The organism is Nocardia vaccinii NBRC 15922 (assembly GCF_001613305.1).
GTDB classification, from domain to species: Bacteria; Actinomycetota; Actinomycetes; order Mycobacteriales; family Mycobacteriaceae; genus Nocardia; species Nocardia vaccinii.
Genome location: NZ_BDCC01000058.1, coordinates 1 through 57,671, shown reverse-complemented (window position 1 = coordinate 57,671; position 57,671 = coordinate 1). Strand labels below are relative to the sequence as shown.

The window sequence follows — 57,671 nt, the reverse complement described above, 5'->3', positions numbered from 1 at the left end:
CGGCTGCCGCGATGAGTGATCCGCTGGTGCGGGCGCGCGCGGCGCTGCGGATCGTCGGTGCGGACATCACCCCGCGCACCCGCTACTCCCTGACCGAGGTGGGCCGCTCGCTGACGTCCTGGCCACAACTGGGAACCGCCGCGACGCTGGCCGGCGTCGCGGCGGCTTACGCGGCCCGGTTGGTGGTCTGCGGGAGCCCGCTGCCATCCGGCCGGTACCGAATCGACCCGGATCTCGCGCTGTGCGGCGAAGCCGCCCGGAGGGCGACCCGGTGGAACGAGATGGACGCCGAGGACTTCCTCGCCGTCATGAATCCGGCAGAGCCCACACAGGAGTGATCATATGACTTCCCACACGCCACCCTTCGACGGTGCGGACCGCTCGCAGCTCGTAGCGACTCGCGGCGAATCGCGGCACGTTGTCCGCCGCCACCAGTGTCGCGACGACGTTCGCGTGCACCTGCGCGGCGTCCGGCTCCGGCCGGATCGCCGTGACGGCGACGAAATGCTGTGTCCGGTCGAATATCTCGTGATTGCGCCGGGCGGCATCGATGATCCCGGCGACACCGGCGCACACCGCGCCGGGCATCGTGAGCTCGGCATCCGGGGTGTAGATATCGGCCAGGCCGGCGAAGTCCCCGGCGGCCAGGTACTGCCCGATGGCGGTGGCCAGATCGGTGAGTTCGGCGCGGTCGAGCAGCGCCTGGAGTCGGTGTTCGGACAAGGTCATGCGCACAAGGTAATGCGGCGGCCGCGATCGTGGAGGGGAGATCGGCGATGAACCGGCACACCCGGCTGCTCGCGACCTTCTGCGCTCTCACCGGCACGACCGGACCGGTGGTCCGGCGTGCCGGGGCGCGGGCCATTCTGCCGGAGGTCTTCGTACCGCGCTGGGCGCGCCTGGCCGCCGTCCCGCCGGAACACCTCGCCGCGCAGCTCGACGGGGTTCGGTCGTTCGCCGATCGGGAGTGGTGCGGATACTGGACCGGTATCGCTGAACATCATGTGGCACAGGCGCATATGCTGCTCGGGGAGCTGGCCACCGCCTCCGGCGTACCCCCGGTGGCGGTGACAGCGATGTCGCGTTCCGGTGATCGCTCCGGATCCGCTGTGCTCGCCGGTCTGCTCGCCCCGGCGGCAGAGTTCCTGGCCGATCGCGAATTGCCACCGACCACAACGGAAATCGAGCGGTTCGTGCGCACCCGGACCCCGGGTGGCGCGCTGGACGAGCGACTGCTGTGGGCGGTGCGTGCGGTCGCGGCCCTGCGCTCGGCGGTCGGATACCACCTGATCGCCGCGTGGCCGGGCCGCTCTCCGGCTCGCCTGCAGGCATATGTCCGGGCGCAGAACCTGTTTCGCGCCCTGGCCGAAGCGCTCGCCACGCCGCTCGGGGTCGACATGGGGGTCACCGACCTGGTGGCGGACGGTGAGCGGACCCGGCTGTGGACGATGTTCCCGGCCGGAAGCGACTGCCGTGCCACGGTTCTGGTCACCAATGGGCTCGACGGCTCGGCCTTGGAGCTTGTGCTGCCGCTGCTGCGGCACCGGAACTCCGGGCTCGGATTCGTGGTGATGGATCTGCCCGGCACCCATGCCGCGCGTCGGCCCATGTCGATCGAATCCGAGCGGGTCTTCGCGGCCGTGCTGGACCATCTCGCGACACACTCGCGAGTGGACGCGGACCGGATCGCCATGCTGGGAACGAGTTTCGGCGGTTACTGGGCGGCGCGCACGGCCGCGGTCGACCCTCGGCTGCGGTGCGCGGTGGCGTGCGGCGCGCCGACGCATCGCGGCTTCGGACCGGCAGCGGCCATCGGCGCCCCGGCGATCATGGTGCGCACATTGTGCGACATCGTCGGGGCGCGGGAGCCCTTGGGCACGGGCCGCGCCCTGTCGGCGTTGTCGTTGCGAAAGTTGTACCGGCACATCGCGATACCGTTGCTTGTGGTGGACGGTGACGCAGACGGCATCGTCGACGTGCGGGATTCGAGGGAGCTGGCTGCCGCCGCCCGGTTCGGCGAACTGCGCCTGTACGCCGGCGACGACCACTGCGCGATGGGCCATTTCGAGCAGTGGCTCGCGATGGCCGTCGCATGGATGCGAGAGGAGTTGGGGGAGCGGTAATCCGGCCGTCAGCCCTTGCCGAGTCCGTTGATCGTGAGCCCGGAGACGAAGGACGCGTTCTGCTCCGGGCTCGCGTTGCGGCGGGTGAAGCACCGCAACAGCAGTGTATTGGTGAGCAGCGCGGCCAGTTCTCCGGCCGGTTGGTCGTCGGCGAAGGTCCCGTTCTGCTGTCCCTGGGCGATGACCGGAGCCAGCAGACCGGGAAAACCCAGCTCCCGCTTGATCGATATCAACCCCTCGGGCTCGGCGTAGGTGTCGTGCGCGACCACGGCCATCAGCGCGTCCATCAGGGCGCGCTCCTGCACCACCAGCCGCGCGCAGCGCAGGAAATGCTGCTCGATGACGGTGATCTCGTCGCGCCCCAGGGCGAGATCGTCGTCGATGCCCTGGCGTAGCTGCTCGAACGCGGGTTTGAGTGCTCCGACGATGATGTGGGCCTTGGTCGGGAAGATGCGGAACGCGGCGTCGGCCGGGACGCCGGCCTCCGCGGCGACCGTCTCCACCGAGGTCATGAAGTAGCCCCGCTTGGTGAACTCCCGGCGCGCCGCATCCAGCAGTGCGGCGCGCGGCTCGGCCGGCAGTGCCCGGGTCCTGCTGCGCGACTGCGTGATCGCGGCCAGCGCGTCGTCGATGTGCGTGTGCCGCTGCGCGTTGCCGACCGAGGAATTCAGCACCGTCAGAATCGCGTCGGTGACCAGTTCCGGAGTGACCGTGCGCGGATCGGCGCGGTGGCGCAGCACCAGACCGTCTATCAGCGCGGTCAGCATTACGCCGAAACTCCTGGCGGTCACCGGTTTTCGGAAGGTCGCCCCGCTCTGGGCGAACAGCAGATCGAAGATGTCCAGGAGGATGGCGTCGCTACGGCGGTGTGCGGCGAGCATCGCCGCGGCGGTACGCGGCGTGGCCGGCCCGCAGGCGGCGGCGATGAGCCGGTGGGCGCTCGCCGCATCGTCGAAGACGCGGTCGAAATGCCGCTGCACCACCATGTCCAGCGCGCGCCGCCGATCGCCGTCCGCTGCCTCGAGGGCCGCGCGGACCGGCTCGCGGACGTCGACCGGCAACGGCGGTGCGGTCTCGAGCAGGCGGATGAGCACTTCCTCGACATACCGTGAGCGAGTGCCGAACTTGCGATAGAACGTCGCGTGCGCGGAGTTCGCCAGATTGATCACCTCTTCGGTGCGTAACCCGCCGTCGAGCAGCCGGTCGGGGTGCTCGATCGCGAGTGTCAGGCCGGTTTGCACCAGAAGGTCGGCGATGACTCGATCGTCAGCGGACATGCTGGTCCTTCCCCATGAGTGGACGCGGGGTAGGTTCACCCGCTCTGGGAAGTGATTCGGTCCGGTAGCCAGGTTGTTACGCGTCGCGTGAGACCGAACGCTCTCACGCGAGTCGTGTCGGTCCGGCGAGCGGAGTGATCTGACGGCCTGCCTGCTATTTCATGACTAATGCCTGCCGAATGGCATTGTCCGAGTGCGGTACTCGGAAGCAGAAGGGATCCGGCCATGAATCTCGCAGCCGACTACCTGGGTGAGTCGCTCAGTCGTTCCGTTCAACCGTCGTTGAGCCAACGGGAGATCGAGGTGCTACTGGCCTGGATCGCCAGTGATTCGAAGCTGGAGGTCGGTCGGCGACTGTACATCTCGCTGGGTACGGTCAACACCCACCTGTCCCGCATTCGCGACAAGTACGCCGCCGTCGCGCGGCCGGCCTCGACCAAGGCCGCACTGGTGGCCCGTGCCCTGCAGGACGGGCTCATCCGCATCGACGAGTTGTGATCCGAATCCCTTCCCGGACGGGAAGTCTCGACAGCGAGTATCGAAGATGACAGATCTGATTCAGGAATTCCGAGAGAGCCGCGCCCTGGCGCTGGAGGAGTTGTGGGAAGCTTGCCGAGAGAATCGGCGCGACCCGGCGAGCGAGGCCGACGCCATCCTCACCGGGGCACGTGAGTTGTTCCATTTCGCCTCGGACGGAAGAAAACTGGTCGAGCACCTGAAAGAGCTCGCCACCGGTTACGCGATCTACGGCTGGGCGAACTCGTCGGTCGCGTTGGAGGAACAGCCGTGGCATCGGATCGCGAAGCGGCTCGGCCTCCTGCTCGACGAGGATCCGCCGTATGTCCGGGACTGGTCGCGCGGCCCGATCGAGCCGCTGTTCGCCGCGGCGGTCGGCCGGTCGATCGATCTGGCCGAATGTGCCCGTGCGGCACGGGATGCCGCCGTCCGGCCGGATGGGATGGATCCCGTGAAACTGCTGTCCGGGACGGTCGTGCTGTTCCGGGAGGGGTGTCGGCTGCGACTCGAGCAGTTCGGAGCGTCCGGCGCGGATCGGCTGGCTGGGATTTTCGACTCGATCCGCGCCCGGGAGGATCTGGACCTGTCCATGCTGCCGATCGCCCTGACCTATTTCGGCGACGCGGGTCTGCGAACCCTCGATCTACTGGCCGCCGAATCCGATGCTCTCATTGCGGAATTGCGCGTCCGAGCCGACCGCGGTGTCTTCGACATCGGTTCCGACGACGCCGACCAGCTGCCGACAGAGTCCCCGTCACCCGCCCGGGATGTTGCCGAATCGACACCGGCGCAGGCAGTTTCGACGCCGAAGCCGGCGGCCGGTGCTGCTGTTCCGGACGCGCAGGAGGAGCCGGACGTCTCGCGTCGCGCCGAACGCGGTCTCGGGCAGGACATCATCCTGGGCATACTCGTGACCGTCGTGCTGGTCATGCTGACCGGCGTCGTGCTGACCGTGACACGCGGCCCGAGACATGTCGTCACCGCCGGCCAGGTGACCGCTTCGGCCCCGGTACCGCAGGCGGCGGCCCCGGCGGTGACTTCGACGCCCCCGGTCGATTCCGACACCGCCGCCGCCGACGAACTGCGCCGGATCGCGAACTCGGATCGGCCGGTCGTCGCCGCCCTGCTCGCCGACCGCTGGATCCCGCAACTCAGCACGAAGCAGCCCGGCCTCGTCGCCGATGGCCTCACCTGGGACAACGTCGCGATCCTGCGCGAGCACCGGGACCTGCGAGCGAAATATCCCGGCGTCCGATTGCTGTGGTCGGGTGAGTGGAGCACATTCAGTCGGCACAACTACTGGATCACCGTGGCGGGCACGACCTTTCCAGACCCCTCCGGTGCCAATGCCTGGTGCGACGGCAACGGTTTCTCCACGGACCACTGCTTCGCCAAACTGGTCAGCAGCACCCACCCGGTCGAGGACAGCACCGTGTACCGGGGCGGCTGAGACTGCTACCCGAACAGTACGGGCAACGCGGTGGGGGAGCGGAAGACCTGGCCGCGGATGTGCGGATCGTCTGCCTCGGGGTCCAGCCGCAGATTCGGCAGTCTGTCCAGCAGCTTGTCCAGGGCCAGTCGCATTTCGGTGCGGGCCAGGTGGATGCCGAGGCAGTTGTGCGGCCCCTGCCCGAAGGACATGTGCGGGCGCGGCGTGCGGAAGATGTCGAACTCGTCCGGGTCGTTCCAGCGGCTCTCGTCGCGGTTGGCCGCGGCGAGCATCAGCATCACCGTGGAACCCTTCGGAATGGGCACGTCGTGCAGGACCGTACTCGTGGTCGCCATGCGGGTGATGTTCAGCAGCGGTGTCTCGTACCGGACCGCCTCCTCGACCGCGCGGGGGATCAGCGCCCGATTCTCCCGCAGCGCCTGGAGCTGATCCGGACGAGACAGCAAGGTGTACAACAGATTTCCGGTCGAACGATAGGTCGTCTCGATCCCGGCGGGCAGTAGCAGTCGCAGGAAGGAGAAGATCTCCTCGTCGCTGAGCCGTTCGCCGTCCAGTTCGGCCCGGGACAGATCGCTGATGAGATCCTCGCGCGGTTCACGGCGACGTTCGGCGAGGATGTCCGCGAGATACGCCTTGACCTCCTGTGAAGCGGTGACGGCGCGTTCGCGGTTCGAGTGGAAGCCGAGAATCGCGATCGACCAGCGCTGGAACTGCCGCAGATCCTCCCGTGGCAGCCCCAGCATCCCGGCGGTCACATGGGTGGGGAACGGAAATGTGAACTCGGTGACCAGATCGGCGTGGCCGCGGCCGGCGAACCGGTCGATCAACTCGTCCGCGACCGGGGCGATGAGCCGTTCCTCCCAGTTCGCCAGGGCCTTCTGCCGGAACGCGGTGGACACCAGTGCCCGATAGCGGCGGTGTTCGGGATCGTCCATCCCCAGAATGATGTGCTTGCCCATGATGTCGCCCATGAGCATGTCGATGATGTGCGCCGAGGAATAGGTCGCACCGTCGCGCAGCACGGTGAGGATGTCGTCGTAACCGTAGACGAAGAACACCGCCGCATCATCGGCGTGCGGCATATTCGAGGTGTCCAGGCGCTGTACCGGATGTGCTCGACGGGCCGCGGCCAGTTCCGGATACGGGTCGCGGACATCGCCCGCGACGTCGTCGTCGAATACCTCGAAGGCGGTGTCGTCACCGGCCTCACGCTCCTGCTCGGCCGAGCTCTCGACCTGGTCCGCGGCGGCCTTGGCGTGTGTGTTCACGAACCCTCCTCGGGTAAGACCAAATATTCGTTCCGAAGCGTACTGAGCCCGGAGGGGTGGGTCAACACCCGTGAGTACCGCTTTATGTTGACCGTTGACGGCAGCCGGTCGGAATCCGTAACATTTGGAACGAATTTTAGGTTCGCTGCTCGAGCGGCCTGGCAGACGGAGATGTACGTGGCCTATGAAAGCACTGCCGAGCCCATCAAACTCGGCTATCTGTTCGACTTCCGCCTCCCCGACGGCTTTCCGCCGGACATGCGGGACGATCTGACCCGCCCGTTCCATCTGGTGTTCGCCGAGGGACAGCGGCTCGGCCTGATCGATCGCCCGGTGCAGATCGTCTTCCGTGAGGTGGAGGGGCTGCCCAAGGGTTCGGTGAAGGCGGTGATCGATGCGTACGGAGAGCTGGTGGACGAGGGGTGTCTGGCCGTATTCGGCCCGCACATCACCGATAACGCCGTTCCGGTGCGCGAGGAGATCGAACGCCGCTTCCGCGTCCCGGCGATCAACGTCTCGGGTACCGAGGACTGGCTCGGCGAGTGGACCTTCGCCCTGCCACAGGGGTCGATGACCGACGAGCCGGTGTTCTGGGCGCAATTATTGGCCAAGGGCGGGCATACCGAGGTCGGCGCGCTGGTGGAACGCTCCCTGGTGGGCGAGAGCTACATCCGGAACTTCCGGAAAGCCTGTCGCGAGGAGGGAATTCGCATCGTCGCCGAGGTGGCCATCCCGCAGACCGCACAGGACATCAGCGACGAGGTGCGCGCGTTGCACGAGGCGAAGGCGCAGGCGATCGTGCACTGCGGCTTCGGATTCGGTGTCGCGATGGTGAATCCGGCGCTCGCCGCGCTGAATTGGGATCCGCCGCGATTCATGGGAACGGCATTCCAGAACGCCTGGATCAACGCACTGCTGTGGAACGCCTTCCTCGGTTGGACCGGGGTGGACCAGTACGACGAGGGAAACCTTGTGGGACAACGGTTCCTGGACAGCTACGAGGCCGATTCCGGTCGTCGCCCGCAGTACTGCGTCCCGGTGGTGAACCGCGACGTCGCGACCGTACTGCTGCACGCCTTCGCCGATGCGCATCCGCTGTCTCCGCGCGGTGTCGCCGAGGCGCTCGAACGGGTCAAGATGCTGCCCGCCGCGGCAGGCGCCCCCGGCACCAGGCTCTCGTTCGGGAAGTGGACCCGGCGCGGGTGGATGGGCGCGGGATATCTGGTTGCGCGGCAACTGGATCCGGATGGCGTGACATCGCATCTGGTCGCACGATTCGGCGAGGAGTAGAACCATCAGCGCCCCGGAGGAACTCCGGACCGGCACACTGCCGGACACCGCGCCCGGTGGTGGCCCGCGTCGCCTGATCACACTCGGGATCACGGCGCTGGTCGTGGCGGTTCTGGCCGTGATCGCCGCCTACGCGAGCCGCGGTGCGGACGATCCGCGCATCGCGAATCCCGCGGTGAGCGGCGCTCCCCGGCCTGTGCCGCCACTGTTCGGGTGGAATCACTGGATCACGGTGCACGAGATCGGAACCGTCGCGATGATGGTGGTTCTGGTCATCGCGGTCGTCGTGGCCTGGCGTCGCTATCCCGCCCATCCGGTCCTGCTGATGACGCTGGTGACCACCGCGATCGTATGGCAGGACCCGATCATGAACTGGGCGCCCTACGCCGCCTACAACCCGCAGCTGTGGCACTGGCCGGTGCACTGGCCGCTGGTGTCGCTCTCGCCCACGGTCGAACCGTTCATCGTGATCGGTTACGCCACTTTCTATCTCGGTCCCTACTTTCCCGCGATCTGGGTGCTGCGCCGCCTACAGGCCCGCCGTCCGCACGACTCGTTCGTCTCGCGGCACCCACTGTGGAGTCTGGCCGGGCTGACCCTGGTGATCGGGTTCGTCTTCGACGCCGTTCTGGAATGCATTCTGGTGCGCAGCCAGCTGTACATCTACACGCAGGTGATCCCGTTCGGCTCGCTGTTCGCCGGCAAGTCCTACCAGTTCCCGTTGATCTGGGAATCAGCGCTGGTCACGGTCGTGATGATCCCGGCCGCGGTGCTGCTCTACCGCGACGACACCGGCCGCACGGTCGCCGAGCGGCTCTCGCGCCGGGCGCGGATCTTCCGCGATCATCCCGCGTTGGGGGCATTCACGGTGATGTTCGTCCTGATCAATATCGCCTACTTCTGTTACGGCGGTGGTTTCGCCGTCATCCGCGACAGCCGCGCGGCCACCTCGGTCGCCTGCCCGTGGCCGTTCCCGGAGACGAAAGTCTATGACCCGCAGGGATTCTACGAGAAGAACGGTCAGGCCGGGCCGTACTCGGCCGGGATCTGGTCGCGGTGGGAGAGTGCGCAATCGGGCCGTCCCGCGACGTCGATGCCCGCCGATGGCGGACGGTGTGGAGGCAGGGCGTGAGTTCTCCTCGGGTTGCGGTGGACGGGCCGATCCATCCGCCGCGGATGAATCGACGCCGAGGTCCCGGCGCGGACGGATCGTGCCGTGGCAGTTGATTGCGGTGAAACATACGGCGGCCCGGCACGATTGGGTCTACTGGCGTCGGGGATGGCCGGTTCGGCATTGCGGGTGGCTCCGGCCGCGGCGGACGAACGGCCCTGGACCGACGGCCGCGTGGTGTACGTGGACGCCGAAGCTCCCGTGCCCGAGCAGATTACAGCGCTCACGGTGCAGGCGTCGATGGTCGCCGCGGGCAGCTTCGAGTCCGATGTCCTCCGGCGGCTCGTCCGCCGGTCATCCGTCGTACTCGATCGGTATCTGATGCTGGAGGGACATCGCGCGCTGGCCGCCAACGGCGATCTACTGCCCGCGGCCGCCGGCGGACTGATCGACCCGGAAATCGCCGGGTTATCCGATTGCGCCGCAGCCTCTTTGGTCATCGCGACGGGTAAGCGTTCGTTGGACAGTCCGCCACCGGAATTCGGGGCGATCCATCCGAGACGTCTGCTGACCGCTCGGGAGAAGTTCGCCGAGCAGCGTTCGCCGGATACCCGCCCCCCGGACGGGGTCGACGCCGACGGCGATTCGCTGGACGAGGAGGACGACGAGGATTCGGCGGCAAGCTACCCGCCCTGTTCACCAATGTCGTCGGCGGACAGGGCCTGCCGGCCCGACTGCTCCAGCGCATGCTGAGCCTCGGCCGGGAGTCCGAGGGCGGCATCACCGGCGGCGGGGCGCCGAGATCGGCGCGGGCACTGGTGAAACCGGGCCGCATCAGCACGGGCGGCACCGGGACTCCGGCGGCGGCCGAGGCCGTCACCGAATCGCGGCGCGACGGACTCCGCTATCCGGAGTGGGACGTTCGCCGCCGCCGATACCGCCAGGACTGGTGCACGATTTCCGAATCCGATCCTCGGGCAGGGGGGCACGCGATCCCCTTCGCGTCGGCGGACAATTCGCTGATGCGCGCACTGGCCCGGTTGCGTTCCGGTCTCGAACACCGGCATCGCAGTATGCAGGGCGAGGACATCGATGTGGACGCGGTGGTGGACGAGCGCGTCCAATTACTCTCCGGCTCTTCGCCGGATGGTGCGGTGTACATCGAGAGTGCGAGGTGCACGCCGGATCTGGCGGTAGTCGTGCTCCTCGACATCTCCGGTTCGGCCGCATTGCCCAGCGCCTGCGGCGGCACCGTGCACGATCAGCAGCGCACGGCCGCACTGATGTTGACCTCGGCGCTGCACGCACTGGGCAATCGAGTGGCGCTCTACGGGTTCTACTCCCAGGGGCGCGCCGCGGTCCGGATGTTGCGGGTCAAGCGATTCGACGATCCGCTGGACGCCGCGACGCTGCGCAGGCTCGCGGCGCTCGAGCCCGCGGCCTACACCCGGCTGGGTGCGGCCGTTCGGCACGGCGCCACGCTCGCTGGTGAATACCGTTCCGCCGCAAGAACCTTACTGGTGGTGCTGTCTGACGGATTCGCCTACGACCACGGTTACGAGGGCGCGTATGCCGAGGCGGATGCCCGCCGCGCCTTGTCCGAGGCCCGTCGCCAGGGCATCGGATGTGTCTGCTCGAGTGTCGGAGCGGACACCGAGATCGACGCGCTGCGCCGCGTTTTCGGCACCGCCGCCTACGCCGCTGTCGGACGTCCGCAAGAAATGTCCCGAGTGGCCGCCCCGCTCTTGCGGGACGCACTGCGCTCCGCTGATCTGCGTCGCCGGATGACGCGCACCCGTCTGGTGGCCCGATAGCTCTGTCGCGCAGGCGAATCCCGGACGACGACTACCGAGAAAGGCGAGGTCGACATGGAAAATTCCGTTCGCCCCTACTACGTGCCGGTCGGCAACGAGGAACGGGTATTCCTCGCGGCGTTCCGTCAGGGGCTACCGATCATGCTCAAGGGGCCGACCGGCTGCGGTAAGACCAGGTTCGTGGAGGCGATGGCGCATCAGGCCGGGCGTCCGCTGATCACCGTGGCCTGCCACGACGACCTGTCCACCGCGGATCTGGTCGGCCGATACCTGTTGCGGGGCGGCGAGACTCGCTGGGTGGACGGCCCGCTGACCCGTGCCGTGCGCGAAGGCGCGATCTGCTACCTCGACGAGGTGGTCGAGGCGCGCCAGGACACCACCGTGGTGCTGCATCCGCTGGCCGATCACCGTCGTCAGCTGCCCATCGACCGGCTCGGGACGACCCTGGACGCGGCCGAGGGGTTCTGCCTGGTGGTCTCCTACAACCCCGGGTATCAGAGTGTGCTCAAGGATCTCAAGGACTCCACCCGCCAGCGCATGATCGCCGTCGAATTGGGTTATCCGCCGGCGGAAATCGAGGAGAAGGTCATCGCCGTGGAGTCCGGCGCGGATCAGCGCCTGGTCGTGCAGTTGGTGCGGATCGGCCGTGCCGTCCGGCAGGCCGATGCGCCCGGTCTGCGCGAGGTGGCCTCCACCCGGGTCCTGATCAGCGCGGCCCGGCTGGTCGCCGAGGGCCTCGCACCCCGAGAGGCGGCGCTCGCCGCCATCGCCGGGCCGCTCACTGACGACCCGCTGGTCGCCGCCGAGCTGGCCGCGGTGATCGATGCCTATATGCCGGACTGACTCGGGAAGGCGAGACGCGACAGAGGGGTGTCGGCGCTGGGTTCCGCAGTCCGACTGCGGGTTTCGGTTGTGGTATTGACCGGCAGCGGCTTCGTCGTTAACGTGTGAACAAAAGTTAGGTTCCTGTCGCTCACGGCGACCGATCAGCACTCCGCGGGCCGAGGGCGCACCGATGCCCGCATCTCGTCGAGAAAGCAGAGACCCATGTCCGACACGGTCGCAATCGATTTCGAATCCCGCATGCTCATCGATGGCCGCCTCACCGACGGCGAGGCCGGTCGTTTCCCTGTCGTCGATCCGGCAACCGAGCAGGTACTGGGCGAGGTGGCGGACGCGTCGGCGGCCGATATGCATCGCGCGATAGCGGCCGCGCGGCGGGCGTTCGACCGGACCGGCTGGGCGAACGACCGCGCGCTGCGCCGCCGCTGCCTCGAACAACTTCAGGATGCGCTGGAGAACGACCGGGAAGCGTTGCGGGAGGAGCTGATCGCCGAGGCGGGCTGTCCCCGGTCGATCACCTTCGGGCCGCAGCTGGACGCTCCGCTGGCCGACGCGGTGAAGGTTCCCGCCGAGCTGATCGACCAGTACCCCTGGGAAACTGATCTCGGCGAGATGTTCGTATCGGTGACCGGCCGCCGGACCAGGCGCTTGGTGTGGCGCGAGCCGGTCGGCGTCGTGGGCGCGATCGTGCCGTGGAACTTCCCGTTCGAGGTGAGCATCCACAAGCTCGCGCAGGCGCTTGCCGCCGGGAACACCGTGATCCTCAAGCCCGCGCCCGATACCCCGTTCAACGCCACCCGGATCGGGCGCCTGATCGCCGAACACACGGATTTCCCACCGGGAGTGGTCAATATCGTCACCGCCTCTGATCACCTCGTGGGGGAGGAGCTCACGCTCTCGCCGCACGTCGATCTGATCTCGTTCACCGGTTCCACAGCGGTCGGTCAGCGCATCATGGAAAAGGGTGCGGCGACCATGAAACGCCTGTTCCTGGAATTGGGCGGCAAATCGGCGAGCATCGTGCTCGACGATGCGAACTTCGGCGAGGCGCTCCTGTTGGGGATCGCGCCCTGCCTGCACGCTGGTCAGGGCTGTGCCAATCCGACCCGGCTGCTGCTGCCGCGCACGCGGTACGCCGAGGGCGTGGAATTCCTGGAGGCGATGTACCGAGGCATCGAACCGGGCGATCCGCAGGATCCGGCGACGCTGTGCGGGCCGGTCATCTCCGCGCGTCAGCGCGACCGGATTCGCGGATACATCGACAAGGGCGTCGCGGAGGGGGCCCGGCTCATCGTCGGCGGCAATGCCGCCCCGGCCCCGTGCGACCGTGGATTCTGGGTCAGGCCAACGCTTTTCGCCGATGTGGACAACAGTATGACGATCGCCCAGGAGGAGATCTTCGGCCCGGTGCTCGCGGTCATCGCGTTCGACGACGATGACGACGCGGTCCGCATCGCCAACGACAGCCGATACGGCCTGGCGGGCAATGTCATGTCCGCATCATTCGAACGTTCCATGGCCGTGGCCCGCCGGGTGCGCGCCGGATTCATCGGCGTGAACGGGGGCGCCGCGTACGGCGCGGACGTGCCGTTCGGCGGGTACAAGTTCAGTGGCGTCGGCCGCCAGAACGGCGTGGCCGGATTCGACCAGTACACCGAGATCAAGTCGATCGGCTACCCCGTCGACTGAGCAGGAAGACGGTCGGCACGGGCCGAAACGTCTTCCTGGAGAAAATGGCGCCGACCCACCGGCGGCCGCCGAGATCCTGGTGCCTGCCTACGCCGAGACGGCGACTGCCGGATGGCGTTACCGGGGGTCGAGGAACATCCGGGAGTAAGGTCACGCTGAGCAGACGGGCTGAATCCTGTTGCTGTTCTGGTGATTTCGCGGCGAATCTCGGCGCACACCACTATTCGGTGTTGCTATCTACTGGTAGTCAGTGTTACTTTGTACCGGTAGTCAGCGACACTGAATAGAAAAGAGGTGTTCGGATGGGGAAGCAGATCACCGAGATGCTCAAGGGCACCTTGGAAGGGATCGTGCTGGCGATCCTGCTGGCGCGGCCCGCCTACGGCTACGAGATCACCGCGCGGCTGCGCGAGCAGGGATTCACCGACATCGCCGAGGGCACCATCTACGCCTTGCTGGTCCGAATCGAGAAGAAGGGCCTCGTCGACGTCGAGAAGATCCCGTCGGAGAAGGGCCCGCCGCGCAAGGTGTATTCGCTCAACGCCGAGGGCCGGGAATACCTCGACGAGTTCTGGAAGACCTGGAGCTTCCTCACCGACCGGCTCGCACAGCTCCACGAAGGAGGCAAGTGATCATGGACATCAGCAAGCTCACCTCGAAGGTGATCGGGGATATGGGCGACAAGCAGCGCTGGCGCCAATACAAGGCCCGTGCCAAACAGCTGCCCGAGGGCTACCGGACCGCGGTCGAAGCGTTCGAGCGCTACCTGATGCACCTCGGCCCGGGTGGGAGTACCGCGATCTTCGAGGATCTGATCGACCTGTTCGAACAGAGCGCCGCGGACTCCACCCCGATCCGAGCCGTTGTCGGTGAGGACCCGGTGGAGTTCATCGAAGCCTTCGCCCGCAACTATCAAGAGGACTCGTGGAAGAACCGCGAACGCAAGCGACTGACCGAGGCCATCGACCGCGCCGCCGACGACGCGGGAACCGGACGCTGAGGCTCCCGCAATGCCGAGCCGGCGTGTGCCGCCGACCCGAGCGCCGGACCTGACCGAGTCCGCTGCGTCGCCGGCTGCGGCGGGGCGGGGATTCACGATCGGTCAGGCAGCGGCCTTCGCCGGCGTCGCGGTCGAGACAGTGCGGCGCTATCACCAGGACGGACTGCTCGACGAGCCCGAACCCGACGACGATGGCTCTCGCCGGTATCGGTCCGCCGATACGCTGCAACTGGTCCGGGTTCGAGCCCTGGCCGGCGCGGGCGTGACGAGGAACGAAATCCGAGCTCTGCTGGACTACCTGGACCATGTCGAGCACCTGCTCGGCATCTCGCGCAGTTCCCGGCTCTGACCTCCTGCGCGCCGGAGCCGCCGGGCCCTGTTTGCCCGGCTCCTATCGCCTCTCGATGCGGTGACCGAATTCTATCCAATGTCATACGTATATTTACACGCATACGTAATTTGAAAGGATGCGCCATGCGCATACAACACGACATCACCTCCGAAGCGTCCAACGCCTGGACCGGCATGGTGCCGATCGGCGATACCGCTTTGGCGGTCACCGACACCGGCGGTCCCGGCATCCCGGTGCTCTATGTCAACGGCCACGTCGCCGGCCAGCGGAGTTGGCGGCGGGTGATCTCCGAGCTCGGGCCGGGCTGGCGTCACATCACCTACGACATGCGTGCCCGCGGCAAGTCCAAGACCTCGGCGGACTATTCGTTCGCGACCAACGTCGCCGATATCGACGCGGTCCTCGCCGCCCGGGGTGTGCGCCGGGCGCTGGTGGTGGGCTGGTCCTACGGGGCTTTCGTGGCGGCGCACTGGACCAGCCGCAATCCCGACCGGGCCGTGGGCGCGGTTCTGGTCGACGGAGCGCAGCCGCACGACTGGATCGATGAGATCGATATCGAGGGCATGCGCAAGCTGTGGCGGCGCCTGAGCTGGGTGATGCCGCTGCTGCGCCCGATCGGCATGGCCCCGCGCATGACCGCGGAACAGATGGCCGAGAGCAACATCGAGGTCGGCGAGATCGCCCGCGAGCGTGAACTGGGGCCGATCATGGACAGCATCACCGTCGCGACCCGCTACGTCAACGCCTCCGGATCGTCGCTGGGCAGCAAAGGCGATGAGCAGGAACGGATCCGCGCGAGTCTGTCCAAGGTCGTCGAACGCAACCCGAACATCGAGATCCACGCGAAGGTGCCGAGCAATCACGGCAGCATCCTGCGCAAGGACTTCCGCGCCGTCGCCGACGCGGTTCGCGTGGTCGCCGCCCTCGACCGATCGCAGTGCGCTGCGGAACCACCGTGTCACTGAAGGGGATTCACGCCGAGACGTGCGCAGATCCCGAAAACCTCTTCGAAGATCGACTCCGGCACCGTGAAGGGCTCGGTCCCGGAGATCTCCGGTAGATGTGCGGCGATGTCGTCCGCGGTGGGCCGGGTCTCGGGATCGGCCAGCCAGCCCTCGCCGAGGCCCACGAACACCCGGGCGAAACGACCGGCGCAGGCGGAATAGTTGCGATGGGTCGATTCACAGTCGCGGCTGGCCAGGAAGACCACCATGGGCACGACCAGTTCGGGGTCGATGACCTTCAGGAATCCCAAGTCCGCCAGGGTTTTCGGATCTCCGACGGTCTCGGTGACCATGCGCGAGAAGCCGAATGGCAGCACGGTGTTGGAGGTGATCGTTCACCACGACGGCTGCGCCCCGCGCCGCCAATTCCAACGCGTAGAGTCGGCCCAATCCGCGGCCCGCCCCGGTCACGACCGCGACCTGGTCGGTGAAGTCGATCATCTGAATCCCCTCGGCATACGTGTCTCGGCCCGGCCCTCACGCTACATCGGAACGAATATTTGGTCAACGTATCGAGAGGCGTGCGCCTGCGCTGAGTGCTGCTCGTTTGCCTGCCGTGTTTTCCGCTGAGATACCGTGCAGCCAGCGGAAATAGGATTCTCAAGAATAGCGAATCACATTGTATTCTGTGCATCGACCCGTTATCGTTGCATGACGCGGCCGAAGGGCGGCCGCGGGACGGTGACACAGCCTCACGTGCCACCGTCGGGCGCCGGCGCTACGCCGCGTCCCACGGCAAGGCGAAAGCCTTTCTACAGCAAGCGATGTCCATGTCGACGAAAGCTGTATCCGGCGGCAGCGCCGAGCGAGCGGTGTCGGGCGCCTTCCGCGAACTGATCGATTGTCTGCGGTGCGGTCGCGGCATTTCCGCCGCCGTCCGGCGTCTGGAGGCCGCCGCCACCGGCTGGGCGGCCACCGGGGTGACCTTGCGCGCCTTCAACGCCGAACTGCAGGCATGTCTCACCGAGGCCATCCGCACCGTGGTGCGCTCGGCCGAACTCACCGGCGACGCCGAATCCGTGGTGGAGATCGTCATCGCCGCGACCGCGGTGGTTGCGGACGTTCACCACCGGATCTGGTGCGACGGTCGGCTGGGGGAGATTCAATCGCTGGCCGCGGCGTTGTTGTCCGGTGAGAGTCCGCTGCGGCTGTCCCGGGAGAGCGGAATCGCCGTCGCTGAAACCTATTGGGTGGTAGCTCTGTCGGTGCCACCCGGCGCGGCGCCCGCCGCCGAGCCGGTGCTGCGGCGGATCCGGATCGAGTTGACCGAGCGCTACGGTGACCGGGTACTGCCGCGCCTGTCCGCGGCCGGTGGCACGGTCCTGGTCCCGGCCGCCAGCGCCGAGGATGCCCCGGTATCGCTGGTCTCCGAATTGTCCACGGCCGCACAGGTTCCGGTCACCGCGGCGGGTGTGTGGGCCGCGCGGGCCGATATCCCGGCCGCGGCACGGCAGGCGCACGAACTGCTCGAGCTCGCGCTGGTCTTCGGCCGCACCGGCCGCTGGCACACTTTCGTCGACCTGGCCCTGGAATATCAGCTCACCCGGCCCGGCAGCAGCCGGGAACACCTTGCCGCACTGCTGGAGCCGCTGGCGAGCCACGCACATCTCGAGGAGACGTTGCGGCTGCACCTGCGCGGTGACCTCTCGCGCCGCCGCATCTCCCAGATGCTGAACATCCATACCAACACCCTCGACTACCGGCTCAAGCGGATCGGCCGGCTCACCGGTGTGGATCCCTTCAGCTCGGACGGCCAGTGGTATCTGCGCGCCGCGCTCGTCGCGCGCACCGCATTGTCGAAGTCGATTGCCGCGCAGCAGCGCTCGGAATCGGTCGGTGATCACTCCGGGCGCGCGACGACACCGCGAAGCGTGGTGTCGCGCAGATGAATCAGCGAGGCGCGGGTGCCGATCTCGGCCAGGATGTTCTCCGGGATCCAGGCCACGCCGATCATGCAGCGCGCCAGCATCTCGTCCGAGGGGCTCTGGATCACGAGTTCTCCGGAGCGAATTCCCTTGGCCAGCAGAGCTTTCATCTGCCGCACGCGTTTGCCGAAGAGCCAGCCGGGATTCGGGGTGTCCGGCGGGGACTGCCGCATCCAGGCGAGCTGGATGCGGAACTCGTCGCCGAATCGATCGAGCATATTGGTGTTAATCCAGCTCAGCGCGTCCAGCTTCTCGATGGGTGAGGATTCCGAACGCAGTACGTCGGTCCAGCCGACCGCGACCTTCTCGCCGAACGATCGCATGATCGAGGCGAGCAACTCCTCCTTCGAGCCGATCACCCGGTACACCGACCCGGTGCCGAGCCCGGCCGCGGCGGCGATATCGCGGATGGTCGTGCTCTCGTAGCCGCGGCGGCCGAATTCGGCCCGCGCGACCGCGCGGATGTGCGCGGCCTTGGAGTCGTCCTTCTGATCGCCGGGCCAGGTCCGCACGACCGCGTCGGCGGCCAGAAATGCCGGAGAGGCATCGAGTTCGGCGTCGGAGTGGCTCGCTGCGGCGATCCCCTCGAGCAGAATCCGGCAGAACAGCCGGGCCACCTGATCCGGCGGTGCGTTGTGCCGGATGATGTCCAGTCCGACGTGCAGCATGGTCTGGGTGATCCGGTCGGCCAGCAGGTGCAGATCGATCTCGGGCCGCAGATATCCGGCCCACCGCGCAGCGCGCAGGGTCTGGAACATGGCCTCCAGAATCGCGGTCGGACGCTGCCTGGTCAGCTCGATCAGGGTGGGATTCGAACTGGGGCCCTCGTAGAACGACATCTGCAGTGCCGCACGGTGATCCACCGCGCAGCCGGCGATCTGCGCGCCGAGGTCGGCGATGCGATCGAACGGCGCGCGCGAGTCGGGGCGATCCAGTGTGTCCAGGGTGCGCTGGGCGGCCTGATCCAATGCGGCGTGATAGCGCTGCAACAGCCCGACGAGAATCGCTTCCTTGGATTCGAAGTGGTGATAGAGGCTGCCCGGCAGGATGCCGCAGGCGTCGGCGATCTCCTGCAATGACGTGCGCAAACCCGAGGACGCGATGAGCGACGCGGCGGTCTGGAGGATTTCGGTGCGGCGGGCGCTGTCGTCCTCGGTACGGCTCACCTGACCACGCGCCACAACACCTCCACAACATCTCGGCCCCGGTCATCGGGCCCTGGTCATCGGATGAGGGCGAGCCCGGCGGTCGAGAATACCAATTCTTTGATCCACGGTATCACCAGGTGTGGTCCCGTACCGGCCGGGGCATTCCGGCTGCGGTACGGGTTTCGTGCCGAGGCGATAATTCCGGCCGTGCGGCCGTATCCGATCAGGACGAGGTCGGCAGCTGCCGGGCCAGATCCATGACGGTCACCGTATCGGTGCCGGTCTTCTTGAGCCGCTCGGAGGACCGGTATCCCAGATCCACATCCGTCGCCCGCGCCCGCAGCGCACCGACGGTCAACTCGGCCTTGGGCAGCTGTCCGAACATGTCGAACGAGTAGAGCCGCAACGCGTTCCGGTGGGTGATCTTGTCTATCTCCTCGTCCGGAACGCCGTCGAGATGGATCGCCAGCGTCTCCGGGGCAACCGGCCAGGTGGAATCGGAATGCGGATAATCGCATTCCCAGTTGAGCATGTCGAGATTGAGTTTGTCGCGGGTCTGGATTCCGAACCCGTCATCGATGAAACAGAGTGCGATGCGGTCCAGGAATACCTCACTCGGCAGTTTGTCACCGAAATTCTGATGGGTCCACGCGCGATGCATCCGATACACCCGGTCGATGCGTTCGAGGAAATACGGCACCCAGCCGATGCCGCCCTCGGACAGCGCGAAGGTCAGATCGGGGAATTTCCGCAGCATCGGCGACCAGATCAGATCGGCGGCTGCCTGCACGATACTCATCGGTTGCAGGGTGACCATGACGTCGACAGGTGCGTCGATCGAGGTGATGACCACACTCGACGACGATCCGATATGCAGATTCACCACCGTGTTCGTATCGCTGCACGCCTTCCAGAACGGATCCCAGTGCGGATCGTGCAGGGACGGATAGTTCAGCTTTGTCGGGTTCTCGGAGAATGTGACCGCGTGGCAGCCCTTCGCGGCGACGCGCCGGACCTCGGCGGCCATCAGCTCCGGATCCCAGATCGGCGGCAGCGCCTGCGGGATCATCCGGCCCGGATACGCGCCGCACCATTCGTCGATATGCCAGTCGTTGTAGGCGCGCAGGACGGCCAGCCCCAGGTCCTTGTCCTCGGCCCGCGCGAAGTACTGCCCGCAGAACTGCGGATAGGACGGGAAGTTCAGCGCGGCGGCGACTCCGTTGGCGTTCATATCGCGAATGCGCTCGTGAATGTCGTAGCAGCCCTCGCGAATCTCGGCGAGTTTTGTGGGTTCGGCTCCGTATTCGTCCGGCGGGCGGCCCGCCACCGCGTTCAGGCCGACATTGGTCGCCTCCTGGCCCTCGAACACCCAGGCGTCGGTGCCGTCCGCGCGTTGGACGAGTTTGGGCACGTCGTCGGCGTATTTGGCCGGGATGTGGCCGTCGAACATATCGGGTGGTTCGACGAGGTGATCATCGACCGAGACGAGCACGAGGTCGTTCATGTCCATGCTGCACTCCTGTTCGGGCTCTGCGGGTGGTCCCGTGGCGCGAAATCCGAACACGACCCGTTCGCGGACCGCCGCTGATCTGGACTGTAGTCCGGAACAGATATTTGGTCAACAGGCTATTGTGCTGTGCCGTAAGTGAATAGAATCCGGACATCAGCAGATCCGGGCTAGGAGTGAGCACATGGCCGAGTCGCGCACCGTCGTCGTCACCGGAGCCTCGAGGGGGCTCGGGCTCGCTTCGGCCGTCCACCTGTACCACCGGGGCTGGCGGGTGATCGCTGCCATGCGCTCGGTGGACGCGGGGCTGGAGCGCCTGCGGGAGTCGACCGGCGCCGCGCCGGGGGATGCCCGACTGGTCGGCGTCGCGCTGGATCTGACCGAACCGCCATCGATCGAGCGGGCCGCGAAGGAGATCCTCGAGCTCGCGGGTGCGCCGGATGCGCTGGTTCACAATGCCGGGATCTCCGCGGCCGGAATGGTCGAGGAGACGCCGATCGCGCTGTGGGAGAGGATGTTCGCGACCAACCTGTTCGGTCCGGTGGCGCTCACCAGGGCGCTGCTGCCCGCCATGCGCGCGGCCGGGCACGGGCGCATCGTGCTCGTCTCCAGCGAGGCCGGGGTGCGCGGAATGCCAGCTACCGCAACGTATTCCGCGGTCAAAGGTGCGGTCGAACGGTGGGGCGAGGCGATGGCCGGTGAGGTGTCGCCATTCGGCATCGGCGTCACGGTGCTGATCGCCGGCACCTATGCGACCGACATCATCACCGATGCGGGCACCACCGACGCCCGCGACCTCGACGGACCCTACGCCCGCCTGCATCGCACGATCGATCGCCGCGGCCGTCTCCTCATGGCGCGCGCCGCTCGGCCGCCGGAACGTTTCGTCGGCGGCCTGGCCGCGGCGCTGGCGGACAGCCGTGCCTACGCCCGTCGCCCGGTGGGCCCTGATGCTCGAATACTGTTGTTGGCCAATGGATTACTGCCGAATCGGATAATGCACCAGATGACCCGGCTGCTGCTCGGGATTCCGCGTTTCGGCGGCCTGCGGTCCGAATCGGATCGTGCTCAACCAAATATTTGATCCCAAGTGGTCGTCGGATCCGGCTCGGAGGCAGGGTTTCGATCAGGCTGAATACAACGGGCGGGCAGGGCCGGTCGATCGCCCTACCATGAGCCGGCGCGCGGAGGAGCTGCGCTCGTCGTCCGCGCGGCGTATCGAGAGGAACTGTTGTGAAGCCGAACCGTTTTCGGAACTCCCGTCTCCGGGCCGTCGCCGTACTGGCCGCGGTCGCCGCCTTGGGGCTGCCGCTGACCGCCTGCGGGAAGGGGGATTCGGTGCATTCGGAAAACGGTGTCACCACACTGCGATACCTGGGCTGGACCGATCAGGTGACCCTGCCCGAACTGGCCGAGAGCCTGGGATTCTTCAACGGCAAGGTCGAACTCCGGTGGTCGGGCAATACCATCAGCGGGCCGCAGGAAATCCAGACCGCGGCCACCGGACAGATCGATTTCGGTGGTGCCTTCGCCGGCGCCGTCGCGAAGCTGATCAGCGCCGGTGCACCGATCACAGCGGTGATCAACTACTACGGGTCGGACGAGAAGTCGTTCCAGGGCTACTACGTGCCCGATAACAGCCCGATCCGCACCGCCGCCGATCTGGTCGGGAAGAAAGTCGGCGTGAATACGCTGGGTGGTCAGAACGAGGCCGATATCCACGACGCGCTCGCCAAGGCCGGACTGAGCCAGGACCAGATCGAATCCGTTCAGTTGATCGCGCTGCCGCCGCCGAATATCGAGGACGCGGTCCGCAAGGGCCAGGTCGACGCCGCGTCGCTGAGCGGGCAGTTCCAGCAGCGCGCGCTCGCGGTCGGCGGCCTGCGCCCGGTCTTCACCGAACTCGACGAGTACGGCGGCCCGATCAACGGCGGGCCGTACGTTTTCCGCAACGACGTGATCGCCGAGAACGCCGACGCCGTGCGCACCTTCACCACCGGCGTGGCCAAGGCGATCGAATGGGAACGCGATACCCCGCGCGACCAGGTGATCGCAAGGATGACCCGGATCATCGATGGGCGGCACCGCGCGGGCGAGAACACCTCCACCCTGAAGTACTGGCTCTCGGTCGGCGTCCCCGCGAAATACGGCGCCATCTCCGACCAGGACTTCACTCGCTGGGAGGGCTGGCTCCGCGACACCGGCGCCGTCCACGGCCAACTCGACGTGCGCAAGTTCTACACCAACAAGTTCAACACCCCGGCCCAGCATTCGTAGCGCCGCGCCACGCCACCGAGGACCGCTTTTCGCCCCGACCCGGCGGCCGATCGCGCGGTGGGCCGTCCTGGTCCGCCGGGTGCGCGAGCCGGAAGGCCCTCGTCCGCAGAGACGAACGTCACGGCGGGCCGGGCCCGGAATCGGACGGATGGTCACGGCGGTAAGGACTTTCGATACTGTGATCAACCTCTCGATCGGTCGATCATCGAACGATGTCGGGTGGATACGCTGCCGATCGGACCGCCTCCGGTGCGGATCCGCTGTCGAACCGAGCGGCGACAGCGACGGCGCAGGGAGCTGGGATGGAATGCGCCGGCCACCAATCGCAAACGGACTCTCCGGTGACGCCGCGGACGGACCGGAGTGCGGTCGTGGTCGGTGTCGACGGGACGACGGTCTCGTTGAACGCCGCTCGCTGGGCCGGATATCTCGCCGGTGCGTTGCGTGCGCCGTTGTCGATCGTGCATGTGGTGCCGCGTCCCGAGCCCGCGGGGGTCAGCGTCCGCTCCCGGGGCGCGCGGCCGGACCCGGACGGGATCGTCGAGCAGACCGCCGAGTTGGTGCGAACCAGCGTCGATGACCTCGATATCGGATTCGAACGCGGTTATGGCGCAACCGATTCGACGCTCGTCGAGCGCAGCGAGCGGGCGCGCTACCTGGTGGTCGGCATGCACACAGTGCTGGGAACCGGTCTGATCGGGCGCACCACGATGCATCTGGTTACCCGGGCACACTGCCCGGTCGTGGTGTGGCGCGGCACGGTGGGGCGTCCGATCCCACGGCGGCTCGCGGTCGCGGTAGGGGTGGACGGTACCCGGCTCAGCGACCCGGCGATCGGGCACGCGTTCGAGCTGGCGGCGGCATTCGGGGTGCCGGTGCGGGCGGTGCACTCCTGGCCACCCGGGATCGAACCGATCGGTCGGCATGTGGGCGCCCAGGACGCCGCCCGCGCTCTGCTGTCGGAGTCCGTGTCCGACTGGCGGCGGAAATTCCCCGCCGTGCCGGTCATCGAATCGGCAGTGCCCGGGCCCGCGGTTCCGGTCCTGGTCCGTGCGAGCGCGCAGGCCCAGTTGGTGGTCGTGGGTAGCCGGTCGAGGGAGAGCGCCGCCGCGGTGTTCCTGGGATCCACCAGCCGCGATCTGTTGCATCGCGCCCGGTGTCCGGTCCTGGTCTGCGGCGATGCCGCCATCGAATGACGACAGCGTGCAGGCCGGCCGGTGCGCGGGTTCTACTCGGACGACCGGCGACCCGGGCTGCCCAGCTGTCGTCGATGCTGGCCCGGGCCATGATCAGCCTTGTGCGGCGCGTGTCGGCTCGGATCGGTGTCGAACGTCCTCCTCGGCGGTTACTTCGGCATCTTCCGCCCGGAACCGGCCGGGTCCGACGATTCTGGATGGAAGCGGCAGCTCTGTAGTCACGGCAGGCCGGTCGCGGCGGCTGTCCGAAGGCGTTCGTCATGACTGAACCGAGCCCGCTGGATATGGGATTCATGGAGCTGGAGGACGCCGATCGGCGGATCAGTCTGGCGATCGGCGCGGTGGCGATAATCGATGGGCCCTGTCCGGGCCGCGCGGAGTTCCTGTCGGGCATGGCAGCGGGACTGCCGCGCGATCCGCGGCTTCGCCAGCGCATGCGACGGGCGCCGCTCGACATCGCCTCGGCCGTGTGGGAGGAGGACCCGAATTTCGATCTGGCACATCACATTCGGTGGGCGGCGCTACCGGACCCCGCGGACGAGGCGTCGTTGCGGGAGCTGGTCGCCACCGAGTTGACGCGGCGACTCGATCGGGATCATCCGCTGTGGGAGATCGTCGCCGTGGAGCGCGTGTGCGGCGATCGCTGGGCGGTGCTCATCAAGGCGCATCACAGTATGGTGGACGGGCTTTCGGGCATCTCGTTGTTCGAGAGCTTCTGCGACGCCCCCGACGGCGGCGCGACGGTTCAGCGTGCGGAGACGGAAAACCATTCGCGCCCAGAACTTTTCGGCACACTGGCGACGGCCGCCAGACTGCCCTTCGCGGTACCCGGATGGGCAGCCGCGACCGTGCGTACCCTGGCGCCGGTGCTGTACGCGGTGGTGCGGCCCGCCGTGCGGACCTCGCTGAACGGGCCGATCGGACAGCAGCGCCGCTACGCCCTCGCACGGACGAGCTTGTCGGAGGTACGCGAGATCGGCGCCGTCTTCGACGTCAGTGTCAACGATGTGGCCGTCGCCGCCATCGCCGCCGCCTACCGACGACTGCTGCTCGCTCGCGGCGAGCGTCCGGCGGTGCGCGGACTGCGGGTCCTGGTCCCGGTGGCGACCCGGGCCGCGGACGCGAAAAACGTTCTGGACAACCGTGTCTCGGCTATGCTCCCGCACCTGCCGATCGAGATGGACGACCCCGTCGAGCGGTTGTTGTCCGTGCACGACAGGATCGGACGGCATCGCGCCCGTGGCGAGGCCGAAGCCGAGAAGTCGTTGCTGGCGCTCGCCGACCGGATCCCGTTCGCGTTGGTGGCGTGGACGTTCCGGCTGGCGACGCGGTTCCCGCAGCGCGGCATCGGCGCATTGGCGACCAACGTTCCCGGCCCCCGGCATCCCCTGACGATGCAGGGCCGCAAGGTGATCGAAATCTGGCCGTGTATTCCGATCGCCATGCGGCTGCGGACCACGATCGCCATCCTGAGCTATGAAGGCCGATTGATCTTCGGTATCACCGGCGACTACGACAGCACCCCGGATATCGAGGCGCTGGCCACCGGTATCGCGACCGAGATCGCGGTGTTACTGGCCCACGCCCGCGGGCACCGCGGAGCGGGCGGGGCGCCTCGCCGCAATTCCGCCCCGGCACCCGAGATCCGCGCTGATCAGGCTCCGGTGTAGACGTCGGCCATGTGGTTGATGCGGTGGGCGCGGGCGAGTTTGGGCAGATCGCTGCCGTCGGCGACGTTCTCGCCCCCGGGGCCGAGCCGATCGATGGTCTCCGCCGCCCAGGCGACCTCGTCGGGTTGTGGGCTCAGCGCCCGGTTCACCACCGCGGTATCGCGGGCATGCATGCAGAGCTTGCCGCTCATCCCCATCGACTTGGTCACCGCCAGTTCCGCGGGCAGGTCCGCCGGACCGGTGACGCACGGACCATCGATCGGTCCCGCGATCTCGGCGGCCCGGCTGGCGACCACCAGGCGGCTGCGCGCATAGGCCAGGGCATCCGCGCCGACGTTGGTGTCGCGACGGAAATCGCCTGTGCCGAAAGCCAATCGGATCGTGGCATCGGCCGAGGCGATATCGAAGGCGAATTCGATACCCCGCGCCGATTCGACCAGGGCCAGGACCGGGATGCCGGGGAGTTCGGCGGCCGTGCGATCGACCTGCTCGGCGGACTCGGTCTTGGCGAGCATGACGCCGCTGAGGCCGGGAACGCCGCGGAGTGCGGCCAGATCGGTGCTCCAGTCCGCGGTGGTGATGTTGTTGATCCGCACCCAGCCGATGCCGCCGGTGCTGAGGAATTCGGTGACATGTTCGCGGGCAACGGCTTTCGCGGACGGGATGACGCCGTCCTCGAGATCGAAGATGACGGCGTCGGCTGCCGAATTCGTGGAGTCGTCGAACCGATCGGGGCGCGAGCCCGGGACCAGAAGCCAGGAGCGAGCGTGGATCGCCGGGACTGAGATGGTCTGCGGCGCGGACGTACGGGTCATTCGGTTTTCTTTCCTCTCGGCGCTCAGCTGTCCCGCTGCGCGGATTAGATTCGGTACGCCAACCGCGTCGAACAGTACACCACATCCAATATATTGGATGTGTAGAGCGTCACTCGAAGCCACGTGTATTTCAAGGGTTTGCCGGACGTACAGTATCCAATATGTTGGGTGACCGGGTGGAGCGGCGACGCATGAGCGATGTGGCGTTCGATCGGATCTGTGACGCGATCGTCACCGGTCAGCTCGCCCCTGGTTCGAAGGTTCGCGACAGCGACCTGGCCGATCAACTGGGCCTGAGCCGCACCCCGGTTCGCGAGGCCCTGGCCCGGCTGATCGACACCGGACTCGTCGAGGCCAAACCCGCCGCCTTCACCCGGATCACTCCGCTGCACCGGGCCGATGTCGAGGCGACGCTGGCGGTCCTCGAGGTATTGGACCAGTTGGCCGTCCGCACCGGGGTCCCCAACCTCACCGCCGACATGATCGTCCTCATGCGCACCGCCAATGATGATCTGGCACAGGCGATCAAGGCCGACGATATCGGCGCGGCCCTCGCCGCCGACGACATCCTGCACGGCGTGATCGTCGACGCCGCCGGCAATCCGTTGCTCAAACGTCTCATCCAGCAGGTACATCCGCAGATCCACCGCATCTACTACCGCAAGTTCTCCAGCCTGCGCGGCTGGCAGGACGCGCTCGAGCACCACGACAACCTGATCAGGCTGTGCGCGGCGGGCGACGGCGAAGCCGCGGCCGAAATCTCCTCCCAGCACCGCCGTTTCCTCGGCGGCCTGATCGGTGAGCTCTTCGACATCGACGAGGACAGCTCCACCGTCCCGACCCACTGACCGGTCCGCAAGCCTCGGTCGCGGTCACCCCACCTCGGGGAGCGGAAGTGAACACAGTTCCTCGATATCGCGCTCCGGCAGTCCGAGGCCGCGCAACACCTGTCGGGTCATCTCATCGGTGGTCTCGCCGACGTCGCGCTCGGGCTGTGAGAGCAGTAGTTGCGCGAGAGCCAGGGATGCGCCGACAACCATGGCGATCGCGGTGTCGACGTCCTGGACGCCGAACCGGCCCGCTTCGATCGCTGCCCGGAGGTCCCTGGTGGCCCGCGGCACGACGCCGTGATTCGAGCCGAGCACCTGGGTGCCGCGCTGCAGGAGGACGAGGGTGAACTCACGGTCCCGGCGGTACAGCCGACCCGTCATCCGGTAGCTCTGTGTGAATGCCTCCGCGGGGTCGTCGATCCGGGCGGTCAGCTCGTCCATGAGCGTGCCGTGGGCTTCCAGGACCGCATCCACGGCGGCCTCGAACAACTCGTGCTTGGTGGCGAAGTGGTTGTAGAAGGAGCCGTTGCCCACGTCCGCGGTCGTGGTGATCTCGAGCACCGATACGTTCGTCCGGCCCTCGGCGAGGAGCTTCTGCCCGGCGCGGATCAACGCCGCCCGAGTGTTGGCCTTGCGCCGCTCGGCACGGCTGGGGCCGTCGGGACGGACCACGTCGATCGCCACCTTCCTCGCGCACCCGTCGTGAACAGCTCACGGTACCACTGACGATATCGTCAACGAACCATTGACTGACGCCAACGGCATATGTGACGATATCATCAACTACATACCGAGGAGGGCGGCGATGAGCACACCAGGAGACGTACACGACGGGCTGCATTCCGAAGCCGGGGCGGCCCGCGGCGAGCATCCGGGACGACATCCGAATCCGGCGATGGTGGTGATGCTGTATTTCTCGAAGTGAATCCGAGTGGTAATTGGTTGTACTACGAGAATAATTCACTACGTAAAGGTGCTGGACGCATATTCGATCCTATGCGTACCGCTTTCGGGCGACGTCCGGTTACTGAGGCGGTAGCTCGCGCCATCGCTCGCAACCACAATATGATTACGGGCACCGAATCCTACTCGCTTCGGCATGAGAATATCGTATAGAGGGAGGCGATCAATCTAGTTGGATGGTCCGCGTGGTAATGCTGTCATTTGCGTGACATAAGGGCGGCTGAGCATTCGGCTGCTCTAACTCGTCTTCGTCGATAGGAATGAGCGGCTTATATGACCCGTGACTTGAGGCGTTTCTGGTCTGCGATCGGGATCAGTGCAGCTGGATCGTCGCTATCGGCTATTGCCATACCGATGGTAGCGCTGTTCGAGCTGCGAACATCCGGGCTTCAAATGGGGCTTTTGACAAGCATCGAACAATGGGCGTGGATCGCTCTGGGGCTGTTGGCCGGTACTTGGGTCGACCGGTTGCCGAAACTAGGTGTACTCGTTGCCGTGGATGTGATTCGAGCCCTACTTTTCGGTATGCTGGCCTTATCCGTGGTTATGCATGCCGTGTCGATGCCCATTCTCTTGATTGTCGGCCTCGCTGTCGGTGTCTGCAATGTCTTCGAGATAATATCCCATGGTGCAGTCGGGCCTCTGTTGGTGAACAGTGACGAACTCGTGAGAGTGAATTCGCGGGTAAATGCTATCGATTCGGTATCACGTCTGGCGGGGAGTTCTGTCGCGGGGCCGGTGGTCTCTACCCTGGGTGCTACCATTGCGTTGATCGCAGATTGTGTCAGCTTCATCGTGTCGGCGTTGCTGATTCGTACGATGTCGCCGCTTCATGAGCAGCGAGAGCCTAGCCCTCGAGGCTCTGCCGGGGTAATACATGAGATGCGGGACGGTCTTGCCCTCGTTCTCCGCGAGCCGTTGTATCGGGTGCTCTTACTGAGCTCGACCGCCTACAATGCCTGTGTTGCTGCTCAGTTTGTACTGGTTTTGCTTTTCCTCAAAAGTTTGAACACGCCGCATTGGTTGTATGGGATTTTGCTCTCTGCCGGGGGGATTGGAGCGCTAATCGGTTCTGCTGCCGTCCCCAGATTAACGCGTCAGTGGGGAGAATTGGCGACCTGGAGGTTTTTTCTTGTAATCGGACCTGCTGTCGGCATTGCGGTTCCACTCGCATTCTCTGGAGCGGGGCTCACGCTATTTGTTGCAGGGATGGTTGTCTTATCCGCGTCAGTCATGATTACAAGTATCATTAGCTTTACGATCCGACAGTCAGCATGTCCGCCGAATATGCTGGGGCGAATGTCCGCGATAACCAGAATGATTACATGGGGTGTAATCCCTGTCGGCGCGATAGTAGGCGGTCTTCTCGCAGAGAAATTTGATATCAGGACGGCGTTATTTATTGTGGCCGCAGCATTCTTCTTGGAACCGATAATTATACGCATGAGCTCGGTTTGGAGAATGCGAGAACTTTCTCGTCCAAAGGCAGATATCGATGATCTGGAAGGCCGAGATCCTGGTGCGGGCAAAGTTGCATGACGACGTAAAAATGCCTGTAGTCGTGTGCGTGACGGGAGCTTGCGGATGGCAGAGGAACCGGTGGCAGAGCGCGGGTGCTGACCGGACCGGGTCAGCCTCAGATCGCCGCCAAGACCGGTATCCCCAAGACCGCACTGCACCGCTACCTGGATCCGTTGAGAGGATCGCCAATGACCCGCCGTTTCGATCCCTACGAGAGCCGGACTCCGGTGCCCGGCATCGTCGCAGCCTGGCTGGTACTCGGCACCGCGCCCTCCGAACGCGTCCCCTGGTGGGCGGCGCAGTGACTCGCCGACGGCCACGACGGCCCAGCGCTACGGGAACTGGCGGGTCTGAACGGGCGCGAACCCAGGGCAGGGCGCGACTTGCTGCCTGCGGCCTTGGCCGAGGCCGTTGTCGAGCTGCCCCATGCTGCCCTCTGCCGCGGTGGACGCGACCGTCGGCTTCCGTAGTCACGAACACGGAGTGTCAGCACCAGGGCAAGCGAAGCGCTTCGAGTTCCGGTGCCGCCTGGAGTTACTCGATCAGCTCGGTCGGGCCGGACACCTTGGTGGCGCACAGGTCCCAATCGGACCAGGTTATCCAGGAACGGTCGACGGCCCACAGATTCGAAGGGGAGCCGACGTCGCTGGGATGGTCGTACAGGTCCGCAGCGCTCCCGAGGGAACCCGCGACCGTGACTCCGGTGTCGAACTCACCGCTGACCGCGGGCCCGAAGTACGCCACGCACGGGGTGCCCGCACCGTCAGGGGACCACGCGATCAGAACGTCGATCAGCGTTTGCCACGACTCCCGATCCAGGGAGCCCTCCGAGGGCGGGCGGATGCTCACCGGCCAACTCCCGCCCGCGTGTGCGCCAGACAGGCTGCGGGATCCGGGGTACCGGCCCTCGGCAACCGCCGGCTCGCCCAGCCGAGCCGCGAGTTCGCTCCAGCGCAGTCTCTTCCAGCCCGCTCCGGGGTGCTCGGAGCGGCCCAGCTCGTTGCCGATCACGAACGAGTTGGCCTCGAGGTCGAAGCCGGGGACCATGGTCGGCTCCTCGAGTCCGGCAGCGAGCCGTTGCCGTCACTGCTGGTCGTAGGTGAGTTCCGCTGAGCCCGACTCGCGTTCGTACATCGCGTTCAGCAGCCACATCGCGTCCGGTCGTGACTCGATTTTGTATCCACACCATCCGAGATCGGTTTCGGGCGTACCGGGCCACGAAACCAGCTCCCGATCGGCGACACTCCAGTCCACGTCGGTGAGCGTACCCAGATCCACTCTGCGCTGAGCCCATGTGACAACGATGGCTTCGGGCGGCGCACATTCCTCTTGCTGGCGATCGCGCACCCCTCGGTAAATTGCGCGCGTGCATATTGATTCACCCTCGGAGAGGCCGGATGGGGGCTGGTCCGTTGGCGTTCACGACGCCGTCCCGTCCGAGTTGGTCCGGGCATTCGACCCTGATCTGGCGTATGTCGTGATCGAAGGGCATTCTCCGATCGATCCCGGCTGGCATGCCCAACCGGTCGCGTTGACCGGTAACCCGATGTCGATCCGAACCAGGACCGTCCGGACTGTGCGCTTCGACCTCTGTGTCAGCCCGCAGGAAGCCATCGATGCAGGGCCCGAGTTGGACCAGAGCGACCAGGGCTGGCTCTATGCGTGGCAGGTTCCCGGCAAACCCCCGGAGCACCTGGCGCTCAGCCAAAAGCAAGGCCCTTCCCGAAGTGCCGCGATGCGTGGTGTGGGAGTCACGCTGCTTATCGATCTGCCGCATCGGAGAGAAACCGCGGTCTTGTGGAGCCCTGATAGGCCCCATCTCATGGCCGCGTTGAATCGGCTCGGGCGCTGATTATTCCCCGAAAGTGGGTCAGCTGTATGTCGCGCGTCTGGGAATCCGGTCGATGGCTTCCAGCCGACCACTGCCGTTCGATCACCGAGTTCATCTCGATCGACCAGCGTTGCCGTTCTTCCCCTACCACCGGCACTGCGGCGTGAGTGTCGTTCTCGCCGAACAACGCAAGATGACACGACCGACACGTCAGGGTGGTCCGAGACAGCAGCAGTTCGGCGGCGGATGCTGCTGCCGAGCGCGGAGGGTGGAAGTTGGCGGATGCGTCGGAAACGCGAGCAGGTGGGGACTTGAATCCCTCAGTGCGGCTGACGATTGCCCATCTCGCGCAAGAACTCGCTTGGGACCCGGCGGAAGTGCGCCGCCCGCCAGGTTGAGGACCTGTTCAACATCCTGCCCGACAGTGCTCGACAGGCGATCGATCGTAGGGATTCCAGTAGTTCCGGAGCGAAGGCACTGCCCGCTGGGCAATCGGAGAAGGAGGATGAGGCTTCGCTGACCGCCTCACAAGGTGCTGGCTGAGGTGTCGGTCGCGTCGTGGCCGATCTACACGTTCGCTGAGTTCAGCGCACGCGGCGCGGCTAAAGGGGCGCCTGAGTTCCGGTCGCAGCACTGAGCCATGCCGGTGCTCACACCACCCCGGCCTCGGGCCTGCGTTCCATGAGATGGTGATGGCTCCGCTCGGCATTTCAGCAGCAGAGGTCCCCGTGTCGCAGGTTCGATTCCCCGGCAGGACACACAAAACATGGGAACGGGGACGACCTGCGGTTTTCGCCTGGTCGGCTGGTGATCGAAGCCGATTATCAGCTATAGGCCGGTAGCGCCGTCGTTTTGGCGCGCGCCGCTTGCCATCGTGCGATCTCGAGGAAGCCGTTGGCCTGTTGGTGGGCGGGAGCTTCTCCTTCTGCTCGGTCGGCGAAGGGCAGTTGCCAGGCAGCCACGCGGCGACCGAGTTCGTCGCCTGGTACAACGGCCACCCGGAGTTCGCGGGCTCCGTCTTCGATCTGTCCGCGGAACGCGCGGTCATCGTCGGCAACGGCAACGTCGCACTCGACGTCGCGCGTGTCCTCGCCTCGGACGTCGACGCGCTCGCCCGCACAGATATCGCCGACCACGCGCTCGAAGCCTTGGCTGTCAGCCGGATCCGGGAGGTCGTGGTGCTGTGTAGGCGCGGACCTCGACAAGCCGCCTGCACCGTTCCGGAACTGTTGGGGCTGTCCACCTTCGACAGCGCGGTCGAGGCCGGTGTCACCGAGCTGTCCGGCGGCATCAAGGCCGACCTCCTGCGCGAATTCCGCGATCGGCCCGCCTCGGGGCAGGGCAGAAGGATCGTGTTGCGCTACTTGTCCTCACCTGTGGAAGTCCTGGGTCGCAATAAGGATAGGCGGCGAAGTGGCCGAACAGCAGCGCGCCTTCCAGTGCGCGGTGCTTGACCGACAGTGAGCCGACCGCTCCAGACGAGCTTCGCAGGGTGAACGCCCCCCATTTCTCGCCGACCAGGTTCACACTGCCCGACCCACCGGTCCGGGAGAGCCTGTAGACCGGTCGCAGCGGCCAATGAGATGCCGACGATCGCGGCGAACCCCTGCGTACTGGCCCGCGACGATGATCTCGGCCCGCGGCTGTCCGGTCACTCGGCCGGTGGTGAACAAGGCGGTGACGATGATCAGATCGTCGACAGTGGTCGCGGCGAACGCCACGAATGCGGCCACCAGCGGGGAAACGCTCACGACCGGCCACGGTAGCCGACAGTCCCGAACGCCTGACCGGCCCGCAGCAGAACTGCCGCGTCGACCTGCTCGTCCTCGACGACCTGGCCCTGCACCGGCTCGAAGCGGTCGAGACCAACGACTTCTACGAACTGACCCGTCGAACGCCACCGCAAAGCGTTCACTGTCATCACCAGCAACCGCGAACCCCCGGAAATCCTGACCATGATGGTGACCCGCTACTGGCCCAATCAGCGATGGACCGGTTCCAATCCGCGGCCTACGAACTCATCGTCGAGGGCGAGTCAGGCCGGAACCACCGTTAAATCCAGTGTCACGATCATGGGGTCGGCCGGGCTGGAACAGGACCCGTCGACCGATGATTGGGCCCGAAATTCTTGGCTTATATTTGGTATCCGGCCGAAAGGCCGAGAAGGATGTGATTCAGAAACTGGACCTGACCGCATAATTTAGGTGCGCCATCAGGGACTCGAACCCCGAACCCGCTGATTAAGAGTCAGCTGCTCTGCCAATTGAGCTAATGGCGCTGGTGCAGTGTTCCGTTCCGGGGCCCTGGGGCTCCGTTCCGGTGCGAGGGAAACCATAACAGTTCGGCTGTCGGAACGTGAAATCGCCTGGTCGGAGGGGGTGGGGATGTGGGGGTGTCGTGTTTTGCGGGGTTGGTGTGGTTCCGGCTGGCAGTATGAGGGGCGCGTGGTCTCGGTTCATCCGTGTGGGTGTGTCTGGTGAGTTGCGCAGCCGGGGCTGCCCGGGTGTGCCCGACTGGAACGAGGTTGCCTATGGGCAGGGGTCGGCAGGGATATCGGGGGCTGTCGTATCTGGTCGCGGTGATGTCGGTGATTGCGCTGGTGGCGGGGTGTGCGGCAGATGCGCGGGGGCCGGGGGCGGCCATCCGGCGGCAGCCGTTGCTCGCGATGATCACGCCGAAGATCGTCGTGCCGATCATGGACGGCGCGGTGAACGTTGCGGTGGTCGATCCGGTGCGGGTGCGGGTCGATGACGGCCTGCTCACCGAGGTATCGCTGCTGACGCCGGACGGGAAGCCGGTGCCGGGGCGGATCACGCCGGACGGGCGGTCCTGGCAGGCCGATGAGCAGCTCGGGTTCGGGCGGACCTACCGCCTGCGGGCCACGGCGATCGGCATCGGCGGTGCGGGCACCAAGGTGATGAGTTTCACCACGATGCAACCGGCGAACCGCACCCACCCGTGGCTGTTGCCGGGAGAGAACGAGGTGGTGGGCATCGGCCAGCCGGTGGCGGTGCAGTTCGACGAGGACGTTCCGGATCGCCACGCGGTGCAGGACGCGATCAAGGTCACCACCACACCGCCGGTCGAGGGCGCGTTCTACTGGGTGAACAGGCGCGAAGTTCGTTGGCGGCCGGAGCATTTCTGGATGCCCGGCACCCGGATCACCGTCGATGTGAACACCTACGGCCACGATCTGGGGCGTGGGCTGATCGCCGACAGCGATATCCACTCCAATTTCACCATCGGCGATCCCATGGTCTTCACCGCCGACGACAACAGCAAGACGGTGACCGTCGAACACAACGGCCAGGTGGTGCGGACGATGCCGACGTCGATGGGTAAGGCGTCCTCGCCGACCAACAACGGCATCTACATCATCAGCGACCGTTTCGACCACATGATCATGGACTCCTCCACCTTCGGCGTCGCCGCCACCGCACCGGGCGGCTACCGCAGCCGCGTCGACTGGGCCACCCGCATGTCCTACAGCGGCATCTTCATGCACTCGGCCCCGTGGTCGGTGGGCCAGCAGGGCTACGTCAACACCAGCCACGGCTGCCTGAACCTCAGTCCCGCCGACGCCCGCTGGGTTTACCAGAACGCCAAACGCGGTGATATCGCCATCGTGAAAAACACTGTGGGCAGCACACTTTCGGGTGTCGACGGCCTCGGCGACTGGAACGTCCCGTGGCCGGTGTGGAAGGCCGGAAACGCCGACGCCGGCCATTGAGTGCGCGGCGCCGTCCCCGCGGTGCTCGCACGCCGAGCATGCCACCACGGGCACATGAGCGGGATGACGTCGAACTTGTTGCCGCAGTGGGCAATTGGATGAACCATTCATCCGTGGCCCGGTGCGGCCACCGCAAGCCCAGGAACCGGCTCGGGCGGGCGTCGCTACCGCGACGGCGCATGCCCCCTCGCAGAACCAGAGCCGCCACGGCCACCAGCGACACCACGACTACGGCAACCCGTCGGGGCTTTCGCGCGTTCGGCATTGCCGCATCTGTGTCGCGTGCGTGCGGAGGAACATTGCGCTGTTGGGCGGGCGAACGCTCGGTGCGCGGTCTGGCAAACTTGTCGTGAGGACCCCAGGGGCGGGGCGCTGATCGAAACGGGCGGGCGGGGACGGTATGTCGGATCGGGAGAGCAGTCGGGCTCGGGCGGATGGCGGGACGTTCGGTGACGTCCTCATAGAGCGAGCCGAATCGAGAGTGGCGACCTGGCTCGAATCGGATGCGTCGAGGGTGTTCGCGATCGAACGCCGGGGGCCGAGGACGCGGCGGAATGTGCCTATCGGCACGCGAAACGAGAAATTTCTTGCCGCCGATCTGGCCGGCAGGCCGGTCGGTATTCGACCGGGCAGCGGCAGGATCGTCAGGAGAACCTATCGAATCATGGTCGAATTCGATTCCAGGACTGTGAGTTTCGGACCGAAGGACATGACGACGTGCCGATTCGTCGACGGCAGACCGCACGAGATCGAAAAACAACTCTGCTCGCTCACCGCCTACCCCGACGGCAGTGTGGGGATCGAATGGGCTCTGCCGATGCGGATCGCTGTCTTGAAGCGAACGGTGATCCCGCCGGAACCGACCGCTGAGGATGTACTCATCGCATCTGGCGTCGCCGCGGCTTTCGGAACCGGTTCGTTGTCGTTGAGCTCCATCGTGATGGGACTCGTCTCGTCGGTATTTCCTACCTGAGCGGGCGGGTATCGCTCATTCGGTGTGTGCCCGGATTCGGTCTGCTGCCTCGTCCAGTGCGGCTGTGCCGGGTTTGTGGCGGGTCAGGGTGGGCAGGACGAGGAGTCGTTCGCCGTCGGGGCGGCGGTGGGTGCGCAGGGGGGTTTGCAGGTGTGGGCGAGGGCCGACCTCCAAGAATACGGTTTGGGTTCGGGCGGCGCGCCGGGCTGCCTGCCGCAGCAGTGTGGTGGTGACGAAATGTTGTGTCCAGTAATCGATGTCGAGGTCGGGGCCGTCGACGTAGTCGCCGGTCACGGTGGAGATCATCGGGATGGTGGCCGGGCTGGTGTGCACAGAATCCATCTGCTGCCGGAACAGGGTGCAGACACCCGCCATGAGCGGTGAATGGTAGGGGTACGGAAATTCGTCGAGCATGCGGTAGTAGACGCCCTCGCGGGCCAATCGGGTACCCAGGTCTTCCAATGCGGAATTCGTCCCCGCGAGCAGGACTCCGCCCTCGGACATGACGACGGCCGTCTGGATATCGCCGTTCGAGGCGGCGGCGATCTCTTGTGCGCGGTCCTCGGAGATGGCCGCGGTCGCCGTGCCGCCGATGCCGTTGGCGGCCTTCAGCGCGAGTGCCGACGCGGCGACGAGCCGGCATGCCTCGGGCAATGCGAGAATCCCGGAGGCGGTCGCGGCGGCGTACTCGCCGAAGCTGACCCCGACGGTCACCGCGGGGGCGATACCGCGTTCGGCCAGCGCGCGGATCAGTCCGAACTGGATCGCGAAGATCGCCGGTCCGCCGACGGTCAGGTTCCGGTAGTCACCGGTCCGCGCGGATTTCAGCTGATCTTCGACCGACCAGTCCAGATGGTTGTCGAACTGTCCGGACACCTCGTGGATCGCGTCCCGGAAGGTCGCGTCCTCGTGCATGAGGGCCACCCCCATGCCTTCCCACAGGGCGCCGTACCCCGAGAAGACAAAGGTGACATCGACTCCTGTCATGGCTTGATACTCCTTCGAAATGTCATGTGATACAAGCTTTCTCGTCATCGTCGGCGGAATCGGCGGATGGTGGCGGCAGCGGTTCGCCGGATCCGGTCCGTCGCCGGACGACCGGCCACCAGTTCCGTGGCCCGAGCACCGCCGCGATCGCCGGAACGACGATGGTCCGCACGACCATCGTGTCGATGATCAGACCGAGGCCGATGGTGAAGCCGACCTGGGCGGTATTGCCGACCGCGGCCGCGGTGAGAGCCAGCATGGTGATCGCGAAAACCGCACCCGCAGTGGTGATCACGCCGCCGGTCGAGGTCACCGCCTGGATGATGGACGATCGGGGCGACCCGCGCAGACCCGTACTCGACTGCAACATCCGGTCACGCACGCGCGAGGTCAGCAGCACGTTGTAGTCGGCGGCCACCGCCACGAGGATGATGAACGCCAATGACGGCACGGCCCAGTGCAGTGGTCGATGCAGCAGGTGCTGCCAGATCGCAACGCTCAGTCCCAGTGCCGCGCCGAACGACAGGATCGCCGAGCCCACCACGTAGAGCGGCACCACGAGGCTGCGCATCAGGACCGCGATGACGATCAGGGCGAGCAGGCTCGCGAGCACGACGATGGTGGCGAAATCGCGCAGCGCCATCGCCCGCAGGTCCCGGTAGGTGGGGGTCAGGCCGGTGATCTCGACCGCCGAGTCGTGTAGATCCGTCCCGTGCACCGCCTGCCGCGCGGTGTTCAGAATCGCGCTGGTACGGGCCATCGCCCGAGTGCTGAACGGGTCGCCGGAATCGGTGACGATCATGCGTGCCATATGGCCGTCCGGCGAGATGAACAGGCCGATGGCGGTTTGCAGATCGGGGCGGGACATGGCCCACTGCGGAATGTAGAAGCCACCGGTGTTACCCGCCGCGGTGTTCCGGCGCAGCTCGCTCAGATAGTCCGACGCGGTCTTCAGGCCGGTTTGCAGCCGGGACAGTTGCGAGGTCATCAGGTTGACGCCGTCGTCGACCCGGGTGGAACCGTCCGCGAGCTGTCCGCTGCCCGCCACGAGTTGGTCCGCGCCCGCGTCGAGTTGGTGCAGGCCGGTGTCCAGGCGGCGCTGGCCGTCCAGCAGTGCGCCGGCCCCGTCGCCGGCTCGGGTCAGCCCGTCGTCCAGTTGTGCCAGGCCGTCGGCCAGCCGACGGTTGCCGTCCGCCACCTGCTGCACCCCGTTCCGCAACCGCTCGGCGTTGGTCAGCGCCTGTCCGGCCGGGGTCGAATCGAGAAAAGCCAGTAGCGATTTCGATGCCGCGCACATCGGCTGCGCATCGCAGTTCGGCGTCGCGGCCGTTTGCTGCCGGAGCGCGGCGAGATTGCTCTGCGGGGTGTTCAGGAAGGCGAGCGCCTGTCCCACACCGTCCGCCAGCTGACGTGAGCCCTTCGTCAGCTGATCCGCACCGTCGCGCAGCTGCTTCGTGCCCGAACGCGCTGCGGTCAGCCCGTTGCCGAGCTGAACGTCCCCGTTCACCAGCTGTCCCGAACCGGCGACGGCCTGTTTCATCCCCGCGCTGAGTCGCTGTGAGCCCTCGTGCAGAGCCTGTGCGCCATCGGCCAGGCGGCCGGTGCCGTCGGTCAGCTGGTGGATCTGCGGCTGTGCGGCAGCGAGCTGGACCACACCGCCGGACAATCCGTCCGCCACCACGCCCGCCTGATAGCCGAGCGAGCTCTCGGCGATCGTCGTGCCGAGCGGGCGGCTGATCGACTGCACCGATACCACCCCGGGCACCTTCGCGACAGCGGCCGACACCGATTCCAGCGCCGCGAAATCCTTGGTGTTGCGCAGGTCGTGATCGGCTGTGACAGTGATGTATTCGGGCAGCAGGATATTGCCGTGGTAGTGCTGGGCGACGATGTCGTAGCCCCGGTTGCTGTCGGTGGTGGCGCGTTGGGCCTGCCGTTCGTCATAACTCAGATGGATGGTCGGGATGACCGCGGCGAACAGGATGAGACCGCCGAGCGAGAAGGCCAGTGCGCGACCGGGCCGTCGCACCGTGCGCACCGCGATCCAGCGCCAATACCGTGATCTCCCGGACTGTTCGCGCGGTTCGAGCATGCCCATCCGGATCGCCAGAACGATCATCGCGGGGGTCAGCGTGAGCGCGGCCAGCAGGGTCACGAAGACGCCGATCGCGCACGGCAGACCCACGGTGCGGAACAGGCCGATCCGGGTCACCGACATGCCCGCGCAGGTGAGCGTCACGACCAGGCCCGATGCCATGATCACCGAGGCGATCCGCGGGAAACTGGACGTCATCGCGTCGGTCGGAGACGCGCCGGTCCGGCGGGACTCGTGGTAGCGGCTGATCAGGAAGATCGCGTAATCGGTTCCCGCGCCGAGCACGATCGCCGACAGCAGCGATACGGAGAAGATCGACAGCGGCATCCCGCGCATGCCGAGGAAGGCAACCGTCCCGTTCGAAACCCCAAGGGCCAGACCGATCGTGGCCAGCGGTATCGCGACCGCCGCCACGGATCGATAGACGGCGAACAGCACCAGCATGATGCACAGGACGGTCAACGCGGTGACATACGGGAGCGAGGACTCGATACCCGAGAACTCGTCCGAGATCGTGGCGGCGGGGCCGGTGGTGAGGACCGTCAGACCCGGTGGGCGGGCGAGGCCGTGGATGGTCGCGCGGATGGAGTTCACCGACGCGATGGACGCGGATGTGCCGGAGTCGCCTACCAATCGAACGAGTGCGTAGGTCGTGGTCTTGTCCGCGCTGAGCGCCGCCGGCGCGGTCGTCGGGTCGCCCCACAGATCCTGGAGCGACTGGACGTGGGCCGTGTCGTGCCGCAGGGCGCCGACGAGTTTCCGGTAATAAGCGCGGTCGGTATCGTCGAGGCCCCCTGCGTGATTCAATACCACATACGCGGAACCGGACGAAGTGGACTCGTGGAACGTGATTCCCATGTTCTGCAGCGCGCGCACCGCAGGTGCATCCCTGGGGATGAAATCCGCCGAATGGTTCGAGGCCACCGAGCTGATTTGCGGGACAGTGATATTCAGCACGCCCGCGACGGCGATCCAGATTCCGATCACGAACAGCGGATGCTTGCGAGCTACCCGCCCGAAACCCTCGATCAGGTCGAATGGGAGTTTCATGCGGTTCCCACCAGTGGGATTATCGATGGCCCGGAAGCGTCGGTGACCGGGGTATGATCGCTTGTTGCGGATGCTGTCAGCAGCACGTATGTCCAAGTGCGACAGCGATCTTGGCACAGCATGGTCCTCACCATACGTGAGGGCGTTCGTGTTTGTCGCCGCCTGAACGAATTCTCTGGAATACCTGGACAACACAGGGCAATCCATCCCATAATTCTGCCGTCATCAGATTCGAGACACTCTAAGTGGGGGCCATGGTTGCCATCGCCATAATCGGAATCGGCTGCCGGTATCCCGGGGGCATCGTGGATTCGTCCAGTTTCTGGGATTTCCTGGTACGCAAGGGAGATGCGGTTGCCGAGATCCCGGACTCGCGATGGGATGTCGACCGTTACTACGACCCGGACCCGGAGGCTCCGGGCCGGATGTACACCAGGCACGCATCTTTCGTCGACGAGCCTTTCGCCCGATTCGACTCGGACTTCTTCGGAATCTCCCGGCGCGAGGCCGCGACCCTCGATCCGCAGCAGCGACGCCTGCTGCAGGTGTCCTGGGAGGCGCTCGACGACGCGGGTGTCGCCGGACATGTCAGCGGCTCCACGGTGGGCACGTTCATCGGCGGCTTCACCAACGACAACGCGGTGGGCAAGGCCGGCTCCCACGCACTGGACCGGATCGACAACTTCGCCGCGACCAGCTCGTCACAGACGTTGCTGGCCAACCGGATCGCGTACACCTTCGATCTGCACGGGCCCAGCCTGACCGTGGACACCGCGTGCTCCTCCTCGCTCGTGGCGACCCATCTCGGCGTCCGCGCGATCGCCGACGGGGAGTGCGATATCGCGCTCGTCGGCGGTTCCAACGTGATCTTCCAGCCCGAGACGTTCATCACGATGTGCAAGGGCCGATTCCTGTCCGTGGACGGCCGCTGCAAGTCCTTCGACGCCTCCGCCGACGGCTACGGCCGCGGTGAGGGCGTCGGCGTCGTCGTGCTCAAGAACCTGGAACAGGCTGTGCGCGACCGGGATCGGGTCTACGCGGTGATCCGCGGCAGCGGGGTGAACCAGGACGGCCGCACGCTGGCGCTGCCGGTCCCCAATCCGGATTCGCAGTTCGCGTTGGCCCGGAGGGTCGTCGAACAAGCCGGAATCGACCCCGCCCGAGTCGGTTACGTCGAGGCGCACGGCACCGGCACCGGTGTGGGCGATCCGCTCGAGGCTTCCGCGCTCGGCCGCGCCTACGGGATGGCCGAGGGCCGCACCCGTCCGCTGCGGATGGGTTCGGTGAAGAACAATTTCGGCCACACCGAGGCGGCGGCCGGGGTGGCCGGTCTGATCAAGGCGGCACTCACGGTGCGGGAGGGACGCGTCGCACCGCAGGCGTATCTGGAGAATCCCAACCCCGAGATCGCCTTCGACGATCTGGGTCTGACCGTACCGCTCGAGGTCGAGGATCTCGACGGAATTCACGCCGGTGTCAACAGTTTCGGATACGGCGGCACCAACGCGCACGTCCTGGTCGAGCGCGCTCCCGAACCGGTGCACGGTGACGAGGCCCGCGATACGGTCCGGGTGTTCCCGGTCTCCGCCCGCAGCGAGGAATCGCTGCGACGGCTCGCGCGCGGGTACGGCGATCTGCTCAGGTCGCCGTCCGGCACCGCCGAGCCGGTGTCTCCGACCGTCGATGCGGCCAGTGGCGGTGGCGCGATCGACGTGCCACGGGTCAAGGCCGCGGTGGTGCAGCGCCGCGCCCATCACCACCTCCGCCGGGGATTCGTCTATCGCGATACCGAAGACCTTGTGGCGCAGCTGGATTCGTTCGCCTCCGGGGAGGGCAAGATCGGCGACCGGGTCCTGGTGGAGGGCCTGCGCACCCCGGTGTTCGTGTTCAGCGGCATGGGGCCGCAGTGGTGGGCGATGGGCCGTGCCCTGCTGCTTGCGCCGGGCCGGTTCCGCGATACCGCCCAGGAGATCGATGCCGAGTTCCGGAAGATCGCCGGCTGGTCGATCCTGGACGAGGTGCTCGCCGACGAGGACGACTCCCGCATCGCGCGCACCGATATCGCGCAGCCAGGCAACTTCCTGATCCAGGTCGCACTCGTGGAGCACTTGGCGCAGTGGGGAATTCGCCCTGCCGCGATCGTCGGGCACAGCGTCGGCGAGGTTTCCGCGGCGTACGTCAGCGGTGCTCTTTCGCTGACCGACGCGCTCACCGTCGCCTATCACCGCTCCCGGTTGCAGGCGCAGACCGCGGGCAGCGGCGGCATGCTCGCGGTGGGACTGGGCCCGGACGAGGCGCGTGCGCGCTTCGAGCGATTCGGCGACGCGGTGTCCATCGCCGCGGTCAACGGCGCGACCGCGGTGACGCTGGCGGGCCTCGAGGGCCCGCTCGAGGAGTTGCGCGAGGAGCTGACCGGCGAAGGTATGTTCGCGCGGCGGCTGCGGGTGGAGGTGCCGTACCACAGCCATCTCATGGATCCGATCCTCGACGAGTTGCGGCAGTCGCTGGCGGGACTGACTCCGCGCGAGCCCTCCGTGCCGGTCTACTCGACGGTCACCGGAAGTCTGTTCGACGCAAGGGAATTCGCCGATCCGGGCTACTGGTGCCGCAACGTTCGCGAGACCGTCCGCTTCGCCGATGCGATCGACTCGCTGATCGACGAGCGGTTCCGGGTCTTCCTGGAGGTCGGGCCGCATCCGGTGCTGGTCGGCAATATCCGTGAGGCGTTCGTGCGGCACAGCGTGAGCGGCGCCGGCATCGGCACCCTGCACCGCGACGAGGACGCCGAGTCCGCGGCGCTGACCGCCCTCGCGGAGCTGTACCGGGTCGGCGCGGTCGATGCTCCGGGCGATGCCGAGATCTACCGGAACACGAAGATCGCGCATCTGGACCTGCCGCCGTATCCGTGGCTGGATCTCGAAGTGTGGGAGGAGAACATCCGCACACTTCGCGCCCGGCACGGCGACCCGAACCGGTACGCGCTGCTCGGCGACCGCACCGATTCCCTGGAATCGGAATGGGAGCTCACCCTGGCTCCGGCCAACCTGCCGTGGCTGCGCGATCACAATGTGGGCGGTGCGGTGGTGCTGCCGGGTGCGGGATTCATCGACGCGGCCCTGGCCGCGGCGCGCCAGCGCACCAGCCGTGACCAGTGCGGTGTGGACGCCCTCGCGTTCATCGCGCCGCTGATCGTCTCCGAGCACGACGTTCCGGTGATGCGCGTCGCCGTCGAGAACGCCGCCAAACGCCTGTCGATCAAGTCGCGGTCGGGCCACGGGGACCTGTGGACCCAGCACGCCTGGGGCCGGCTCGTCGAGATGGAGTCCGGCGCCCATCGGCTCGACGTACCGGCAGAGAAGTCCGGCGACATCGCCTTCGACCACGACGAGATCTACGCGGCGATGGACGCTCTCGGACTCGCCTACGGACCCGCGTTCCGGCGGATCCGGCGGGCCAGGGTCCAGGGCACGACCTGTGTGGCCGAGCTGGACACTCGCGAGCTCGTGGAAGGCGGTCTCGTGCCCGACGCGCCGCATGTCGTGCACCCGGCGCTGACCGACGCGGCGTTCCAGTGCGCCGCGGTGCTGCTCGCCGCGAGCGGTACCGGTGGGAACACCCGGGCCGTCGCGCACGTTCCCGCCGCCGTGGACCGGGTGCGGCTGTTCGGCCCGATACCGGACGAGCTCCTCGCGGTCGTCTCCGTGGTGTCGACCGAGCCGTTGCGCGTGGACGCGTTCCTGACCGATCGCAATGGCGAGGTGGCCCTCGCGCTCTACGGCGCGGAGTTCGCGCCGATCGGTGTCGCGCCCGACCCGCTGGACGATCTCGAGCGCCTGTTCTACGAGCGGCGCTGGGAGGACCTCGATCCGCTCGCCCCGAACGATCAGGGCCGGGCGATCAATGTCGCGGTCACGATCGGCTCACCCGCCGAAACCGTTCTCTCGGGTGTGACGCAGGGGCCGATCGAACCACTCCGGCTCGCCTGGGACGCCGATCCCGACGACGCGGAGGCGGTGGGCGCGGCGACCAAACAGCTCACCGAGGCGCTGGCCCGCGACGGCTATCTGCGGATCGGCCTGGCCGCCGGGCCCGGATACGACGCCGCCGGGCTCGCCTACCGCGTGGTGGCGTTCGCGCGCGTCGTCACCGCCGCCTCCGCCGACCGGCTCGACAGCGACCCGGCCGACTTCGACGTGCGAGTGGTCATCGTGACCAGGAACGGCATGGTCGGGCCGGGCGATACCGAACTCGATCCGGCGCACGCCGCCCTGGTCGGATTGCGCCGCACCCTCGCCAACGAGCAGAACCCGATCAGCTGGGCGTCGATCGACACCGACGGTTCGGTGAATACGGATTCCCTTGTCGCGGAGCTGATTCGGGGGACGACCGCCGAATCGGACGAGATCCGGCTGCGCGGCGGGAGCCGATCGGCCGAACGTGTGCTGCGGTCGGCCGCGGAATTCGTCGAGAAGTGGGACGTGCCGAGCGCGTTGGCGAGCACCGAGGAACCCTACGAGGTGGTGCTGCCGCGCACGCGGCTGCTGAAGGACCTCACCCTGCGCGCCTGCGACCGGGTGCCGCCCGGCCCGCGCGAGGTGGAGATCCGGGTCGAGACGATCGGCCTGAACTACAAGGACCCCCTCAAGGTGCTCGGCATCCTCACCGAACGACAGCTGTCCGGAACCTATTTCGGCACCGTCCCGGGTATGGAGGGCTACGGAATCGTCACTCGGGTCGGGTCCGAGGTCACCGATATCGAGCCCGGCGACGCGATGGCGGTGGCGACCCGCGGCCTGCTGCGTCGATACACCCTCGTCGACGTCGATGGCGGCGGCGCGTGGGTGCGGGCTCCGCGGGCGATTCTGGGCGACCATCAGGAACTGGATCCGCTGGCGATCGGGTCGGGGCTGCCGTACATCACCGCGTACTACTCACTGCGCACGCTCGCGGATCTCGGGCCCGGCGATAGCGTGCTGATCCACGGTGCGGCCGGTGGCATGGGTATGGCGGCCGTGCAGGTGGCCGCCAGCCTCGGCGCCACGGTGTTCGCGACGGCCGGTTCCGCGGAACGCCGTGCGGCAGTGGCGGATCTCGGCGCGACCCATGTTTTGGATTCGCGCTCATCGAGTTTCGTCGACGAGGTGCTGCGACTCACCGACGGCCGCGGGGTGGACGTCGTCTACAACTCCATGCCGGGCGAGGTGATCAGTCAGGACTTCACGGTCGCCGCGGAATTCGGCCGGATCATCGAGATCGGTAAGGCGGACGTCTATTTCGGCGGCGCCGTCGACCTGCGGCCGTTCAACCGGAACCTGAGCTTCTACTCGATCGATATGGACCGGTTGCTCGCGCAGCGGCCCGAGCGTTTCCGGCAACTCATGCAGGAATGCGTCCTCGCGTTGGCCAAGGGTGAGGTCAAACCGCTTCCCTACGTGCGGTTTCCGATCACCGAGCTGTCCACCGCTTTCGAGACGGTGCTGCGCGCGTCGCAGGTGGGACGCGTCGTGGTGGATCTGCGCACCGATATTCCCGAGGTGCTGCCGCAGCGTCCCCCGGCAATGCCGGTCCGGGCGGACGCGACCTACCTGATCACCGGTGGTTTCGGCGCGTTCGGTCTGGCGACCGCGCGTGCGCTGGTGCAGCGAGGTGCGACCCGGCTCGTCCTCGTCGGCCGGCGGGGGGTGACCTCCGACGACATCCGCCGACAGCTCGATGTGCTGGCCGCGCGGGGCGTCGATGTGCTGTGCGAATCCGCCGATGTGAGCGATGCGGCGTCGGTGGGGCGTGTCCTGGACGCGACCGCCGATCCCGAACGGCCGTTGCGCGGCGTATTCCACACCGCCGGGGTGGTCGCCGACGAGCCGGTTGCCGATATCAGCGCCGAGACCCTCGGTTCGGTATTCGCACCCAAACTCGGCGGGACGCTGGCGCTCGATGCCGCGACCCGTGAGCGAGGGATCGAGCTGGACGCGTTCGTGCTGTACTCCTCGATCAGCGCGATCACCGGGACCATTCCGCAGTCGTCCTACGTGGCGGCCAACGCGACGCTCGATGCGTTCGCCGCGGCTCGCCGCGCCGAGGGACTGGCCGGTATGTCGGTGAACTGGGGCGCGATGGCCGGCGGCGGTATGGCGGAGACATCCCTCGCGGTCACCAAATATCTCGAGATGCTCGGCTTCAATCCCCTCGATCTGGACCGGGGTGCGGGCCTGCTGTTCGACGCCGCCAGGTTCGGTCGGTCGAATTTGATGCTCGCCGATGTCGACTGGGCGACGTGGCGCAGCGGTCATCGGGTGGCCGCTGCCAGCGGCCGGTTCGAGGAGGTCGTCGACGAGGTGCCGGAGTCGCAGCAGGCCGCGGCGGCTCGTCAGATGCTGCTCAATCTGCCGCCGGAGGAGCGAGCGCCCGCGGTCATCAAGGTGATCGTCGAACAGCTGTCCGAGGTGCTCGGCGTCGAGCCGGAGAGTATCGACACGCGCGGGCCGATCGCCGATCTGGGCATCGATTCGGTGATGGGCGTCGAATTCGGAGCCCGGGTGCAGAAGCAGCTCGACGTGCAGATGAGCGTCTTCCAGTTCACCGGGGACCTGACCATCGAATCGATCGCCGCTCGCGTGGTCCGGCTACTGGAGCAGGAACAGGAGAAATCGTGAGTACGAGCGCGAAGCGTTCGGGCCCCACGGCGCTGGAGAAGTGGTGGTTCCCGACGGCGGATTATCGCGGGAGGCGGCCCTCGGTGTGGTTGTTCGGCGGCGCGGGCGTCGAGCAGGCGTGGACGGCGAATCCGCTCATACCGTTCATCGGGGACTACGACTTCGCGGTGTGGCGGATGCCGGGCCGGAGCGTGCGCAAGGACGAGCCCGATCCGACCAGCCTCCGCGCCGTCGGTCGGGAGGTCGCCGAATCGATCGCCGAGATCGGCGCGGTCCGGCCGGTGTTGTCCGGGCTGAGTTTCGGCGGTCTGCTCGCCTTCGTCGCCACCCAGGAGTTGGAGAAGCTCGGTGTGCAGGTCGGCCGGTTCATTCCGATCGTCAGCGCGTGTCCCAACGAATGGCGGATGGGAGCGGTCTACGCGTGGCTGAACGGCGGTCCGGTTCGGTATACGAAGCGCCGGCTCGCCGCGGCGGACGCGGCCGGGAAGCTGCCGCCCGAACTCAGCGGTGCGAACAGAGAGGTGATGCAGCGGCCCTACGTCGCGGATCTCACCGCGGGTTTCCGGGAATGGTCGCATTCGGTGATCCAGACCTCGATCACCGATATCTCGGCGTCGGACGAACAGCGTCTGCACATTTCCAGCCTCACTCGGTGGCGGCCGTATACCCGTGGCGAATTCGATTCGATCACCTCCACGGGCGGCCATTTCTTCTACCGTGAGCACCCGGAGGTGGTGTCGCGCGTCTTCGATCGGGAGTCGGAGATCGCCTACAGCGGCGGTTTCTGAGAATCAAGTGATCGGGGTGTGGTCTGGTCGTGGCGGATGTAGCGATCGTGGGAGCCGCGTGCAGGTTCCCCGGTGCCGAAACTCTGGATGAGTACTGGGATCTGCTGAACAACTCGGTCGAGGTCGCCACGACGACGGATCTGCTCCGGCCGTCGGGTGATCCGGGATCGTCGGCACGCGGACTGTCGGGCAGATTTCTTCGGAATGTCGAGGAATTCGATGCCGATTTCTTCGGTATTCCGCCGCGGGAAGCCGCGGCCATGGATCCGCGGCAGCGCGTCGCTCTGGAGCTTTCCTGGAATCTCGTCGAAAGTTCCGGCGTCGATCCCGAAACTCTCGCCGGTGAACAGGTCGGAGTATTCATCGGTGCGATGGGTGACGATTATTCCGGTGTGCTGCGGCAGAGCGGTTCCGCGGTATTCGATCGTTATTCGCACACCGGTACGAGCCGCGGGATGATCGCCAATCGCATTTCGTATTTCATGCGGCTGCGCGGTCCCAGCCTGACGGTGGATTGTGGTCAGTCCTCATCGCTGACGGCCGTGCATCTGGCGTGCCGGAGTCTCGCGTCGGGTGATTCCGTGCTGGCCATCGCCGGTGGTGTGCACCTCAATCTCGATTCCGCGGCCGAGCAGATCGAGGCGCATTTCGGCGGTCTTTCCGAACAGGGACGATGCTTCACGTTCGATTCCCGGGCGGACGGATACGTCCGGGGCGAAGGTGCTGGGCTGGTATTGCTGAAACGTCTGCCGGATGCTCTCGCGGACGGCGATGAGATCCTGGCTGTCATTCGCGGTAGCGCCGCCGGACACGGTGGAGAGGGCCGGGGCGGCATTGCGGTCCCCACCGTCGCGGGAGAGGTCGATGTCCTGCGGCGAGCGTATGAGGATGCGCGAATCGATCCGCACTCGGCTCATTACGTCGAATTGCACGGGACCGGAACGAGAGTCGGCGATCCCGTGGAAGCGGCGGCGCTGGGTGCGGTATTCGGTCCGCGATCGGCGGACGCCCCGTTGTTGGTCGGTTCGGTCAAGACGAATATCGGTCACCTGCTCGGTGCCGCCGGTATCGCCGGTCTCGTGAAAACCGTTCTGGCTGTTCGACATCGGAAGATCCCGGCGAGTCTGAACTACCGTGAAGCGCCGACCGGTATGGACCTGGGTTCTCACGGCATTCGGGTCTGCGATATTCCGAGTGTCTGGGCCGAGGGGGTTCCGCGGATTGCCGGTGTGAGTTCGTTCGGAATGGGTGGGGCGAATTGTCATGTGGTGGTTTCGTCTCTCGACGAGTGTGGGACAGCGGATTCGGTATCCGGGCGGGCCGGGGCAGATGGTGTTTCCGCGGGTGTGAGGTCGTCGGTGGTGCCGTGGGTGTTGTCGGGGAAGTCTGCTGAGGCGTTGGCCGGGCAGGCGGCTGGTCTGTTGGAGTATGTGCGGGAGCGTCCGGGGCTGGATGCTTCGGATGTCGGGTTTTCGCTGGCGGGGCGGTCGTTGTTCGAGCATCGGGCGGTGGTTGTCGGTGGTGATCGTGACGAGTTGATTCGCGGGCTGGGCGGGTTCGTCGACGGTGAGCCGGGGCGAAATGTGGTGTACGGACGGGCCGGTGCCGGGGGAGGGACGGTATTCGTTTTTCCTGGTCAGGGTTCGCAGTGGCTGGGGATGGGGGTGGAGTTGCTGGAGAGTTCGCCGGTGTTCGCCGAGCAGTTGAATGCTTGTGCCGCTGCGCTTTCGGAGTTCGTGGACTGGTCTTTGATCGATGTGTTGCGTGGTGCGAACGGTGCGCCGGGGCTGGATCGTGTGGATGTGGTGCAGCCGGTGTTGTTTGCGGTGATGGTGTCGTTGGCTCATCTGTGGCGGTCGGTGGGGGTGTGTCCGGATGCGGTGATCGGGCATTCGCAGGGGGAGATCGCGGCGGCGTTTGTGGCGGGTGCGTTGTCGTTGCGTGATGCGGCTCGTGTGGTGGCGTTGCGGAGTCGGTTGTTGGTGGGGTTGTCGGGTTCGGGTGGGATGGTGTCGTTGGCGTGTGACGTCGATCGGGCGCGCGATGTGGTGGCGGGTTGGGGTGATGCGTTGAGTATTGCCGCGGTCAACGGCCGTTCGGCCGTGGTGGTGTCGGGTGCGTCGATCGCGTTGGAGGAGTTGCTCGCTCACTGCGAGAGTCACGACATTCGTGCGCGCCGTATCGATGTGGATTATGCGTCGCATTCGGCTCGGGTCGAGGCCGTTCGAGACGAGTTGGTCACGGCGTTGTCAGCGGTCGAGCCACGTACCCCGGAGATTGCGTTCTTCTCCACGGTGACTGGAAACCTCTGTGACACTGCGGTTCTGGACGGCGAGTACTGGTATCGGAATCTTCGGCAGACGGTGGAGTTCGAGCCCGCGGTGCGTGCGGCTTGTGCGCGAGGGTATCGGGTGTTCGTCGAATCGAGCCCGCATCCGGTGCTGGTCGCCGGCATCGAGGACACGGCCCGTGATTGTGTCGAAGGTGTTGGCGCTGTCGTCGTTCCGTCGCTCGGGCGTGGCGAGGGCGGGCTCGATCGGTTTCTGAACTCGGTCGCGCAGGCGCACGTCCGTGGTGTGCGCTCGAATTGGCGCGCGGTCTTCGCCGGCACCGATGCTCATCGTATTCAGTTGCCGACGTACGCATTTCAGCGGCGGTCGTACTGGTTGCCGCGGTCCCCCTCCGATGACGTGGCTGGGCTCGATGACGCCGGAGCCGGGTCGTCGGTGTCCGCTGCGGGGGCACGCGGTGCGGATGTCGTGCAACCGGTGTCGGCCGTGGCGCAGCGGTTGCACGAGCTGACGGAGGACGAACAGTACGCCGTGCTGTCGCGGCTGGTCCGATCCCAGGTGGCCGTGGTGCTGGGCCACGACGGCCCCGGCGATATCGACCCGGACACGGTCTTCCGGGATATGGGATTCGATTCGCTCTCGGCGGTCGAACTGCGTCATCGGCTCGAGGCGGCTACCGGGGCGGCCCTGTCGTCCACGCTCGTTTTCGATTATCCGACCTCAGCGATGCTGGCTGCCCACGTGCGGCAGGAAATCGTGGGAGTGCGGGACCGGGGGCGAGAAGAGCGCCCGAGGCGCGCGGCGCCGGGCGATCCGATTGCGATCGTAGGGATGGGATGCCGGTTTCCCGGCGGTGTCGCATCGCCGGATGAGCTGTGGGATTTGGTCTTTCGCGGCGAGGACGTGATATCCGCATTTCCGGGCGACCGGGGTTGGGATCTGGCGGGGCTGTTCGATCCGGACCCGGATGCGGTGGGTAAGTCGTACACGCGGGCCGGCGGATTCCTCGATGACGCCGCCGGATTCGACGCGGCGTTCTTCGGTATCGGCCCCCGTGAGGCGACGGTGATGGATCCGCAGCAGCGGTTGCTGCTGGAGGTGTCGTGGGAGGCGTTGGAGCACGCGGGAATTGATCCGCACCGGCTGCGCGGAACTTCGACCGGCGTTTTCACCGGTCTGATCGCGCAGGGCTACGGCGCTCAGGCGACGGCAGCCGAATCCGAGGACTACTCCGGCACCGGGCAGACCTCGAGTGTGGCGTCGGGTCGGGTGGCGTATGTGTTGGGTTTGGAAGGGCCTGCGGTGTCGGTGGATACGGCGTGTTCGTCGTCGTTGGTGGCGTTGCATTCGGCGGTGCAGTCGTTGCGGCTGGGCGAATGTGACCTGGCGCTGGCCGGTGGCGTCACGGTCATGGCCACCCCTCGGATCTACTCCGAATTCAGTCGGCAGCGGGGGTTGTCGGTGGATGGGCGGTGCAAGGCGTTCGCCGCCGCCGCGGACGGGACCGGATTCGCCGAGGGCGTGGGCGTTCTCGTTGTCGAGCGGGTGTCCGATGCGCGGCGGCTCGGTCACGAAATCCTCGCGGTAGTCAGAGGTTCGGCGATCAACCAAGACGGTGCGTCGAATGGTTTGACTGCGCCGAATGGTCCGTCGCAGCAGCGGGTGATTCGGGCTGCGTTGATGAATGCGGGTTTGTCGGCTTCGGATGTGGACGCGGTTGAAGCGCACGGTACGGGCACCCGACTGGGCGATCCCATCGAGGCACAAGCATTGTTGGCGACCTACGGGCGTGACCGCGCCGAAGGGCGAACGGTGTGGCTCGGGTCGGTGAAGTCGAATATCGGTCATACGCAGGCCGCTGCGGGCATGGCGGGTGTGATCAAGATGGTGCAGGCGCTGCGACACGGACTGCTGCCGCGCACACTGCACGTGGATGAGCCCAGCCCGCATGTAGATTGGTCCTCGGGCGCGGTCTCGTTGCTGACCGAACCCCACGAATGGCCGGAGACCGGTGCACCGCGCCGTGCGGGTGTGTCGTCGTTCGGCATCAGCGGAACGAACGCACATGTGATCCTGGAACAAGCGCTGCCCGAACCAGCATTCCATCGCCCGGGCAGTCCCACAGCCGATACCGACGCACTCGATGGCGTCGCGTCGGCTGGAGATGCGGCCGAAAGCGCTGCGCCCGTTGAAGACGACCGCGATGGTGCCGTATCCGGCGGTAATGCAACTGATGCTGTCGCATTCGTCGGCGGGGTAGCTGAAGAGGTGGCGCCCGTGGGGGAGGGCTCGCCCAGTGGTATCGGGGTCGTTGGGGATATGCCCGATGGTGCCGGACCGGTTGGGGGCGCGGCTGATGGTGCTGTGCCTGGTGCGGGTTTGCCCGTGGTGCCGTGGGTGTTGTCGGGGAAGTCTGCTGAGGCGTTGGCCGGGCAGGCGGCGCGGCTGTTGGAGTATGTGCGGGAGCGTCCGCAGTTGGGCCCGGCCGATGTGGGTTTTTCGTTGGCCGGCCGGTCGGTGTTCGAGCATCGGGCGGTGGTCATCGGTAGTCATCGTGATGAGTTGATTCGCGGGCTGAGCGGTTTCGTCGAGGGGGAACCCGGTCGAAATGTGGTGCACGGGCGCCTTGGAACGACCGGGAAGACGGTATTCGTTTTTCCCGGTCAGGGTTCGCAGTGGCTGGGGATGGGGGTGGAGCTGCTGGAGAGTTCGCCGGTGTTCGCCGAGCAGTTGAATGCTTGTGCCGCTGCGCTTTCGGAGTTCGTGGACTGGTCTTTGATCGATGTGTTGCGTGGTGCGAACGGTGCGCCGGGGCTGGATCGTGTGGATGTGGTGCAGCCGGTGTTGTTTGCGGTGATGGTGTCGTTGGCTCATCTGTGGCGGTCGGTGGGGGTGTGTCCGGATGCGGTGATCGGGCATTCGCAGGGGGAGATCGCGGCGGCGTTTGTGGCGGGTGCGTTGTCGTTGCGTGATGCGACTCGCGTGGTGGCGTTGCGAAGCAAGTTGCTGGTGGAGCTGTCGGGTTCGGGTGGGATGGTGTCGTTGGCGTGTGACGTCGATCGGGCGCGCGATGTGGTGGCGGGTTGGGGTGATGCGTTGAGTATTGCCGCGGTCAACGGCCGTTCGGCCGTGGTGGTGTCCGGTGTCCGGAATGCGTTGGAAGAGTTGCTGTTCCACTGCGAAAGCCACGACATCCGGGCGCGCCGTATCGATGTCGACTACGCATCGCACTCGGCTCGGGTCGAGGCGATTCGCGATGGTCTCGCCGAGGCGTTGTCGGGTATCGAGCCACGCACCTCGGAGATTGCGTTCTTCTCTACGGTGACTGGAAACCTCTGTGACACTGCGGTTCTGGACGGCGAGTACTGGTACCGGAATCTTCGGCAGACGGTGGAGTTCGAGCCCGCGGTGCGTGCGGCTTGCGACCAGGGGTATCGCATCTTCGTCGAATCGAGTCCGCATCCGGTGCTGGTCGCCGGAATCGAGGACACGGCGGCCGGGTTCGTCGAAAGTGTTGAAGCGGTTGCGATTCCGTCACTCGGGCGGGGCGACGGTGGACTCGACCGGTTCCTCCTGTCTGTCGCGCAGGCAAATGTCCGCGGTGTGGGCGTGGCATGGCGGGGACTGTTCCCCGGGACGACCGCTCGTCGTATTCCTCTGCCGACATACGCATTTCAACGACAGCGATTCTGGCTGTCGAGTACGGCGACGGCTGGCGAGGTGAGTCGGTTCGGTGTGGTTGAGACCGGGCACGCGCTGTTGGGCGCGGCGGTGGAACAGCCCGATACCGGCGGAGTCGTGCTGACCGGGCGGCTGTCACTGGCGGCGCAACCGTGGCTCGCCGATCACGCGGTATCGGGTGTGGTGGTCTTTCCGGGCGCCGGATTCGTGGAACTGGTCGTTCGAGCCGGTGACGAGGTCGGCTGCGGTGTGATCGAGGAACTGATCCTGCGGGCGCCCCTGGCGCTACCGGCCGAGGGGTCGGTGCAGGTGCAGGTGCTCGTCGGCGGTGCGGACGGTGCCGGGCAGCGGACGGTGTCGGTGTACTCGCGCCGAGATGAGGGCTCCGGCTGGACCGTGCACGCCGAGGGAACGCTGAGCTCCGATGACGTCGGATCGACCGGACCGGATCTGTCGGTGTGGCCTCCGGCGGGCGCGGTCGCAGTCGACGTTTCCGACGCCTATGCGCGATTGCTCGAGCGGGGATACGAATACGGCCCCGCATTCCAGGGATTGCGGGCGATGTGGCGGCGAGGTGCGGAACTGTTCGCCGAGGTCGCCATACCCCCGGACGCCGGTATGGACGTCACGGGCTTCGGAGTGCATCCGATGCTGCTGGATGCGGCCCTGCACGCGGTGGTGGTCGCCGCCGGTACGGGAGAAACCGCGTTGCCGTTCGCCTGGGAGGGAGTATCGCTGCACGCTGCGCGGGCCGGTGCGGTGCGCGTGCGGGTCGACCTCGCCGACTCCGGTGCGGTGTCCCTGGAATTGCTTGATGCCGCCGGTCTTTCGGTGTTGACGGCGCGGTCGGTGACCATGCGTCCGGTGACGGCTCAGCAGTTGCGCGCAGCGGCAAGGGGGCATGTCGGGAGCGGTCCGGACCACATCCTCGAGGTCGTCTGGTCGCCCGCTGCTACGACCACCGAACCCGCCTTGCCCGTGACCGCGGTGGCCTGGGAGATATTCGAGAAGCAGATTGCCGCACCGGATGGGATTGATGCGGAGACCGGGGGTCGCGTCGCTCCGGACGCGATGCGGCCGGATCCGGCCGCAGGTGCTGATGTCACCCGAGATGCGGTGGTGTTGGAGGTGAGCGCGTCGCGGGGCGCGGTTGTGCCCGATGTCTACGACGCCGTTCACCGGGCGCTGCATGTGCTGAAAATATCCCTGGCGCAGAATGTTTCAGCGACCCTGATCGTGGTGACGCGCGGTGCGGTGGCGTTGCCGGGAGAAGCGGTGACCGATCTGGCCGGTGCGGCGGTCTGGGGATTGGTGCGGTCGGCGCAGACGGAGAATCCCGGCCGAATCGTGCTGGCCGACACCGATTCCGACGTCGACGTGGCCACGATCCTGGCGGTTGGGGAACCGCAGGTGCTCCTGCGCGACGGGATCGCGCACACTGCTCGCCTCGCCGCACCGCCTGTCGGTGAGATGTTGGCGCCGCCGGACGTTCGGTCCTGGCGGTTGGGCATCGCGGAGAAGGGCACGCTGGAAAACCTGGCCCTGGAGCCCTTTCCGCAGGGCGATGCCCCGCTCGAGGCCGGACAGGTGCGGGTGGCGGTGCAGGCGTCCGGAGTGAATTTCCGTGACGTACTGATCGCGTTGGATATGTATCCCGCGCGGGAGGCCGTGCCGGGCAGTGAGGCCGCCGGAGTGATCGTCGAGGTCGGTCCCGCGGTGAGCGGTTTCGCCGTGGGCGACCGGGTGATGGGGGTGCTCATCGGCGCCGGCCCGCGCGTGGTCGCCGATCACCGGATGGTGGCGACGATCCCCGCCGGATGGTCCTTCGCCGAGGCCGCCGGGGTGTCGGTGGCGTTCCTGACCGCTTATTACGCGTTGGCGGATCTGGCCGAGGTTCGGGCCGGCGAATCGCTGCTGGTACATGCCGCAACCGGCGGGGTGGGCATGGCGGCGGTGCAACTGGCCGCACACTGGGGGCTCGAAGTATTCGCGACGGCGAGCCCGGGTAAGTGGGATACGTTGCGGGCCCAGGGATTCGATGAGGACCACATCGCGAATTCGCGGACGCTCGAGTTCGAACAGAAGATCCTCACCGGCACCGCGGGGAACGGTGTGGATGTGGTGCTGGATTCGCTGGCCGGTGAGTTCGTCGACGCGTCGTTGCGGTTGCTGCCGCGCGGGGGACGTTTTCTGGAGATGGGGAAGACCGATATCCGCGACGCGGGGATGATCGCCGACCGGTATCAGGGCGTGCGTTATCGAGCGTTCGATCTGTTCGAGGTGGAGCCCGGCCGGATACAGCGGATGCTTGCCGATCTGGTCGAGTTGTTCGAGGCCGGAGTCCTGCGACCACTGCCGGTGACCACCTGGGATGTGCGGCGCGCCCCGGATGCCTACCGATTCCTCGGCCAGGCCCGGCACACCGGCAAGCTCGTTCTGACGATGCCCGGCGTGTTCACCGCGGGCACGGTACTGATCACCGGCGGTACCGGTATGGCCGGCGCCGCGCTGGCCCGGCATCTGGTAGCCGAGCACGGTGCGCGAAATCTACTGCTGGCCAATCGAAGTGGTGCACAGGCCGCGGGGGTGGACAATCTGGTGACGGAGCTGTCCGAATCGGGTGCGCAGGTGCGGGTGGTGGCATGCGATGTTGCCGACCGGGATGCGGTGGCGCGGTTGTTGGCCCAGATTCCCGCGGCGGCTCCGCTGTCCGCGGTGATCCACGCCGCCGGTGTGCTCGACGACGCGGTGGTCGAATCGCTGACCGCCGAGCGCGTGGACCGGGTGTTGCGTGCGAAGGTCGATGGCGCCTGGAACCTGCACGAGCTGACTCGCGATATGAATCTTCCCGCGTTCGTGCTGTTTTCGTCGGTCGCGGGCACCGTAGGCACACCTGGGCAGGGGAACTATGCCGCCGCGAACGCCTTCCTGGATGGTTTGGCAGCATATCGTCGGTCGGAGGGGTCGGCCGCCGTGTCGCTGGCGTGGGGATTGTGGGCTCAGCCCAGCGGCATGACCGGACATCTGGCGACACGGGATATGGCACGGATGAGTCGCGGCGGACTGGTCGCGATGTCGTCGCAGGACGCGGTCACGTTGTTCGACAACGCATTACGCCTCGACCGCCCCTGCCTCGTACCGGCGCGCTTCGATCTGCCGGGGATGCGTTCCCGGGCGGATGCGCCCGCGCCGTTGTTCGCGAGCCTGGTCCGCGGTCCGAGGCGGCGATCGGCCGATGACGGTGCCGCGAAGTCGACGTCGCCGTTGGCCCAGCAATTGCAGGGGCTGGCCGAGCAGGAGCAGTACACGCTGCTGCTGCGGTTGGTGCGCTCGCAGGCCGCAGTGGTGTTGGGGTACACCGGACCCGAGGATGTGGCATCCGACGCGGCGTTCCGCGAGGTGGGATTCGATTCGTTGTCCGCTGTCGAGTTGCGTAATCGCCTGAAAGCGGCGACCGGACAGATATTGTCGTCGACCCTCGTCTTCGACTATCCGACACCCGCGGCCCTCGCCCGGTACCTGCGGGACCGGTTCGATATCGGGTCGCCGCGCAAGGCCGATGCGGGCGTATCCCGGGATGCGGAAATTCAGCAGCTCATTTCGTCCATACCCATCGATACCCTCCGCCGGTCGGGAGTTCTGGATACTTTGCTCCGGCTGGCGAATTCGCCGGACGATCAGAGCGCGTCGAGTCACAAAGAAGAAGATTTCGCCGATATGAGCTTGGACGACCTTCTCACTGTCGCTCTCGGTGATCAAGACGATCGATGAATGTGGAGACCGCATGACTACGAAGCTCGACCAGGCGACCGAGGCGTTGCGCAAGGCACTTGTTCAGATCGAGCGGTTGAAGCAGCAGAACCGGACACTGGTCGAGCGTTCCAGCGAGCCGATTGCGATCGTGGGCTCCGGGTGCCGGTTTCCGGGCGGCGTCGCGTCGGCAGATGATCTGTGGGACCTGGTAGTTCGCGGCGGCGACGCCGTATCGGAGTTTCCGGTCGAC

40 protein-coding genes, 1 tRNA gene and 6 pseudogenes (1 of these 47 running past the window's edge) are annotated in these 57,671 nt (G+C 66.5%); 32 read left to right on the top strand and 15 right to left on the bottom strand.

Going from position 1 to position 57,671, the window contains the following annotated elements; translation table 11 throughout:
- Positions 1-338 carry the 3' portion of a ThiF family adenylyltransferase gene (locus NV1_RS30525; protein ID WP_067899232.1) on the top strand. Its footprint begins 745 nt before the window's first position, so the window shows 338 of its 1,083 coding nt (coding positions 746-1,083); the start codon falls outside the window, past its left edge; its stop codon occupies positions 336-338.
- Here the strand turns inward: NV1_RS30525 and NV1_RS30520 are convergent.
- Complete coding sequence (locus NV1_RS30520) at positions 307-729, bottom strand: nuclear transport factor 2 family protein (protein ID WP_067899229.1); 423 nt, start codon at positions 727-729, stop codon at positions 307-309. The two genes, NV1_RS30525 and NV1_RS30520, sit on opposite strands and share 32 nt — an antisense overlap.
- A 47-nt stretch (positions 730-776) precedes the next feature.
- On the opposite strand from NV1_RS30520, the gene NV1_RS30515 reads away from it, so the two are divergent.
- Entirely contained in the window at positions 777-2,123 is a 1,347-nt protein-coding gene (locus NV1_RS30515) for an alpha/beta hydrolase family protein (protein WP_067899226.1), read from the top strand.
- Positions 2,124-2,131: 8 nt separating this feature from the next.
- Here NV1_RS30515 and NV1_RS30510 read toward each other — a convergent pair whose 3' ends face one another.
- On the bottom strand, positions 2,132-3,400 hold the full coding sequence (locus NV1_RS30510; protein ID WP_245713999.1) for a TetR/AcrR family transcriptional regulator: 1,269 nt from the start codon (positions 3,398-3,400) through the stop codon (positions 2,132-2,134).
- Positions 3,401-3,625: 225 nt separating this feature from the next.
- On the opposite strand from NV1_RS30510, the gene NV1_RS30505 reads away from it, so the two are divergent.
- Together NV1_RS30505 and NV1_RS30500 are read left to right on the top strand one after the other, a co-directional pair.
- Positions 3,626-3,898, top strand: coding sequence for a LuxR C-terminal-related transcriptional regulator (locus NV1_RS30505; protein WP_067899224.1), 273 nt, complete (start codon positions 3,626-3,628; stop codon positions 3,896-3,898).
- A gap of 46 nt (positions 3,899-3,944) precedes the next feature.
- A complete protein-coding gene (locus tag NV1_RS30500) occupies positions 3,945-5,366 on the top strand; it encodes a hypothetical protein (protein ID WP_067899222.1) in 1,422 nt (473 codons plus the stop codon).
- 5 nt (positions 5,367-5,371) lie between these two features.
- Here NV1_RS30500 and NV1_RS30495 read toward each other — a convergent pair whose 3' ends face one another.
- Positions 5,372-6,634 carry a cytochrome P450 gene (locus tag NV1_RS30495; RefSeq protein ID WP_084525992.1) on the bottom strand — a complete coding sequence of 421 codons (1,263 nt, stop codon included), beginning with the start codon at positions 6,632-6,634 and terminating at the stop codon, positions 5,372-5,374.
- Between the two features lie 177 nt (positions 6,635-6,811).
- Between NV1_RS30495 and NV1_RS30490 the strand changes: the two genes are divergently transcribed.
- From NV1_RS30490 to NV1_RS30450, 10 genes are all read left to right on the top strand, one after another.
- Complete coding sequence (locus NV1_RS30490; protein ID WP_067899403.1) at positions 6,812-7,924, top strand: ABC transporter substrate-binding protein; 1,113 nt, start codon at positions 6,812-6,814, stop codon at positions 7,922-7,924.
- Between the two features lie 73 nt (positions 7,925-7,997).
- Positions 7,998-9,056, top strand: coding sequence for a spirocyclase AveC family protein (locus tag NV1_RS30485; protein WP_373864674.1), 1,059 nt, complete (start codon positions 7,998-8,000; stop codon positions 9,054-9,056).
- 84 nt (positions 9,057-9,140) lie between these two features.
- The gene (locus NV1_RS42625) at positions 9,141-9,788 is read left to right on the top strand and encodes a hypothetical protein (protein ID WP_157117465.1); all 648 of its coding nucleotides are present in this window, start codon (positions 9,141-9,143) and stop codon (positions 9,786-9,788) included.
- Positions 9,782-10,849, top strand: a complete 1,068-nt coding sequence (locus tag NV1_RS42620; protein WP_084525986.1) for a nitric oxide reductase activation protein NorD — start codon at positions 9,782-9,784, stop codon at positions 10,847-10,849. Before NV1_RS42625 ends, NV1_RS42620 begins: the two co-directional genes overlap by 7 nt.
- A gap of 54 nt (positions 10,850-10,903) precedes the next feature.
- On the top strand, positions 10,904-11,692 hold the full coding sequence (locus NV1_RS30475) for a CbbQ/NirQ/NorQ/GpvN family protein (protein WP_067899214.1): 789 nt from the start codon (positions 10,904-10,906) through the stop codon (positions 11,690-11,692).
- A 240-nt stretch (positions 11,693-11,932) separates the two neighbouring features.
- Positions 11,933-13,381 carry an aldehyde dehydrogenase family protein gene (locus NV1_RS30470; protein ID WP_373864673.1) on the top strand — a complete coding sequence of 483 codons (1,449 nt, stop codon included), beginning with the start codon at positions 11,933-11,935 and terminating at the stop codon, positions 13,379-13,381.
- 302 nt (positions 13,382-13,683) lie between these two features.
- Positions 13,684-14,013: a PadR family transcriptional regulator gene (locus NV1_RS30465; RefSeq protein ID WP_067899206.1), complete on the top strand. Its 330-nt coding sequence runs from the start codon at positions 13,684-13,686 to the stop codon at positions 14,011-14,013.
- 2 nt (positions 14,014-14,015) lie between these two features.
- Positions 14,016-14,381, top strand: a complete 366-nt coding sequence (locus NV1_RS30460) for a DUF1048 domain-containing protein (protein ID WP_067899400.1) — start codon at positions 14,016-14,018, stop codon at positions 14,379-14,381.
- 10 nt (positions 14,382-14,391) lie between these two features.
- Entirely contained in the window at positions 14,392-14,730 is a 339-nt protein-coding gene (locus NV1_RS30455; protein WP_067899203.1) for a MerR family transcriptional regulator, read from the top strand.
- Between the two features lie 125 nt (positions 14,731-14,855).
- Positions 14,856-15,698 carry an alpha/beta fold hydrolase gene (locus NV1_RS30450; RefSeq protein ID WP_067899200.1) on the top strand — a complete coding sequence of 281 codons (843 nt, stop codon included), beginning with the start codon at positions 14,856-14,858 and terminating at the stop codon, positions 15,696-15,698.
- Here NV1_RS30450 and NV1_RS30445 read toward each other — a convergent pair.
- Together NV1_RS30445 and NV1_RS46985 are read right to left on the bottom strand one after the other, a co-directional pair.
- Positions 15,692-16,069 (bottom strand): annotated as a pseudogene (locus tag NV1_RS30445) (short-chain dehydrogenase); the annotation flags it as partial. The gene NV1_RS30450 and the pseudogene NV1_RS30445 sit on opposite strands and share 7 nt — an antisense overlap.
- Before the next feature lie 31 nt (positions 16,070-16,100).
- Positions 16,101-16,178 (bottom strand): annotated as a pseudogene (locus tag NV1_RS46985) (hypothetical protein); the annotation flags it as partial.
- Positions 16,179-16,501: 323 nt separating this feature from the next.
- Between NV1_RS46985 and NV1_RS30440 the strand changes: the two are divergent.
- Complete coding sequence (locus NV1_RS30440; RefSeq protein WP_157117464.1) at positions 16,502-17,626, top strand: PucR family transcriptional regulator; 1,125 nt, start codon at positions 16,502-16,504, stop codon at positions 17,624-17,626.
- Here the strand turns inward: NV1_RS30440 and NV1_RS30435 are convergent.
- Complete coding sequence (locus NV1_RS30435) at positions 17,578-18,843, bottom strand: TetR/AcrR family transcriptional regulator (protein ID WP_067899192.1); 1,266 nt, start codon at positions 18,841-18,843, stop codon at positions 17,578-17,580. The genes NV1_RS30440 and NV1_RS30435 overlap by 49 nt on opposite strands.
- A 190-nt stretch (positions 18,844-19,033) precedes the next feature.
- Positions 19,034-20,320, bottom strand: a complete 1,287-nt coding sequence (locus NV1_RS30430; protein ID WP_067899187.1) for an amidohydrolase family protein — start codon at positions 20,318-20,320, stop codon at positions 19,034-19,036.
- A gap of 181 nt (positions 20,321-20,501) precedes the next feature.
- Between NV1_RS30430 and NV1_RS30425 the strand changes: the two genes are divergently transcribed.
- The 4 genes from NV1_RS30425 (at position 20,502) to NV1_RS30410 (ending at position 25,460) form a co-directional block, all read left to right on the top strand.
- Positions 20,502-21,401 (top strand): SDR family oxidoreductase, encoded by a 900-nt coding sequence (locus NV1_RS30425; protein WP_067899184.1) that lies wholly within the window; start codon positions 20,502-20,504, stop codon positions 21,399-21,401.
- A 149-nt stretch (positions 21,402-21,550) separates the two neighbouring features.
- Complete coding sequence (locus NV1_RS30420) at positions 21,551-22,594, top strand: ABC transporter substrate-binding protein (RefSeq protein WP_067899181.1); 1,044 nt, start codon at positions 21,551-21,553, stop codon at positions 22,592-22,594.
- Positions 22,595-22,935: 341 nt separating this feature from the next.
- Positions 22,936-23,790 carry a universal stress protein gene (locus NV1_RS30415; RefSeq protein ID WP_169813443.1) on the top strand — a complete coding sequence of 285 codons (855 nt, stop codon included), beginning with the start codon at positions 22,936-22,938 and terminating at the stop codon, positions 23,788-23,790.
- A gap of 260 nt (positions 23,791-24,050) precedes the next feature.
- Complete coding sequence (locus NV1_RS30410) at positions 24,051-25,460, top strand: wax ester/triacylglycerol synthase family O-acyltransferase (RefSeq protein WP_067899178.1); 1,410 nt, start codon at positions 24,051-24,053, stop codon at positions 25,458-25,460.
- Here the strand turns inward: NV1_RS30410 and NV1_RS30405 are convergent.
- On the bottom strand, positions 25,445-26,275 hold the full coding sequence (locus tag NV1_RS30405; protein WP_067899174.1) for an HpcH/HpaI aldolase/citrate lyase family protein: 831 nt from the start codon (positions 26,273-26,275) through the stop codon (positions 25,445-25,447). The two genes, NV1_RS30410 and NV1_RS30405, sit on opposite strands and share 16 nt — an antisense overlap.
- A gap of 191 nt (positions 26,276-26,466) precedes the next feature.
- Between NV1_RS30405 and NV1_RS30400 the strand changes: the two genes are divergently transcribed.
- Positions 26,467-27,123, top strand: coding sequence for a GntR family transcriptional regulator (locus tag NV1_RS30400; protein ID WP_084526014.1), 657 nt, complete (start codon positions 26,467-26,469; stop codon positions 27,121-27,123).
- 24 nt (positions 27,124-27,147) lie between these two features.
- On the opposite strand, the gene NV1_RS30395 is transcribed toward NV1_RS30400, so the two are convergent.
- On the bottom strand, positions 27,148-27,783 hold the full coding sequence (locus tag NV1_RS30395) for a TetR/AcrR family transcriptional regulator (protein WP_373864672.1): 636 nt from the start codon (positions 27,781-27,783) through the stop codon (positions 27,148-27,150).
- Between the two features lie 558 nt (positions 27,784-28,341).
- Between NV1_RS30395 and NV1_RS42615 the strand changes: the two genes are divergently transcribed.
- Positions 28,342-29,607 (top strand): MFS transporter, encoded by a 1,266-nt coding sequence (locus NV1_RS42615; protein WP_084525981.1) that lies wholly within the window; start codon positions 28,342-28,344, stop codon positions 29,605-29,607.
- 516 nt (positions 29,608-30,123) lie between these two features.
- On the opposite strand, the gene NV1_RS30385 is transcribed toward NV1_RS42615, so the two are convergent.
- Both NV1_RS30385 and NV1_RS30380 read right to left on the bottom strand, forming a co-directional pair.
- Positions 30,124-30,636 carry a hypothetical protein gene (locus NV1_RS30385; protein WP_067899162.1) on the bottom strand — a complete coding sequence of 171 codons (513 nt, stop codon included), beginning with the start codon at positions 30,634-30,636 and terminating at the stop codon, positions 30,124-30,126.
- Between the two features lie 36 nt (positions 30,637-30,672).
- The gene (locus NV1_RS30380; protein WP_157117463.1) at positions 30,673-30,843 is read right to left on the bottom strand and encodes a hypothetical protein; all 171 of its coding nucleotides are present in this window, start codon (positions 30,841-30,843) and stop codon (positions 30,673-30,675) included.
- Between the two features lie 223 nt (positions 30,844-31,066).
- On the opposite strand from NV1_RS30380, the gene NV1_RS30375 reads away from it, so the two are divergent.
- Together NV1_RS30375 and NV1_RS46980 are read left to right on the top strand one after the other, a co-directional pair.
- Entirely contained in the window at positions 31,067-31,441 is a 375-nt protein-coding gene (locus NV1_RS30375) for a hypothetical protein (RefSeq protein ID WP_157117462.1), read from the top strand.
- Positions 31,442-32,367: 926 nt separating this feature from the next.
- Positions 32,368-32,658, top strand: a pseudogene (locus NV1_RS46980) (ferredoxin); the annotation flags it as partial.
- 285 nt (positions 32,659-32,943) lie between these two features.
- On the opposite strand, the gene NV1_RS30365 reads toward NV1_RS46980, so the two are convergent.
- Positions 32,944-33,171, bottom strand: a complete 228-nt coding sequence (locus NV1_RS30365) for a hypothetical protein (protein ID WP_067899150.1) — start codon at positions 33,169-33,171, stop codon at positions 32,944-32,946.
- Between the two features lie 56 nt (positions 33,172-33,227).
- Between NV1_RS30365 and NV1_RS46035 the strand changes: the two are divergent.
- Positions 33,228-33,476 (top strand): annotated as a pseudogene (locus NV1_RS46035) (ATP-binding protein); the annotation flags it as partial.
- Positions 33,477-33,625: 149 nt separating this feature from the next.
- Here the strand turns inward: NV1_RS46035 and NV1_RS30355 are convergent.
- Positions 33,626-33,698, bottom strand: a tRNA-Lys gene (locus tag NV1_RS30355).
- A 252-nt stretch (positions 33,699-33,950) separates the two neighbouring features.
- Here NV1_RS30355 and NV1_RS30350 point away from each other — a divergent pair.
- Together NV1_RS30350 and NV1_RS43970 are read left to right on the top strand one after the other, a co-directional pair.
- A complete protein-coding gene (locus NV1_RS30350; protein WP_067899146.1) occupies positions 33,951-35,150 on the top strand; it encodes a L,D-transpeptidase in 1,200 nt (399 codons plus the stop codon).
- Positions 35,151-35,814: 664 nt separating this feature from the next.
- The gene (locus NV1_RS43970; RefSeq protein ID WP_157117460.1) at positions 35,815-36,123 is read left to right on the top strand and encodes a hypothetical protein; all 309 of its coding nucleotides are present in this window, start codon (positions 35,815-35,817) and stop codon (positions 36,121-36,123) included.
- A 15-nt stretch (positions 36,124-36,138) separates the two neighbouring features.
- Here the strand turns inward: NV1_RS43970 and NV1_RS30340 are convergent, their stop codons facing one another.
- Positions 36,139-37,110 (bottom strand): acyltransferase domain-containing protein, encoded by a 972-nt coding sequence (locus NV1_RS30340; RefSeq protein ID WP_067899140.1) that lies wholly within the window; start codon positions 37,108-37,110, stop codon positions 36,139-36,141.
- A gap of 22 nt (positions 37,111-37,132) precedes the next feature.
- Positions 37,133-40,255, bottom strand: a complete 3,123-nt coding sequence (locus NV1_RS30335; RefSeq protein ID WP_067899137.1) for an MMPL/RND family transporter — start codon at positions 40,253-40,255, stop codon at positions 37,133-37,135.
- A gap of 254 nt (positions 40,256-40,509) precedes the next feature.
- Between NV1_RS30335 and NV1_RS30330 the strand changes: the two genes are divergently transcribed.
- The 6 genes and pseudogenes from NV1_RS30330 to NV1_RS30315 all read left to right on the top strand — a co-directional run.
- Positions 40,510-46,908 (top strand): type I polyketide synthase, encoded by a 6,399-nt coding sequence (locus NV1_RS30330; RefSeq protein WP_067899132.1) that lies wholly within the window; start codon positions 40,510-40,512, stop codon positions 46,906-46,908.
- Positions 46,905-47,696, top strand: a complete 792-nt coding sequence (locus NV1_RS30325; protein ID WP_084525973.1) for a thioesterase II family protein — start codon at positions 46,905-46,907, stop codon at positions 47,694-47,696. The genes NV1_RS30330 and NV1_RS30325 overlap by 4 nt, the downstream gene beginning before the upstream one ends.
- 29 nt (positions 47,697-47,725) lie before the next feature.
- Positions 47,726-48,817: pseudogene (locus NV1_RS47285) on the top strand (beta-ketoacyl [acyl carrier protein] synthase domain-containing protein); the annotation flags it as partial.
- 30 nt (positions 48,818-48,847) lie between these two features.
- Positions 48,848-50,266, top strand: a pseudogene (locus NV1_RS47280) (acyltransferase domain-containing protein); the annotation flags it as partial.
- A 279-nt stretch (positions 50,267-50,545) separates the two neighbouring features.
- Entirely contained in the window at positions 50,546-57,439 is a 6,894-nt protein-coding gene (locus tag NV1_RS46975; protein WP_507762140.1) for an SDR family NAD(P)-dependent oxidoreductase, read from the top strand.
- A 13-nt stretch (positions 57,440-57,452) separates the two neighbouring features.
- The coding region (locus NV1_RS30315) for a beta-ketoacyl synthase N-terminal-like domain-containing protein (protein ID WP_067899126.1) at positions 57,453-57,671 on the top strand (219 nt) is incomplete at its 3' end.

Excerpts from the sequence above, each read along its gene's own strand:
- NV1_RS30520 (WP_067899229.1), bottom strand. The coding sequence starts at position 729 with ATGACCTTGTCCGAACACCGACTCCAGGCGCTGCTCGACCGCGCCGAA.
- NV1_RS30515 (WP_067899226.1), top strand. The coding sequence starts at position 777 with ATGAACCGGCACACCCGGCTGCTCGCGACCTTCTGCGCTCTCACCGGC.
- NV1_RS30510 (WP_245713999.1), bottom strand. The coding sequence starts at position 3,400 with ATGTCCGCTGACGATCGAGTCATCGCCGACCTTCTGGTGCAAACCGGC.
- NV1_RS30505 (WP_067899224.1), top strand. The coding sequence starts at position 3,626 with ATGAATCTCGCAGCCGACTACCTGGGTGAGTCGCTCAGTCGTTCCGTT.
- NV1_RS30500 (WP_067899222.1), top strand. The coding sequence starts at position 3,945 with ATGACAGATCTGATTCAGGAATTCCGAGAGAGCCGCGCCCTGGCGCTG.
- NV1_RS42620 (WP_084525986.1), top strand. The coding sequence starts at position 9,782 with ATGCTGAGCCTCGGCCGGGAGTCCGAGGGCGGCATCACCGGCGGCGGG.
- NV1_RS30475 (WP_067899214.1), top strand. The coding sequence starts at position 10,904 with ATGGAAAATTCCGTTCGCCCCTACTACGTGCCGGTCGGCAACGAGGAA.
- NV1_RS30470 (WP_373864673.1), top strand. The coding sequence starts at position 11,933 with ATGCTCATCGATGGCCGCCTCACCGACGGCGAGGCCGGTCGTTTCCCT.
- NV1_RS30465 (WP_067899206.1), top strand. The coding sequence starts at position 13,684 with ATGGGGAAGCAGATCACCGAGATGCTCAAGGGCACCTTGGAAGGGATC.
- NV1_RS30460 (WP_067899400.1), top strand. The coding sequence starts at position 14,016 with ATGGACATCAGCAAGCTCACCTCGAAGGTGATCGGGGATATGGGCGAC.
- NV1_RS30455 (WP_067899203.1), top strand. The coding sequence starts at position 14,392 with ATGCCGAGCCGGCGTGTGCCGCCGACCCGAGCGCCGGACCTGACCGAG.
- NV1_RS30450 (WP_067899200.1), top strand. The coding sequence starts at position 14,856 with ATGCGCATACAACACGACATCACCTCCGAAGCGTCCAACGCCTGGACC.
- NV1_RS30440 (WP_157117464.1), top strand. The coding sequence starts at position 16,502 with ATGTCCATGTCGACGAAAGCTGTATCCGGCGGCAGCGCCGAGCGAGCG.
- NV1_RS30430 (WP_067899187.1), bottom strand. The coding sequence starts at position 20,320 with ATGGACATGAACGACCTCGTGCTCGTCTCGGTCGATGATCACCTCGTC.
- NV1_RS30425 (WP_067899184.1), top strand. The coding sequence starts at position 20,502 with ATGGCCGAGTCGCGCACCGTCGTCGTCACCGGAGCCTCGAGGGGGCTC.
- NV1_RS30410 (WP_067899178.1), top strand. The coding sequence starts at position 24,051 with ATGACTGAACCGAGCCCGCTGGATATGGGATTCATGGAGCTGGAGGAC.
- NV1_RS30405 (WP_067899174.1), bottom strand. The coding sequence starts at position 26,275 with ATGACCCGTACGTCCGCGCCGCAGACCATCTCAGTCCCGGCGATCCAC.
- NV1_RS30400 (WP_084526014.1), top strand. The coding sequence starts at position 26,467 with ATGAGCGATGTGGCGTTCGATCGGATCTGTGACGCGATCGTCACCGGT.
- NV1_RS42615 (WP_084525981.1), top strand. The coding sequence starts at position 28,342 with ATGACCCGTGACTTGAGGCGTTTCTGGTCTGCGATCGGGATCAGTGCA.
- NV1_RS30385 (WP_067899162.1), bottom strand. The coding sequence starts at position 30,636 with ATGGTCCCCGGCTTCGACCTCGAGGCCAACTCGTTCGTGATCGGCAAC.
- NV1_RS30350 (WP_067899146.1), top strand. The coding sequence starts at position 33,951 with ATGGGCAGGGGTCGGCAGGGATATCGGGGGCTGTCGTATCTGGTCGCG.
- NV1_RS43970 (WP_157117460.1), top strand. The coding sequence starts at position 35,815 with ATGGTCGAATTCGATTCCAGGACTGTGAGTTTCGGACCGAAGGACATG.
- NV1_RS30340 (WP_067899140.1), bottom strand. The coding sequence starts at position 37,110 with ATGACAGGAGTCGATGTCACCTTTGTCTTCTCGGGGTACGGCGCCCTG.
- NV1_RS30335 (WP_067899137.1), bottom strand. The coding sequence starts at position 40,255 with ATGAAACTCCCATTCGACCTGATCGAGGGTTTCGGGCGGGTAGCTCGC.
- NV1_RS30330 (WP_067899132.1), top strand. The coding sequence starts at position 40,510 with ATGGTTGCCATCGCCATAATCGGAATCGGCTGCCGGTATCCCGGGGGC.